Source organism: Flavobacterium restrictum (genome assembly GCF_007097245.1).
Classification (GTDB): Bacteria; Bacteroidota; Bacteroidia; order Flavobacteriales; family Flavobacteriaceae; genus Flavobacterium; species Flavobacterium restrictum.
Map to the genome: position 1 here is coordinate 57,672 of NZ_VJZT01000012.1, position 57,671 is coordinate 115,342.

Sequence of the window (57,671 nt, forward strand, 5' to 3'; positions counted from 1 at the left end):
TCTCGGATCATTGCTAAATCAGCAGTTCCGCCGTATAAAGTGGCACCCACAAAACCAACAGGAGTGCGGTATTGATTCTCTGGCGAGGTCGATGGCGATGTAATTAAATTACCATTTTTGTCTTCAACCAACCATTTTAAGCAAAATTGTGCTGCGCCTTTCATAATTTCGTACCCTTCATTTTGAAGGTACTTTTTGTCTTGCGTAAACACGTAATGTTCCCAAATATGAGTACTCAACCACGCTCCTGCCATATTCCAGCACGCCCACATGGGTTCTTCTTTTCCAAATTGCCCGACAGGATTAGTCATCGCCCAAATATCCGAATTATGAGCTGCAGCCCAACCCTCGTCCACTCCATAAAATGTCTTGGCGGTCACTTTTCCAGTTACCGATAGGTTTTTGATAAAACTCAAAAGCGGCAAATGCATTTCGGAAAGATTAGTGTTTTCGGCAAGCCAATAATTCTCTTCCAGATTGATATTCATCGTATAATTACAACTCCATGGCGGGTTCAAATGTGGATTCCAAAGTCCTTGCAAATTCGCAGGAACTCCTTGGGTTCTGGAACTACTAATGAGCAGATAACGACCATAATTGAAATACAAAACTTCTAGATTTTTATCTTCTTTTGCTTCGGAATAGCGCAATAATCGTTCGTTAGTAGGCAAATTGGGAGCGGTTGTTTTTCCTAAATCTAAACGCACTCGATTGTAAAACTTTTGATAATCTGCAATATGAGCCTGTTTTAATTTGTCGAATGATTTTGCAAATGCTTTGTTTAAATTAGCTAATGCAATCGCTTTATCATTAAGGCCTTCGGTTGCGGGATTTTTATCAAACCCATTAAAACTGGTTGCAATGGATACATAAATCAAGGCTTCTGTGCCGTTTTTCAAACCCAAACTTGTATTTGTGCTTACAATTGTACCATCAGTATTTTTAATTTTCATCAAAGTGGTAAAGCGAGTTCCTCTGTTTTTTTCCAAAAGAAAAGAAGGTATCACTTGATATCCTGGATTTTCATGAATAGGCGCAACACCATTCATTGTAAGTATATTATTTTTAGTTGTTGTTTTGAATTGCACTAAACTACTAGAATTTATATCAAAATTCAAAGCTCCTTTTTGGCTGCTTGTCAATTTGATAACCATAATTTGGTCTGGTGCCGAAACAAAATATTCGCGGGTATATTTTACGCCGTCCATTTCATAACTGACTTTGGAAATTGCTTTGGAAATATCCAATTCTCGGTAATAATTAAAAGCTTTCTCCGTATGATGATTGTCAATTTCCATTGTCCCCAAAGGCGAATAGGATTCGGAATTCTTTCCTTGCAACTTTTTATTCAATTCTTCGGCGAGTTTGTAATTTTCGTTTTGTAATGCTTCTCGAATGGCTGGAATATTTTTATAGGCCTCGGGATTCATGTTTGCATTTACTGGTTCTCCCGACCAAAGTGTGATATCGTTCAGCTCTATTTTATCTGTATTAATTCCACCAAAAACGGTAGCTCCCATTTTTCCATTTCCCAAAACTAGGCTTTCTTCAAAGAAATCGGCGGGTTGGTTGTACCACAAAACGTGATTGGATTGGGCTTGTATTTTTTCTGAAAAAGAGAAAATGACAAAAACGGCAAATAAAGTTTTCAAAAGGCTAGTTGTCCTATTTTTATACATTAATTCTGAATTGTATTTATTTGGCTAAAGCCTATTTGATCTTCATTCTTATTCCTCCAGCTAAAGCTGGAGGCAATTCAAAACACAACAAAAAAAGAGGAATTAAAAGCTATTTTTCAGGCTTGTAAACAAAATTTTTGAATGTGACTTGCCCTTCACCAACTGCCGAAAGTCCTAATCGAAGACTCATAAAACCACTTAAAACATTGTGATTGAAAGAAGAAACTTCCGCAGAATTTTCAATTTTAACCCACTCTTTTCCATCACTACTATAAAACATATTCACGAGTTGTTCTTTCTTTTCCAAGCGAAGAAATAAATGCCTTTTGTTTATACCTTTTTGAGTAGAAAATTGCCAAGATCGGAGTATGGCCAATACATTTTCCTTATCTGCGGCAATTCCTGTATAAAGTTTACTATCATAAAAAAGGATAAGACCCGCTGTGGCACTACCCTCAATGGTTACTTCTACTTGGGCGGTGTAGGAATGATTTGAGGGAGTACATAAAAGTGGCGAACTATCACCAATATTGTTTCCTTTTCCTTTAATTACAATCCCGTTTTCGGTAAGTTTAAACCTGTTTTCGTTGTATTCATCAAAAAATTGCCATTGCGGTTTAAGTTCCGCACTTAAAAAAGAATCAGAAAGCGAGAAATTATTTTTAATAGATTGTCCTGCCGGTTTTTTTATGGGCTCTTGGGTTTTAATACTTTCAGGAGTTTTATACCAACCATCACTTGTCCATTCTAAAGGTTGCAAAAGTGTTTGACGACCCATATTGTAAAAATCCTTTTCATAACCGTGAAAAACCATCCACCATTTTCCGTTGCTATCATCAATTAGTGTTGCGTGACCTTTCGACCACCATTTTTCCGAACTTTCGTTTGTTCTAATAATCGGATTGTATGGCGAATTTTCCCATGGTCCTAAAGGCGATTTGGATCTTGCCGAAATTACCATATGACTAGTAGCTGGGCCAGCAGTACCTCCTTCTGCTACCGTAAGGTAGTAATATTCTCCATGCTTTACTATTTTTGGTCCTTCCATACAAAAACATTCTATAGACCAGTCTTTTGGAATTTTCCATCCATCATAAACATGTTTCCCATCACCGGCAACAGAAAGTCCATCTTTGGATAGTGGAACATAATTCCCATTACTGAAATAGAGGTATCGATTTCCATTTTCATCTACAAAATGTCCTGGATCTATATTCCCAATTTTTAAATCTATCGGTTCACTCCAAGGACCATTTATAGCATCAGCCCAAACAACATAATTAGTTTCGTTTGCAGGAAAGTAAATATAAAACGTATTATTATATTTAACCAAATCAGGAGCCCATACCGAACCAACACTTTTTTTGAGAGCGTGTGTAACTGGTTTCCAGTTCAATAAATCTTTGGAAGACCAGATTAGTAATCCCGGATAATAATTAAAAGAAGAATGTACAATGTAATACTCTTCTCCATCTCTAATTATTGATGGGTCAGGATAATCTCCTGCAAATATTGGATTTTGATAAAATTCGCTATTTATTTTCGCACTTTGTTGCTGTGCATTAGTGGCAAATGAGAGAAAAAACATAACTATTAGAATCGTTTTTTTCATGCTTGAAATTATTTGCTAACCTTATATTTTTCGTTTGCTGTAATCATTTCCCAATCATCGGTTCTGAAAGGGGAAGCCGGGAATTTTTCTTTATTGAAAAGATTGATTTCTGTATCATCATCAGCCCAACCGTAATGCACTGCAATAGGATTTTGTACCATTTGGCTGTAAACGATTACTTTATTGTTTTTAATAATTGCTTTTGCAGTATAAAAAACTTTATCGGCTCCAGCGATTTCAAATCCTTTTAAAATTCCATTTTGGTCTGATGTTGATAAGCCGCTGCCGAGGTTGTCAAAGGTTAAAATAATTTGGTCGCCTTTTACTTCTTGAGATTTATATGTTGGGCCACTATACACTCTCTTTTTGCCATAATTATTGTTCAAAGCAATTACTGCTAAACGAAGTCCAACGTCTTGTTTGTTTGTGGGATGAATGTCTTTGGCATTACCAATGTCTGTTGTCACCGCCATTCCTGTATTTGGCAATTGCAATGTTTGGGTTTGCGTTTCACGAAGTTCTGCCCATCGACTACCCACTTTACTGTTTCCGTTAAACTCATTGAAAGTGGATAATTGTACAAAATAGAAAGGGAAATTACCTTGATTCCATTGGGTTCTCCAATCGTTTATCAGTAGTGGAAACGCGGTTTTGTATTCTTTGGCTCTCCAGACATTAGCTTCACCTTGATACCATAAAACGCCCTGAAACGCATACGGAATTAACGGGTTTACCATGGCATTGTACAATAATGAAGGATAACTATTGGGTGACAATGCTGTTTTTACAACAATCACTTTGTATTTCCATTTTCCTTCCAATGGCAGGATTTTGTTACCAAGAGTCAATTTTAAATCTGCTGCGTCTCCATAAATTCCGCCACCTCCAGAATTATCAACAACCCTCACGGCGATGACATTGACCCCTTCTTTCAAAATAGTAGCAGGAACCGAATACACTCTTTTGGTTTCCCAGATGGTATTGCTTCCCACCTCAATTCCGTTTACGTACGTGATGTCTTCATCATCAATTTTTGACAAATAGAGAATCGCTTCTTTTTTGGCATCTTCAGCGGAAAGTGTTATGGTTTTTCGCATCCAAACTACGCCATCTAAATCCCCTAATGGCTGATTTTCCCACAAGCCAGGAACATTGAGTTCGCCCCAATTGGAATCATTACATTCTAGTGTTTTAAAAGTATTTTCTCCGTCAGCACTAACTTTTGAATCTTGAATTTTTTCCACTCGTTCTCGCATTGCTTTGGCATAACTTTTTGAAAGTGAATCAATGTCAATAGTAGGCACGTCAGCAATCATTGCTTTAAAGTCATCGCTTTTTTCGAATGCTTGGCGGCTTGTCCAGGTTTCTACGCAAGTGCCACCCCAAGAGGTGTTGATGATTCCGATTGGAACTTTCAATTCAGCGTATATCTTTTTGGCAAAAAAGAAACCCACAGCGGTAAAATCTTTTATGTTTTCTTTGTTAGCAACCACCCATTTCCCTTGTTTTAAATCCTCTTTTGGTGTGCCACTCAAATCTTGGGCTACCCCAAAATGGCGAATCATTGGATAATCCGAATCGTCCATTTCTACTTTGGCATTCATCGTTTTATACATCTGGAATTCCATATTGGATTGACCGCTACAAATCCAAACTTCGCCAACCAAAACATCCTTAATGACGATTTTATTTTTGCTTGTAATGGTCAATTCAAAAGGCCCTCCTGCTTTTTCGGAATCCAATCGAAGGATCCATTTTCCGGTTGCATCGGCGGTGATGATTTTGGTTTGTTTATTAAAATGAACTGCTATTTTTTCATTGGCAGCTGCCCAACCCCAAACTGGAATTGGCTTGTTGCGTTGTAAAACCATTCCATCCGAAAATAATAAAGGCATTCGAACATTGGCATTGGCAAAAATGCTACAAACTAAAAAAAGAAATACAAACTTTTTCATTTTACCTTATTTAATAGTTACAGTAACTTCTTTTTTAATATCACGGGATGAACTTCCTAATTTCAGGGTATAATTTCCGGGTTCTACCGTCCATTTTTTGGTAGCTACATTATAGTATGCTAATTCTTTTACTGGAATTGTAATGCTTATGGTTTGTGATTTTCCTGCTGCTACTGATACTTTTTGGAACCCTTTTAATTCTTGTGCAGCACGTGTAATTTTCGAATCTGATTTAGCAGTATACAATTGTACTACTTCTTTACCATCCACTTTTCCAGTATTTTTAACGGTTACAGCTACCGTAATTGTTTCATTCGCAGCGTATGATTTCTTGTCTGTTTTGGCATTTTCAAAAGCAAAAGTAGTGTAGGACAATCCGTAGCCAAAAGGATAAAGAGGCTCTATTTTTTTAGTATCAAACCAACGGTATCCTACCAGAATTCCTTCGGCATAGCTGACCGTTTTATCTCCAGGAAAACTGTTTGTGGCATGTGCTGGCGAATCCATAATATTTTTTGGCATTGTCCAAGGTAATTTTCCAGAAGGATTTACTGTTCCTAATAGTACATCTGCTAAGGCATTTCCTCCTTCGGAACCATTGAACCAACTCCAAACCAAAGCATTGGTTTTATTTTTTATTGCTTCAATATCAAAAGGAGCTCCGGCAATCAAAACCACAATCGTTTTGGGATTAACGGCAACTATTTTTTTAATTAATTCTTCTTGTCCAAAAGGGAGATTCAAGTTTCTACGATCAGAAGCTTCGGTTTCATAATCACGGTTGGAACCTGCAAAAACAATGGCGACATCTGAATTTTTAGCAGCTTCTATGGCTTCCTCTAATTTAGCAGGATCCAATTGGTCAATTGTTACCGGACCGTTCATGGTAATATCTCCTAAATTTCCTTTATTTTTTACTTCATAACGCTCTAAATATCCTTCGGCATAATTGATTTTGATGGTGTTTGACAATCTGTTTTTCAAACCTTCCAAAGGCGTAATTTCTCTTTTTGTTTTAACGCCTGCACCAAAACCACCCAAAGCATTTTTCTTAGTTGCATTGTTTCCAATAACAGCAATAGATTTTATTCCGTCCAGTTTCAAAGGCAAGGCATTATTTTCGTTTTTCAACAAAACTATGGCTTCCGAGGCTATTTTATAGGCATCTTGATAATGAGCTTCGGTAGCAATACTCCCTTTAGCACGATCACTAGCTCCTATTGCTTTTACTTGAAATAAGGTTTTTAATATTCGTCTTACGTGAATGTTGATTTCGGCTTCTGAAATTTCGCCAGCCTTAATTGCTGCGATTAGTTTATCGGCCAAGAAAAAATCGTTGAAAGCTTTTGGAGTTCCCATTTCAATATCCAATCCGTTTTTCAATGTTTTCACGGTAGTATGTACGGCAGCCCAATCCGAAACAACAATTCCTTTAAATCCCCATTCGTCACGTAATATTTTGTTCAACATATAATCATTCTCACATAAATATTCGCCTCTAAACTTGTTATAAGCTCCCATGACACTGTATGCGTGAGCGTCTTTTATAGCCGCTTCAAATGCGGGTAAATATATTTCGCGAAGGGTGCGTTCATCAATTTGTACGTCAACAAAATCACGATTGGTTTCTTGATTATTGGCAGCAAAATGTTTTACGCAAGCCATAACATCATTGTCTTGTAAACCAATAATTAACGGAACTGCTATTTTTTTGTTCAAAAACGGATCTTCAGACATGTATTCATACGTTCTGCCACCAAGTGGTGTTCTGACAATATTTATAGCTGGTGAAAGGAGCATATCTTTCTCTCTAGCACGTAATTCCTGACCTAAACTATTGCCGAAAGTATAGGCTAATTCAGCATTCCAAGTAGCTGATAAACCTCCTCCTGCTGGGTAATACGTTGCAAAATCGTTGTCCCAACCTGCTGCTGACCAGTTATCACGAGAAATTTCTTCCCGAACCCCTAATGGCCCATCTGCCATTTTTAATTCTGGAATACCCAATCGTTTTACGCCACCAGTTGAAAACATACTGTTACCGTGTAGCATGCCTATTTTTTCTTCCAAAGTCATTTTTGAAAGCAACTTGTCAATTTCGGCATCGTATTTAGTGCTTAACGATTTTGCAGGAAGCGTTTTGGTTTGTTTTTTATTTTGCGATTGCGCCTCGTATCCCGACAATAGCATTACCGACAAAAGCGATAATGTGATTATTTTGTTTTTCATAGTTTTTTTATGTTTAAGTAATATCCCCTACCAAAAGTTGAAAAATACTAGGTTATTTATTCCATTTCAATTAGTCACATATAAACAACTGTTTTACCAGCCCTCATTTACTTTGTCTGTTTACAAAGGCTCGTGTGAGCGTGACCAGATTGTCCTTAAGTTAAAGAATTGCCGTTTTTATTTCCCCACAGATTTGGCAGATTTTTTTACTTTTCTCTGCTAAAATGGGTTTACGATACGTACAATTTTATTTTGAAATCCCTTAAACTTAATGACATTGGGCGTGACGCACTCAAGTACCCACAAATATAACTTGATAATTAAAGGATTAAAATTAATTACTGGAATAATTGGTCTAAAATTTATAATTTCTTAAACCGAATGGCTGTTCCTCCAGCTCCGCCTAAATGCAATTTCAATACATCCGAAGCTTTTACCGTTTTTCTTGAAATCGCTACCGCTGATGGATTGTGTGTTTCATCTGTACCTTCGGCATCGGCATAAATCTGTGCTTCGTAAGTGGCTTTGGCATCTAAAAATGACAATGAAATAGCTAAATCTCTAGCTTTTTCATTGGTGATACTTCCTAAAAACCAATCTTGACTATTTCTATCTTTACGAGCCGTGGTAATGTATTGTCCGATTTCTCCATTCAAGACTTTAGTAGTTTCCCAATCTGTTGGGACGTCTTTTAAGAATTGTAAAGCTGGTTTTCCTTCGTAGTTTTCAGGAAGGTCGGCCATCATTTGAATGGGTGCATAAATGGTTACGTATAATGCCAATTGTTGGGCTGTTGTACCGTGAACTCTTTTGCCTGGATAGCCTTGTTTTACCTCCACATCAAAAATCCCTGGTGTAAAATCCATTGGTCCGGAAAGCAGTCTGGTAAAAGGAATAATAGTTAGGTGATTTGGCGGATTTCCTTCGCTCCAGGCATTATACTCTTGCCCTCTTGCTGCTTCTCTCGAAACCATATTGGGATAGGTACGGCGTTCTCCTGTGTCTTTTATAGACTCATGGTATAAAACTGCTAAATCATATTGTGCGGCTTTTTCCAAAACATATCTAAAATAGTTCACTCCAAATTGTCCGAAATGCCATTCTTTCATATTCAATTTAGAACCTACATGACCTATTTTAACCGAATGCATTCCGAGTTTTTTGTATAAAGCAAAAGCATCGTCGATTTCTTTTAGATAATTAATCAAATTTGAACCCGTTTCGTGGTATCCGATAAGTGCCACGTCATTTTTCTTACCGTATTCCACTACTTGTTCCAAGTCAAAATTATCGGCACTTTTTGTAAAACTGAACAGGTGCATTTTATTTTCATACCAAGCGGGTGTCCAACCTTTGTTCCAACCTTCGATTAGCAAATGATGGAATCCTTCTTTGGCAGTAAAATCAATATATTGTTTGGCATGCTCTGTGGTTGCGCCTTGTTTGTCACTTTCCCAAAAAGTGTATTTTCCTATGTGCATTCCCCACCAAATTCCGAAATATTTGTACGGTTTAAAATAACTGGTGTTGGTTAATTTATTGGGTTCGTTTAGATTTAAAATCAAATAAGACGTAATTAAATCGGTAGGTTTTTCGGCAATTTGTAACGTTCTCCATGAAGAAGTGAATGTGTCTTTTACACGAACTTTTACACCATCAGCCCAAGGCACAAGGTCGGATTTAAGTTGTGTACCCGTTGTATTTACCAAAGTCATGCTGGCAAAATCCACCAAATTGGCTTCATGAAAGCTTAATGCTAATCCGCTTTTACTTTCGATAGTTAATGGCGTTAAAACAGTATCTAGCGTACTTACCGGCGCATCCTTAAACAGATATTCGTCACGATTCTCTCTGTTAGCTGGAATCCACCATGCTTTTCCATCTTGTTTCAAGTTGAAAGTTGTTTTTTCATCCATGATGAAAATACTGTCTTTTGTTGCTTGTTTTGGATATACATAACGAAAGGCAATTCCATCATCAAAAGCACGGAACTGGATTTCTAATTTACGTTTTTGATTGTTTTTTTGTTGCAATTGCACCACCATTTGGTTGTAGTGGTTGCGGATTTTTTTCTTTTCGCCCCAAACCTGTGTCCAAGTTTCGTCGAAAGTGGATTTATCGACTTTTATAATTTCAAAATCGGTGGTTAAATTTTCGTTGTTTTTCAACACAAATCCCATATCCGATGGGGTAATTAGCTGTGTTTTTCCGTGAGCAACGGCATATTTTGGAGCGTTATTTACGAGTTCAAACTGAATTTTGTTTTTGCCTTCGGGCGAAGCTAATTCGTATGATTTTGCTTTTTTCCCTTGTGCATTGCTTATTGATACCGCTAGTAATAGCGCAGGAAGTATGAGTTTTTTTATCATTGTATTTTTTTTATAAAAAATCGGGGAACAGACAAACGTATTACCCCGATTTTCAAACTAACCAAACTTATTTATTTTACCCATTCCGTTTTGAAAGTGGTTTTACCATTTAATGGATTTGCTGTTGTTTCAAAATTGCTTCCTTTTTTGGAAACGGTTATCGTTTGTACCGCATCGGTTCCTGGTAAAAATACTTTTGCAGTAGCGGTATTAGTAGTATCTGTAGCGTATACTTTCAAGGTCAATTTGCTCCAATCCATATCTTTGGTCGATTGTGCCAATGCAATATGAGGAATCGCTGAACCGTCTCGAACCAAAACTACGATTGGAATAGCACCCGCTTTGATTTTATGCCATCCGCCTTGGTACACTTGTTTGGTTTGGTAATCAATCCAAGTGCCTGCAGGAAGATAGACATCTCTTTCGGTTACTTCTTCGAATAAAGGAGCGACCAACATGCTTGAACCAAATAAATATTCATTGTCTACCAACCAAGCTCCTGGATCATTTGGATATTCTAGGAATAATGCACGCATCATAGGCAATCCTTTTTGAGAACTTTCTTTGGCTTGCGCATAGATGTATGGCATTAATTCGTAACGCATATTATCGGCGTTTCTAAACCCTTCCAAGAAATCTTTGCTGTACAACCAAGGTTCGCGCGGAGGCTCACCGTGGCTTCTCACATGTGAAGAAAACATTCCGAATGGCGCCCATCTGCGGTATAAATTTTCAGGAGATTTGGTTGCAAATCCTCCTACATCATGGCTCCAGAAACTGAATCCACATAATCCTAATGAAAGTCCACCTCTTAATTCGGCAGACATGGCACCGTTTGTCGTTTCGGCATCACCGCCCCAATGTAATGGGTAACGCTGACTTCCTGCCCAAGTACTTCTTGCCCAAATTAAAGTATACCCTTTTTCTTTTTGAGTGATTTCGGCAACGGCTTTGTTGTAACGCAATGGGTATAAATTATGCTCGTAGAAACCAGTACGACCTGAATTGTAAATTCCGTCTGGTGGTGCAGCTTCTCCAAAATCCACTTTGAATACCGAAACTCCTTGATCAAATAAATGCTTCAATTTAGCCTGATACCAAGTTACTGTCGCTGGATTCGAAAAATCCAATACAGCATCTTCATAAGGAAGGTTTCCTTTACGGTCTCTTACCGCTAGATTTTTGTCCATGATTTCATTGAACAAGGTGTTTTTTGGGCTGAAATAAGGCAATTGCCATAAACACACATGGAAACCATCGTCTTTCATATCCGACATCATTTTCACAGCATCCGGAAAACGGTCTTTAGAGAATTCATAATTGTTTCTCCAATCTACGTCAAACCAACCCGTGTCAAAATGAATTACATCGGTTGGGATTTTATAGGCTCGTAAATCTTTGGCAACTTGACGCCCTTCTTTTTCAGAAAAGTACGTGATACGGCTCATCCAAAAACCAAATGACCAAAGTGGTGGCATTGCTGCTTTTCCAGTCAAATTCGTGTATTCATCTAATATTTCTTTTGGTTCTCCTATAAAGAAAAACAAATCGGCTTCGTCATCGCCAATGTACATTTCGTTGGCACTACCAAAATACCTTCCGAAATCACACGTAATAGGAGTAGAATGGTGCATAAAAACGCCATAACCACGGCTACTCATATAAAACGGAACGGGCTTGTACATGGTTTCGTTTTGGATTCCATTCGCATCATCAGTCCATAAAACTACTTTTTGTCCGCGTTTGTTGAATTGGGTGAATGATTCCCCACAACCAAATATTTTTTCGTCTGGTTCTAAGCTAAAAGCGGCTCCCATACTTCTGGAATAATCGCTGTTTCTACGCACAAACGAAAACGGGAGTGTTGGTGTATAGGTATTTTTAAAATCAGAATCATGTAATGTTCCTGTTAACAATTTACCGTTTTCATCGTATATTTTTACGTGCCAAGGTTTCGTTTGAATTTCAACCGAACCGTGTTTGCTAGTAAATTTATAACCGCCTTCAATTTTAGAATATTTCCATAATTCAGGATGATTTGGAGCCACACCGTCAACGAGCATTAAAGACGTTGCTTCTGGGCGAAATTGTGGTCCAGAAGTTGTTTTTATTCTCAATGTACGGTCTGAAACAAACTGAATTTGGAAAGGCAATTCAGGGGAAGCGGCATATTCCGTAGCAGGAAATTCATTGGCTACAACTGGACCTGGTTTCATCATCATGTTGTTGAACGCCTGACGTGTTTGGTAATTGTAACGCAAGTATTTTACTGTTCCTTTTCCAGTTGCTGGATCAAAACCAGTAAGTTCATCGGCAAAATAAAAGGTATTGAGATAATTCTGAAAATCTTTGCTGATATCCATTGGTGCATTCAGCACATCTGCGTTTTGAATTTGTGCTGACGCTTTTGGTGTCGCAAAAAATCCAAAAAGCATAAAAATGGATAGTTGTAGTAATTGTCGTTTTTTCATTGTTGTTGGTTTTAAGACCTCAACCCTGACAGGGTTTTAAACCCTGTCAGGGTGAGTTGGTTAAATATTTTATTTAATCGTAATTGTTGTTGTACTGCTCTGCAATCCCTTGGCACTAGCGGTTAATTCTAGTTTTCCAGCTTGGTCTCCTGCTTGAATAACGACTAGACATTTTCCGTTTAGCGCAGTGTGTTTTGTTCCTTTGTAGGATTCGTGGCTTACTGGATCTCCGCTACAAACACCAATTATTTTTCCGTTTCCTTTCAAAGAAAATTCAATTTCATTATTGGCATTTGGCACTAAAACTCCATTTGCATCTAAAATAGCAACCGTTACAAAAGACAAATCGTTTCCATCAGCATTAATGGTATTTCTATCCGCAGTTAATTTTAAAAGTGCTGGTGTTTTTGCTGTTTTGATTTCGGTTTCCATAACTATTTTTCCGTTTTTACGAGAAACTGCCTTCAAAGTTCCTGCTTGAAAAGGAATGCTCCATATCACGTGCAAATCGTCTCCTTTTTTGCTACGGACACCAACTGATTTTCCGTTAAGGAAAAGTTCTACGGCATCAGCATTGTTATAGTATGCCCAAACATCTACGTTTTGACCTTCCTTCCAGTTCCAATGCGGAAAAAGATGCAACACCGTTTTGTCTGTCCATTCGCTTTGATACATATAATACACATCTTTTGGGAAACCGGCTAAATCTACAATTCCAAAATACGAACTGATAGACGGCCATTCATAAGGAGTTGGTTCACCTATATAGTCGAAGCCGGTCCAAATGTACATTCCTGCAAGGAAATCGTATTTTTTTATCACTTTCCAAGTCGCTTCATGGGTCGAACCCCAAGGTGCTCTGACTTGATCAAATGCGGATACCGTATAATCTGCATTTCCTGTTGTGAAAGGCAAATCCCAGCGAACTGGCCATACTTTGATAGTATCAGAAGGAAACTCATAATGCCCGCGGGTTTCCAATGCCGAAGTAGTTTCGGTGGCTATGAAAGGAACATTCGGAAAGTTTTCTTGATGGTATTCAAAAGTTTGATGGGCATAATTATAGCCTATAATATCCAAAGCACCCGAAGTAGCTAATGCGTTAAAATAGGTTTTAGACTTTTCAAATTGCAATGTTATTTCGTCAATATTCATATTAACGGCAGGATTCATGGCGGCAGTCACTAATCGTGTAGTGTCTAATTTTTTTACGATTGCTGATAATTCTTTGGCAATTATAACGCCTTCCTCGCTCCATTGTTCTGGAATTTCGTTGCCGATACTCCAAATAAATATACTAGGATGGTTGCGATCTCGAAGGATTTGATCCTGCAAATCTTTGGCGTGCCATTGGTCCCAATATTGGCTGTAATCGTATTTGGTTTTAGCTTTTTTCCACATATCAAATGCTTCGTCCATAACAATGAATCCCATTTTGTCACATAGATCCAAAAGCTCTGGTGCTGGCGGATTGTGTGAGGTACGGATACCGTTAACTCCCATTCCTTTCAAAATTTCCAATTGGCGTTCTATGGCTCTAGTGTTGATGGCAGATCCCAATGGTCCTAAATCGTGGTGCATACAAACCCCTTTGATTTTGACTTGTTTTCCGTTGAGGATAAATCCTTTATCGAGATCAAATTTGAAATTTCGTATTCCGAAAGTCGTTTTATATTCATCAACTATGGTATTGTTTATGACAATCGTAGTAATCGTAGTGTACAATTCTGGTTTTTCTATAGACCATAAAATTGGGTTTTTAACAATTATCTCTTGATTAAGAACTTGATTTGCATTTGCAGCAATGGGTATATTTTGAGTAACCGAAGCTACTTTGGTGTCATTTTTGAAAATTGTAGTTAGAATCGTTGCGCTTTTTGAAGCAGCGTATTGATTTTTAATTGTAGTTTCTAGATGTACCGTAGCACTTTTGGAAGTCACTTTTGATGTTGTAACATAAGTTCCCCATTGTTCTACATGTAATTTATCTGTAGTTTGTAACCATACGTTTCTGAATATTCCTGAACCGGAATACCAACGCGAATTGGGTTGTTTGGAATTGTCAACCTTTACAATTAATTCGTTTATTTTATCTCCGTAATTCAAATAGGGAGAAAGGTCGTATTGAAAACCAATAAACCCGTTGGGACGTTTGCCTAAATAATGTCCGTTGATCCAGACTTGACTGTTTCTATACACACCATCAAAAACTATGGTTGTAATTTTTTCTTTATTTTCAAGAGGAATCTTAAATGTTTTCTTGTACCATCCCAAGCCTCCGTTAAGCGCGCCTCCGCCATAACCAGCAGGGCTTTTTTCATCAAATTCACCTTCAATACTCCAGTCGTGAGGTAGGTTTAAAGTTCGCCAAGTGGTGTTTTTGTTGATCGTATCTTGGTCTTTTATACTGTCGTTCAAATGAAAATTCCAACCGGTATTGAATTTTGTCTTTCTCGACGTGAATTCCGGTTTTCCTTTTTTTGCATTGAATGCAAAAGCGCTAATGACTCCTATAAAGATCATTATTTTAAGGAAGTTGTTTTGGTTTTTCATTGTATTTAGATAAAATTTAATAATTAAACTACTGATACAAAAATTAACTTATTTGTACCAGTAGCCTATTTAATTTGGATTTAAAACAAATCCAAGTCCTACTATTGTGCCACTTTTGGAACCAAATTCATAACCACTTGCGCACCGTCATTACGAATGATTGCATAGCGTAAAGAAGTTGCTGTAAGTTCGATTAATCGTACATCCGAGAACGAAAATCCCGACATGGTTTGTGTATAATACGCATTGGTATGCAACATTTGAATGGCACCGTTAATTATGATTCTATCATTAGTAAAAGCTGCCGTTCTTTGATACGTATAAGTACCTTTGGATGTGGTTTTTACGTTGCTTCCAGCAGTCAAAGACGTTTGGGTTACAGCGATATTGTACCCCCCATTAAGGTCAAATGTTACTTGACCCCAATCTTTGGTTTCAATTCCAGACCAAGATACATCATTTACGCTTCCTGGAAACCAAGACCAGTCACCTTCGACCGTTTTGTTTATGTAATTACCGCCAACAAATGCAAATGGGCTTTCGGTTACAAAATTGATAATCCAAGTTTTTCCTGCAACACCATTGGTCAGCATTGCCCATTTTGGATCAGAGAAATAACCGGCATCATTTTGTCCAATTGTCAATTTAACTGGATCGGCATCAACAGCGCCACCTCTGGTATATCCTGTATATTTTACATAATATACTCCAGCAAATGGCAATGTTACCTCGGCAACATTCGTATTAAAATGACCAAGTTCGTTACCGTCTTTGTCCGTGTAACTCCAATACGGAATAACATCGGTGTCTAGATTAGTCATTACAATTTTGTTTTTGTTAGACGCATCTGGAGTTACTGTAAAATTAAGCGTTGCTGCCGTTTTGGTTATTGCAGGCAAGCTGTTGCGATCCTCAATGGGATTGCATGAAAACAAGGAACCTAAAGCTATTACGGCTATTAGTATGTGAAGTATACGTTTCATAGTTATTTGTTTTTTAAGGTTAATTACCATCCTGCGTTTTGTGAGATGGCTCCGTTTGAAAGTACAATTTGAGATTGTGGCAGTGCAAAGAAACCTAATGTTTCTGGTCTGTAAGTCACATTAAATTGAGTGTCGCTACTCACATTATCAATAGCCGCTTTGGTAACAGCAGTTCCTTGACGAATCAAGTCAAAATAACGTTGTCCTTCAAGTGCCAATTCTAGTTGACGCTCTTTCATAATATTAGGCAATGTAGCCTCTACACGATGGGTTGTGTTCTTGAAAGCACGATCACGAACTCTATCCAAACAGGTTTTTGCAAAACCAGCATTGGTACCAAGATTTAGTTCCGCAGCCATTAGCAATACATCTGCAAAACGGATTACAGCATAATCTTCGACATTGTCGATTTGGAAATTACCACCATTAGCGGTTACATCAGCAACACCTGCTTCGTTGGTAACTGGACAATATTTTTTCCAAGCATAACCAGTAAATTGGCGTTGATCTCTTTTGTTAGGGGCTGGATCAAAATCCAATCCTTCGCCATCAAAATCAATTATTGTAGCACCTCTACGAGTATCCGCAGCATCAAATGCTCCATAAAGACTTGGTGTAACAGGAAGTCCACCCCAACCGTAAGCATAACGTCCAATATTTCCACCACGTGGCGCAATCAATACGGATAGACGGTTTCCTTCGTGAAGATTCCAGTCTCCTTTACCACTACCGTTGTAACGAATGGCCCAAACCATTTCGGTATTCCCTTCACCAGCATAGTTACCTAGTGAGGCGGCAAGCCATAAACGAGAATAATCAGCTATAAGTGCGTGACCGCTATTGTTTACAACATCGTTGATGCTTGTTACAGCATCGGCTTTGGTGATTAGACCAGCTAAATCGGCTTTGCCATAATAACTCGTGTAGAACAAAAAGGCTTTGGCAATATATGCTTCGGCAGCCCATTTCGTGATACGACCGTAATTTGGATTCCCAACTTGAGAGTAATTATCGGTACCTAAATTAGCAGCTGCAAATTTTAAATCATTAGCAATCAAAGCATACGTAACTTCTGGAGCTTGTCTTGGAGCATTAAATTCGCTTGTGCTAATGGTATGATCCAAAGGAACGATGTCACCAAAAACTCTTGCCAATTCAAAATGAAAGTGTGCTCTCAAAAAACGAGCTTCGGCTTCGTATTTAGTTTTTAAAGCGGTATCCGTTCCCCAATTTACTTTGTCCAAGTTTTCTAACAACATATTGGCTCTGTATATCCCTTTGTAGCAAGATTGCCAAACTACGTTGTTCATTTCAGGATCCGAGTTGTTTTTAAATCGATCCCAGTCCAAAACGGCAATTCCATCAGCAGTACCAAAACCGCCAAAACAATCGTCAGACGCTTCTTCAGAAATCATTTGGAAACCAGCCCAACCACCTTCTTGTTGCAATACATCGTATACAGATACAAGTCCTTCGAGAGCATCTTTTGGTGTTTTATAAAAATTCTCTGCCACTTTTTCGGTTACGGGAGCGGTATCTAAAAAATCATTTGAGCAAGAACTTAATATCAATATCGTTGATGCGGTAAATAGTTTAATATAATTTTTCATTTTTTTTGATAATTAGAAGTTAACATTAAGTCCCATCATGTAGGTTCTTGGTTGTGGGTAGTAGCCTACGTCAATCCCTTTTGCCCATGATTGGTTTGTGTTACCAAACCCAATTTCTGGATCCATTCCTTTGTATTTTGTAAAAGTGAATAAATTGTTTGCAGCCACATAGAGTCTAAATTTAGAGAAGAAATTTAACTTGTTTGATAATTTTGTTAAATCACAACCCAATGTAGCCGACTTGATTCTAAAGAAGCTTGCGTCATGAACATACAAATCAGACATTTTAGTATAATTCCCATTAGCGTCAGATCCGTAAGTAACTCTTGGAGTCGAATTAGAACTTCCCTCTGTAGTCCAACGGTCTAGGATAGCAGTGGTAAAATTAGAATATGGACGTTCGATACTACGAATTCCCATCACGTTTTGAACTCCTGAAACACCATACGTATAAATAGATAAATCAAATGCTTTGTAGGATAGTTCCATGTTTAATCCATAGGTAAAATCAGGATTTGGGTTTCCAATATTCGTTTTATCAGAAGCATCAATTTTTCCATCCCCGTTTAAGTCTACAAAACGAACATCTCCAGGCAGTGCGTTAGGTTGAACCCCTGCGGCAACTTCGGTAGCGTTTTGAAAAATACCATTTGTTTTAAGTCCGTAGAAATATCCTATTGGTTGTCCTACTTGTACACGATTCATCTCGTCTAAACCTTGAAAAAGAAGGTTAGAATCACCATGAATTACGCCTTCTGAATTCGCTACACGAAGTACTTCGTTTTTATTATGAGATATATTTCCGTTTATCGAGAAAGACCAATCTTTTCCAAAAGTAGTTCTATACCCCAATCCTACCTCAAATCCTTTGTTATTCACATCTCCACCATTGATATAAGGTGCAGCTGCTCCTGCAATTTCAGGAATAGAAGCTTGTACCAACCAGTCTTTGGTCGTTTTGTTATAATAATCAAATGTTACTGTTAGGTTAGAAAACAAAGTAGCATCGAAACCAAAGTCAGTTTGCTCGGACGTTTCCCATTTCAAATCAGGATTCGAGAGTGCATCTGGACTAGAACCTGTGTAAAGTGTCTCTGTTGCTCCTGTTCCAAAATGATAATTTTTATCGTAAGAGTTTATCGTAGACATATAAGCAAATCTTTTTGAGAATTGATCATTACCATTTTGTCCCCAGCTCGCTCTTAATTTAAGGCTTTTTAGGATTGCATCTTGTGGAAAAAAGCTTTCACGATCTACGTTCCATCCAGCAGATACTGCTGGGAAATAAGCATATTTATTGTTAGTCCCAAATTCCGAAGAACCGTCTCTTCGTATTGTGGCATTAAACAAATATTTATTGGCATAATCGTATAAAAATCGGCCAAAATAAGATTGAATTCTATAATCGTATCTTTCGCCATTTACGGTATTCGATGTTTTATCCGTTGCATTGCTTAAATACGCATGAGCAAAATCATTGAATGTTAAGTTCTTCCCTGTAGCACCCATACTTTCTGAAATATTGGCTTTGGCCGAAGTTCCCAACAACACATCAAAATGATGCACATCATTGATAGACGCTTTGTAATCCAAGGTATTCTCCCACGACCAACCCATGCTTTTATTGGAACTTTGTGTAACGGATGAAATAAGATTGTTATCAAAAAGTGTTTCGTTGTAAACTGGTTTGAAGGAACGATAAGAACTGTCGGTCATGTCAACACCAAAACTAGTTCTGAAGGTGAAATTTTTCATGAATTTAGCTTCAGCAAAAATATTTCCTACATACCTGTTGATTTTATCTTCATTAAAATTATTATGAGCCAAAGAAGCTACTGGGTTAAAAACGTCAGGAGCAATAATTGAAGTTGCAAAATTACCATTAGCATCATAAGCAGCGTCCAAAGGAGAAGCGTTTAAAAAACTACGGATACTGTTGTTGTAAATACCTTGATCCGAAACACCATTCTTTTTGATATTAGCAAAAGAGAAATTTTCTCCAATTTTCAAATGATTTTCGATTACATCAGAAGTAGTGTTCACATTAAATGTAATGCGATCGTACTGTGATTTAGCACTTTGATTTCCTATAAGCCCTTCTTGACCATAGTAGGATAAGCCTGTGGCAATGGTCGATTTCTTGTCACCACCTGTAATTAACAAGGAATGATTTTGCTTCATAGCACCGTCATTGAACAAATCATCTTGCCAATTGTGGTTAGGTAGCGTCGCTAATTGTGCAGCTGAATACAAGGGTGCAAAACCAGAGTTTACTCTAGCCTCATTCATTATAACTGCATACTCATTAGAATTTAGCATGTCTAATCTTTTGGCTACTTGCTGAAAACCAGTATAGCTGTTAAGCGACACACTCATTTTTCCGTCTTTTCCTTTTTTGGTTGTTACTAATATCACACCATTGGCGGCTCTTGCACCGTAAATAGAAGCTGCGGCAGCATCCTTTAAAATATCTACTCTTTCTATAGTAGAAGAGTCTAAATAACCTATACCGTTATCCACCACAATTCCGTCTACAACATAAAGCGGATTACTGTTTCCTGCAGTTCCTACTCCACGAATATTTACTGCCATTCCAGCACCCGGTTGCCCAGATGTAGAGGTGATAGAAACTCCAGAAGTTTGCCCTTGCAAAGCATTTACCACATCAAGACTGGCAACATTTTGAATGTCTTTTCCAGAAACTAACGACGTTGCTGCTGTAGAAACTTTCTTTTTCTGGGTACCGTACCCAATGACTACCACTTCTTTCAAGTCATTTGTTTCGGCTTGTAAGCTCACGTTTACAATCGATTTATTATTAACGGATACGCTTTGGGTTTTTAATCCCACAAAGCTAAATTTTAGGACTCCATCTGATTTTACATCAATTTTGTAATTCCCGTCAAAATCAGTTGTAGTACCCTTGGTAGTACCTACTTCAATAACGCTTACGCCCGGAAGTCCCATGCCGTCTGTATTAGAGGTTACCTTTCCACTTACCGAAAGAGATCGCTGTTGCGCATATCCAGATTGCAGCATGAGCATGCTCAAAAGGATTGCCATACAAAAGGGAAGCATTGTCAATTTACAATAGTTGCTTTTCATAATAATTTAAGAATTGGTTAATTTGTTTAGTTAATAATTGTTGTAATACTACACTAGTAAGCGTTGGAAATTATTTGTTCAAATAATTCTTGTTTCCCGCTCAAAGGTTTTGGTTCTCCGTTTGCACGTGCTATCTCGCTAAGTGCTTCCAGAGTAAGTGTTCCCTGTTCATACTTTGCTCCGTTGCCCCCGTCAAATGATCCGTAACGTTGTTCACGTAATTTTTTGTAATTTGTATTTTGTAGAATTTGATCTGCACAAATAAGTCCTCTAGCAAAAACATCCATCCCTGCAATATGCGCAATGAATTTATCTTCTAAATCGATTGAATTTCTGCGCACTTTAGCATCAAAGTTGATTCCGCCGCCTTGAATGCCGCCACCTTCTAGAATCACTAGCATGGCTTGTGTAATTTCGTGAACATCAACAGGAAATTGATCCGTATCCCATCCATTTTGATAATCGCCACGATTGGCATCAATACTTCCTAACATCCCAGCATCAACAGCTACTTGCAATTCATGCTCGAAAGAATGCCCAGCAAGAGTAGCATGATTCACTTCAAGATTCAGTTTAAAATCATTTTGAAGTCCGTATTTGTGTAAAAAACCTAAAGTAGTAGCGGCATCAAAATCATATTGGTGTTTCATAGGTTCCATAGGTTTTGGCTCAATAAGAAAAGTTCCTTTGAAACCTTGCTTACGGGCATAATCCCTACAAATAGTCAAGAATTGCCCCATGTGGTCTAATTCTCTTTTCATATCGGTATTCAAAAGACTCATATAGCCTTCTCTACCACCCCAAAACACATAATTTTCGCCTCCTAAAGCAATAGTCGCATCGATAGCAATTTTGGCTTGAGCCGCTGCATGAGCGACTACATCAAAATTAGGATTGGTTGATGCTCCATTCATATAGCGAGGATTGCTAAACAAGTTCGAAGTTCCCCACAAGAGTTTAATCCCCGTTTCTTCTTGCTTAATTTTAGCATAAGCCACGAGTTCTTGCACACGACTTTCAAATTCTTCCAAAGTGGGTGCCTCGTCCACAAGATCCAAATCATGAAAACAATAGTAAGGAATCCCTAATTTGCTCATAAATTCAAAAGCAGCGTCCATCTTATCTTTGGCTCTGGCAACAGCATCTTCGTTTTTATTCCAAGAAAAAGTTTCGGTTCCTGTACCAAAAGGATCTCCGCCTGTATTGCATAAGGTATGCCAGTAGGCCATTGAAAAGCGCAAGTGTTCTTTCAATGTTTTTCCTGCCACCACTCGGTTTTCGTCATACCATTTGAAAGCAAGTGGATTATCACTTTCTCTACCTTCAAACTTGATAGTATCGATGTTTTTAAAATAGGTTTGTTTAGTCGTATTCATTATATTTCAATATTAATATGGTTTTTCCATTCTTGATAAATATCCTGATATTGGGCGGTCAGGATTGGATTTGGTTCTATTCGTTCAATACATTTCAGCCCTGCAAAAGCTTCTTCGAGCGAGGCATAATAGCCATACCCATAAGCAGCACCACGAGCAGCACCCTCGGCACCAGAGGTATTGTATAATTCTAAAGTTGTTTGGGTAGTATTTGTAAAAATCTCTCTAAAAACGGGACTCAAAAACAAGTTCGCATTTCCAGCTCGCACCATTTCACCACCAGCCCCTACGGATTTCATCACATCAAAACCGTAATTCATGGCAAACACAATTCCCTCGCAAGCGGAACGAACAAGATGACTCGATTGATGGATATTGAAGTTTAGATTTTGAATGCCCGAATTGGCTTTTTTATTATTAAAAATGCGCTCAACACCGTTTCCAAAAGGATAAAAACGCAAGCCTTCACTTCCTGCTTTTAATTTTGCGGCTTCTGCATTTAGTTTTTCGTAAGCTATTAAATCATTACTATTTACCGACATGATTTTGCGCAACCATTGGTACAAAATTCCAGAGCCATTGATACAAAGCAGTACCCCATTCTTTTTTTCTAAAGGGGTATTATTAACATGCAAAAAAGTATTAATGCGGTTTTCTTTGTCGTAATTATCCGAGTCGCTTACAGCATAAATCACTGCCGAAGTTCCTGCAGTTGTAGCAATTTCACCCGGTTTCAAAACATTCAATGACAACGCATTGTTGGGTTGATCTCCGGCGCGATAGGTTATTTTTACAGCGGTATGTAATCCCAATTCAAATGCAACATCAGGATGTATCGTAGCTTGATAGCCAAAATTAGGTACAATTTCAGGAATGATATTGTCTGGAAGTCCCATAGCCTGCAAGACTTCGGTGGCTAAACTTCCTTTAGAGAAATTCCACAAAGCAGCTTCGGACAATCCCGAAGTACTGATTTGCGCCACACCCGAAAGTTTAGCAGCAATAAAATCACCCGGAAGCATCATGTAAGCTGCTTTTTCAAAAACTTCAGGTTGATTGGTTTGAACCCATTTCAATTTTGAAGCCGTAAAATTACCCGGACTTCCTAGAATTTGCTGTTGACAATAGTCATGCCCCATTAAATCATAGGTTTCATTTCCTATTACTGCGGCACGGCTGTCGCACCATATAATAGAAGAACGAACAGGATTTAGGTTTTCGTCCACCAATACCAATCCATGCATTTGATACGCAATTCCAATACCTGCAATTTGCTTTAGATCAATATTTTTTTTGTTTTTTAAAGCTTGAATACCATCCTTAACGTACTCCCACCAAGAATTTGGATCTTGTTCTGCCCAACCAAAAGCGGGTGCAATGATATCCATTTCGAATTCAGGCGCGGTTACTGCACCAACAGTACACCCCTTTTCGGCATCAAATACTGATAGTTTTACAGATGAACTTCCTAAATCGATTCCTAAAAAATACATGTTTTTGTTTTTATATGTTATTCGTTTTTTTGAATTTTCAAATCAACGTTTGTTTTCCATTTTACAAAGAGCGTAACACTCTTTTTTATTGATTTCAAACTCAATTTCAACCCTTATGGTTAAAATAACTATATTACTTATGGTTAATTTGACTACAAGTGTAAAACATTTTTTTTAGATTAACAAAATATTAAGGTTAAAAAATGATTATTAATAATTAATTGTGTTTTAAATAGGTATTTAACAAATGTCAAAAGCGATTTTGCAACACTAACGAGCAAAAGCAATCGCTTTTATTAGTCTATAAAACAGCCACTTAAGCTATAAATACGAGGAAAGAAGAATACTATTTTTTATTCAAAATATTGACTGTTAAGTATTTATGTTTTTACCATGTGTTTTTAAACAATTAGCAGTAAATTCTTTTTTTAAATAACCTGATTTAACACAAGCTTACTATTCGAAATTTGTTTATTTTCGTAAAAATTTATTTTTTCATGATAAAAAAAAGTACCGATACCGAATCTGTTGTATTAGTAGAGCAATCTGCTATGAATGCCATCACAATTGACTGTGTAATATTTGGTTTTGATAACGGAATTCTCGAAGTACTTTTGGTACAACATGCCGAAGGAATAAGCAAAGGAAAATGGGGTTTGCCCGGAGGTTGGATCAAGAAAAAAGAAAGCATTGACAATGCCGCCCATCGATTGTTAGGCGAGCTTACTGGATTAGACAATATCTATTTGGAACAACTTAAGGCTTTTGGAGCACCTGATCGTTTCCCGTTAAGAAGGGTTATCACCATTGGCTATTATGCCTTAATTAAAAGAGAAGATTACAATGTAAAAGCAGGTTTTACGGCGGCTGATGCCAAATGGTATCGTATCAATGAAATTCCAAATTTAATTTACGACCACAACGAAATCCTAGATTACAGCTTGAAACACCTGCGAAACCGAGTACGACAAGCACCCATAGGTTTCAATCTTTTGCCTGAAAAATTCACGTTGTTGCAATTAATGCATTTGTACGAAGAAATATTGGGTGTTGAAATGGACAAATCCAATTTTAGAAGAAAAATTTTGCACATGAAACTATTACTCGCTTTGGACGAAAAGCAGCAAGATGTTTCGCATAGAGCGGCACAATTGTATAAATTTGATTCGGAGATTTACACCAAACTCACTCAAAAAGGATTTAATTTTGAGTTTTAAAAAACCGCATAAAAAAACCGAGAAACCTAAAAAAGTTCTCGGTTTTTTTTATGACTATGAATGCGTTTCTAAAAAACGTTACTGTTTTAAAACCTTCACAACGCCATATTTACCATCGCTCGTTTTTACTTTCAAAACAAGAATTCCATTTGGGGCTTTATTCAGCAATACCATTACAGTCGTATTGGTTACGTTGTATATTTCCTGATTCAATAGTTTTCCTAGTACATCATAAATTCCAACCGTTACAAAGGAATCATTTATACCCTCTGGTAATTGAACCTGAATATAATCTTGTTTGGCAGGATTAGGATATGCTGCAATTGTCATTCGCTTTTTACTATTTTCGATATTGGGTAATCCAAGTATAGCACCGCTATCGCCATATACAATTCCTCTCCCCACGGTACTCATATAAACCCTCCCAAAGGTATTCATATCACCAACAACAAATTGTCCGTTCCCAATTCCGCCATATTCATGCGCATCATCATTAACTCGCAACCAATTTACCCCTTGATCAATGGAACGAAAAACGCCACTCACACCACTTACAGTTCCCCAAATATAAACCGTTGGGTAGGATGCACCCGGTGCTGCAGCTCCTATTCCTACAGCCGTTGCCGCAGTAACAGTAGCAGAAGGAACGGTAAACGTAACACCACCATCAATAGAACGTTTTAATCCGCTACCATTCATCGCAATCCAAAGATGTCCTGCATTTCCGGGTACGGCACGCATGATTTTTGAACCCCAAGCTCCTGCATTTCCTACTGATGTAAAATTTGTTCCTCCGTTAGTACTCGCCAGTACATCCCCAGTGGTATTGTTATAAGCATAAAATTTATTAACAGTCACCTGATCAGATACTGGAACGGCATCCGTGATGGTCAAACCATTACAAGTTGTCCACGCATTTCCATTACTAATACTTCTATAGGTAACACTTGAATTTGCTGGGCAATGTAGTATTTTGGCACCATCAGCAGATAAGGCAACTCTACCGCTTTTTCCCATTAAGGCTCCTGCGGTTACTGTCCAGGTTGCGCCTTGGTCTAAAGAATAATACATTTTATCTCCTAGTCGTACCACTTTATTGGTATTGGCTGCGGCATAAGTAATACTTGTAGACGTTCCCATAGCGGGTGCATGTTGCGGTGCAAAAGCAGTAACATCAGTATGCTTAAAGCCATCATAATCCCCTATAACACTCATAACTGGCCCGCTTGGAATGCTGATAAGATCTAGCGGAACGGTTTCCTCTAAACCAATTGCGTCAAATTTCCAAGTGGTTTTGGCGGCATCAACATTCGTACAAGTGAAAATTCCGTTTCCTGATACCACACTGGCTTGAGTAGTATCAAAAGGGTTGAATTTAATATCGCCAGCCCAGTGCATAGAGGCTGCAGCTCCCGAAATCCAAGTACACCCATTGTCATTCATTGTTATTCCTGATGTTCCTACTAAATCCCGCCAAGTAGCCCCTCCATCAGTACTTAAAAAAAAGCGATCTCCATAAACTCCAGATCCGCCACTAGGTGTGTATTGCAGTAAATACGTATTTATTGTAGATGCAAGCAACCGTTGAGGATTTGCAGGATCTACATCAATTCCCCCAAATGGTTTTGCAAAACCGCTTGGTGTAATATTAGTCAAAACCCCTGCCTTTGATAGTTTCCAGATTTGTCCATCAGCCGAATTCCATGGGCCTTCTTTATCGGCATACGTTACTACTAATGTCCCATTTGAATCTAATACGGCGCGCTGTGGCATGTACGTTGTTGTGGCTCCTGCAACGGCTGTCCAAGTAGTTCCTCCATCCGTACTTTTATACAAATTAGCCGCTCCAGTTCTAGAAACCCCAGCATATAGCGTTTGTGTATTTCCTCCTGATGCAGTTGAAGGATCAAATTCTACGAAACAAATTCCGTTATCATTAGTTGTTGTAGTAACTGGCAATCCTGATACACTTGTCCACGTTGCTCCAGCATCGGTACTCTTAAACAATCCGTTGCGTCGAGTCCCACAAAAAAGAATAGTAGAATTATTAGGATCTACAACCAAACGTTCCCCATTTGAGCGTCCCATACCATTTCCGTGTGCTTTAAATTGCGAAGTCACGATTGTTTCGGTAAAGGTATTCCCTCTATCGGTTGATTTTAGTATTGCCGTTTTGCCACTATTAAAATAATCTGTACCCGCTAACAAATAGACTACGTTGTTGTTTTGCGGATCAATAGCAATTGCTTCGACACCCATATAACCCACTTGATCAGTACTTACCCAATCCAATAATGACACCCATCTTGCTGTACTCACATCCCATCTATAAGCGCCACCCACATCGGTACGGGCGTATTTTAGATTGGCTTCGGTCTTGCTAGTAACGATTCCTGTCACAAAACCACCACCACCAATTTGCACATTTTTCCATGCAGTTTGTGCCCCACTCGTCAAGGAACACAATACGATTAAAAACAATAAGGAATACTTTTTCATCATTTTACTATTTGTCTAAAATTTAAAAAACCAATAGAATTATATTCTTATGGTTAATTTGACTACAAGTATAGCTATTATTTTTAAATTGGCAATAATTAATCCCTAAAATTTCATAATTATCAATCCATTGGGAGAATAGTACCAAATTCTAATGAACTGCATTTAATCCTTTTTTCAAATGGAATTAACTGTAAAGAAAATACTAATTTAAAAGGATATAATTCTTAAAATTGACGTGCCAAGGAATGCCTTATAGCCATACTGACTAACTTATCAACAGTCACAAAAATTAACTTTCGTTACCCAAAAGCATCCGCCACTATTCCGTAATTTTGTGGCATGTATGCTTTAGTTGATTGTAATAATTTCTATGCTTCCTGCGAACGTGTTTTTCAACCGAAATTCAACGGGAAACCGGTTGCAATATTATCCAATAATGATGGCTGTGTTATTTCGAGAAGCAACGAGGCCAAAGCCGTTGGAATTCCCATGGGTGCTCCCGCATTTCAAATCAAAGATTTAGTCAAAGAAAAAAACGTTCAGCTTTTTTCGTCAAATTACGCCCTTTATGGGGATTTGAGTAATCGGGTAATGGCAATTTTAGGACAATTTACCCCTAATGTTGAAATCTACAGTATTGATGAAGCTTTTCTGAATTTTGATGGTTTGAACATTTTGGACTATCATGATTATGGACTTCAAATGAAAAATAGGATTCAAAAATGGGTGGGTATTCCCGTTTGCATTGGCTTTGCCGAAACCAAAGTATTGTCAAAAGTAGCGAATAAAATTGCCAAAAAATTTCAGGACAGAACCAAAGGCGTCTATGTCATTGACAGCGAAGAAAAGCGGATCAAAGCCTTAAAATGGACCAAGATTGAAGATGTTTGGGGCATAGGTCATCGCACACTTAAAAAAGTCAAACTTCGCCATATCCATACGGCATTCGACTTTATACAACCGCAACACGAAGCTTGGATTAAGAAAGAAATGGGCGTTGTGGGGCTTCGTTTAAAATACGAATTGGAAGGAAAATCGGTTTTGAATCTAGAACCCATTCCTGAACAAAAAAAGAGCATTGCTACCACTAGAAGTTTCCCCAAACAAATAGCCGAATATGATTTACTACGGGAACGAGTGACTACTTTTGCAGCCGTTTGTGCCGAAAAACTGCGCAAGCAACATTCCTGCTGTCATACTATTATTGTCATGCTGGTCATCGATAAACATTCAGTCGCAACATCTAAATATTATTTTAATATGGCGGTAACGCTGCCCTTTGCAACGAATTCGACGTTGACCATCTCGAATACCGCAGTCGAAATGCTAAAAAAATTACACAAAGGCAATGAGGGAATCAAGTTCAAAAAAGCAGGCGTTATTGTAACCGAATTAGTTAACGAAAACCAAAAACAATTCCAATTATTTGATGAAGAAAACCCCAAACATTTGGCTTTAATGAAAGCAATGGACAAATTGAATCACAAAATTGGCAGTACCAAAGTAAAACTTGCCTCCCAAAATTTGAGTCTGACGTGGAATATGAATCAAAAGCATTTATCCCCCAAATACACTACTAATTTCAAAGAGATATTAGAAATATAACAAAGGGCGTTCACTTATTATGTATTGCAATGTTAGGATTCAAATTAATTCATTTTGTTTTTAAAAAAGAATAAAAAACTAGCTTAATAAATCAAACCGCAAGGACGTAAAGGCACAAAACTTTGCGTACTTTGCGGTTTTTCATTTGCGCCTTTGCAGTAAAAAACCCTCAAAAATACAAGGTTTTGTGCACTTTGCGGTAAAAACAATAACCAAAAAGATATAATAATAAAGGTGTTCGCTTATAGTAAGCGTCATTTTTTGTTTTTAACACTAACAAATTGTACATTTGAATCATTATAAAACTTCTGATAATGAGCTAATTGTCTTATTAAATAGCTAAATACCAAATAAAAAATTGATTAGTAACAACCAACAACATAGCACTCCCGAAGAAGCTGCTACTCTTTTGTATGTTTTTAATAGTGTTTATCCAATTAATGAAGCCGCACGAACTTTTTTAACAGAAAACACCTACCCAATACAAGTACGCAAAGGCAAGAAACTGCATAAATCAGGCGAAATTTGCGATATGATTTATTTTGTAAACAAAGGAGCAGTTCGGGGATATGTTAAAGAGGGAAAAAAAGACATTACCACCTGGATAACAGTCGAAAATGAGTTGGTTGCCTCCATTCATAGTTTTGTACTACAAATACCAAGTTTTGAAAACATGGAAGCCATAGAGGATTCGGAACTGCTTGGGATGAGCCACTCGGATTTACATCGCTTGTATGATATAGAGCCTGAAACCAACATTATGGCGCGACGCATTTACGAAAAATATTATGCCGATGCCGAAATTAGAGCCTTAATTGCTCGGTTGAGCAAGGCTGAAAAAAAATACGAATATTTCCTAAAAACGTACCAACACCTTTCCACTCGAATTCCGCTTACCTATATTGCCTCTTTTTTGGGAATCAACCTCGAAACTTTAAGTCGGGTTCGAGGGCAAATTCGCAACCATTCTGAAAATAAAGTTTGACAATTGTCAAATAATGATTGATTGAAAATTTAGTTATTTTAAAAAAAACAACATAAAAAACTAAAAATCAATTAGTTATATTTTTTTATTTTTTTCAATTGGCTTTTGTATTTTGAAACTTTCCGTTTTGCTAATAATTTTAAAGCTAATTTTGAAGTATAAATTCTTTGGTATAATACCTCAAAATTAGTTATTATGAAACATTTTTACGCCCTTCTATTCACGCTTTTTATTTGTTCTATTTCCTATTCGCAACTGGGTGCCGCACTCGATTTTGATGGTGTAAATGATTATGTTGTTTTAGATACTCCACCATCCATTAGCGGTTCGTTTACAGTCGAAGCTTGGGTAAATCCGACTAATACTTACAAAACAATGCACATTGTGAGTACTCGAGATGCTGGAGAATATTCGTTTGATATACAACTGAAAGCAGGCAATACCATCCACGCCGACATAGGCAACGGAAGCTCTTGGCTTACCACCGCCGCCGATGCTAGCTATAATTATACTGCTGGTACTTGGTTTCATCTGGCTTATGTAGTTACGCCAATTGGTTATACTATTTATGCAAATGGCAACCCCATTGGTACAGGAACTTTCTCGGGAACACCTTTGCTGATGAATGGCACTCATAAATTAGCATTGGGCAAAAACGCCTCCGAACCCACTCTTTATGAAGGCAAAATAGATGAGGTACGGATTTGGAACAGAGCCTTGCAAAAATGCGAAATCTTGAATAATCTGAACAATGAACTGGCATCGGGGCAAACGGGTTTGTCTGTTTATTATACATTCAATCAAGGTTTTGCAGCGTCAAATAATTCAGGTGTAACAATCCTAACCGATTCTAGTGGCAACAATTACAATGCTTCATTAGAAAATTTTAGTTTAGGGACAGGAGCTTTTGGTTCTGGATCTAGCACCTCTAATTGGGTTTCATCTGGGGGTGTTGCATCAGGCAATACAACTCCAGCTTATGTTCCGTTGGTAGTGTCAAGTCCACAAAATTTGCCGTTAGGGGCAACGGTGGCAAACCTAACCGCCACCGGAACCGCCATAAAATGGTATTCGGCAGCAACAGCAGGAACGCCTTTGGCAACAACCGCAATTTTGGCAACCGCCACCTATTATGTTACGCAAACCAAGGCGAGTTGCGAAAGCGATAGAACCCCAGTAAGTGTTATAATTCCGCCAGTGATCACTCCTGTTATTACCACATTCAGTCCTATTTCGGGCGTTGTCGGAGCTACTGTAACCCTTACAGGAATCAACTTTAATACTACTACCGCAAACAATAGCGTGTTTTTTGGAGCTACAAAAGCTACAGTTACTGCTGCAACCGCAACAAGTTTAACGGTAACGGTGCCTTCGGGTGCAACATACTCACCTATTGCGGTTTTGAATACCGGAACGGCATTGGCTTGTTATAGTGTAAGCAATTTTACTCCTGTATATACTCCTTCAAAAACAGGTATAACGGTGAGTGATTTTTCTGTCAAGACAGATTTCACAACGAGTTATCATCCTAATTCTGTAGCCATTGGCGATTTGGATGGCGATGGAAAGCCCGATTTGGTAGTAGCCAATTCCGAAGGAAATACCATTTCAATATTTCGTAATACAACAACAAGCGGTAGTGTGAGTTCAGGCAGTTTTGACACCAAAGTCGATTTTGCCACAGCTTCCTATCCACTTTCTATACGTATTGGCGATTTGAATGGCGATGGCAAACCCGAATTAGTGGTTACAAATCAAGAGAGTAATACGGTTTCCGTTTTTCGCAATACAACAACAACGGGAGCAATTACCACAAGTAGCTTTGATGCCAAAGTGGATTTTGCAACAGGATCTGGACTTGCCTTCGCTGCCATTGGCGATTTGGATGGCGATGGCAAGCCCGAAATAGTGGTGGCTAATAATTTGAGCAATAGCATTTCCGTATTTCGGAATACCACCACAAGCAATGCAGCCATTACCACAGCTAGTTTTGCCAGCAAAGTCGATTTTCCGGTGGCTAGCTTTCCTTATACAGTTGCCATTGCCGATTTGGATGGAGATGGCAAAGCAGATATTGCCGTTTCGGGTGTCGATAGCGTTTCGGTATTGCGCAATACACCAACCATTGGCACTATTACAGCCAATAGTTTTGAACCCAGAGTCGATTATTTTGATTCCAATTTACAATCACAATCCATAGCTATTGGCGATTTGGATGCCGATGGAAAGTCAGATATAGTGGCAACAAGTCTATACGGAAATGTTTTTGTATATCGCAATACCGCCACCGCAGGCACAATTACCGCCAGCAGTTTTGCTCCCAAAGTTACCTTTGCAACGACTTACAATACTTGGTCGGTTGCTATTGGCGATTTGGATGCCGATGGAAAACCCGATTTGGCCCTAGCCAATGCCGATGGTTTTGTTTCTGTATTGCGTAATACAACTACAACTGGGGATATCACTTCAAGCAGTTTTGCTTCCAAAGTCGATTTTGCAATAGGTATTAACGCTCATTCCGTTGCCATTGCCGATTTGGATGCCGATGGAAAACCCGATTTGGCTGCAGTAAGTGCCAGCAAAAATACCGTTTCGGTGTTTCGGAATACCTCTAATAACAATAATTTAAGTGGTTTAACAACAAGTGCAGGTACCTTAAATCCTAATTTTGACGCTACAACTACCGCCTATACTATAAACGTATCCAATGCAACCAGCACCATAACCGTTACGCCAACCAAAGCCGATGCCAATGCCAACATTCTTGTAAATGGGGCCGCAGTTAACAGTGGTACAGCATCGGGAGCTATTAATTTAAGTGTGGGTAGCAACACCATTACCATTGCGATTACGGCTCAAAATGCCATTACAAAATGGCACACGCTAACGATAAAGAGAGCCGCTCTTTTGAACAATATTGGTTTAACAAACACCACGCCTGCCGCAACGGCCTATTCGCTTCGTAAGCTATCAAGCACCTATACTGGCAAAGCAATACAAGTGCGTAGAAGCTCCGACAATACTGTGCAGGACATTGGTTTTGATGCAAATGGTGGTCTGGATACCGCTACTCTAACAACATTTGTAGGCAGTTCGAGTGGGTATGTAGCCAAATGGTACGACCAAAGTGTCAATGGAAACGAGGCAACTCAAACCAATACCGCCTTGCAACCTCGAATTGTAAATGCAGGTGTTATAGATAAACTAAACAACAGACCCGCACTTTATTTTGGTACCGCCAATTTGGCAACCGCCAAAACTACTATTTTTGATACCGCCACTTCTATGGTTGGTTTTGCAAAAGGAAACAGCAGCACACCATCATCCTTGGTTACTAAAACAGGTACTTCTGCGGATGCTAATACCAATTATCCAGCCCCTTTTGATTTTAGCAATAGTGCAGGCGAATTTTATGTAGGTAATGCTAGTGCAATAGCTGGATCCAACAATAATATAGCCAATAGCACCCCAAGATCCGATGTAAGTCTTTCTGTTCCAGCATCGGTATATTCGTTTGTAATACCAGCTTCGGGTACTTTTTATTCCTATCTAAATGGCATACAAAGCAGTAGCAGTACTGTTGTGGCTTATGCCGATAATGGAAACGCTTTGCAAATAGGCAATCGAAATGATGGCAATGGTTCGGGCAATTTTTGGACCACCGAATTGGTGCTTTTCAATAGTGTTTTGAGCACCATAGACCGACAAGCAGTCGAAACGTCACAAAAAAATTATTACAATAATGGCAATGCCAATTTAAGCAACTTAACCTCATCAATTGGGTCATTAAGCCCTGTGTTTTCTGACGCTACAACAAGTTACACTATTGCCGTAACGGGTGCTACAAGTATCTTAACTCTTACGCCAACCAAAGCCGATGCCAATGCCACCATTACCGTAAACGGAACTGCCGTAGCCAGTGGGTCGGCATCGACAGCTATTAATTTGACTGTGGGCAGCAATACAATTACAGTAGTGGTTACCGCACAAGATGGCACTACTAAAACCTACACCATAACAGTACCAAAACCATTTCCGCCAGTTGTTACTTCTTTTAGTCCTATTTCGGGAGTTGTGGGTAGTACTGTAACGCTTGCGGGTACGGACTTTAACACCACAGCCGCCAATAATATTGTGTTTTTTGGAGCTACAAAAGCTGTCGTAACTACGGCAACCGCTACAAGTTTAACGGTTACTGTTCCTGCTGGAGCAACATACTCCCCAATTACGGTTTTGAATACCGGAACAGTATTGGCTTGTTATAGTTTAAGTAGCTTTGATCCTGTGTATAGCCCTGCAAAAAATGCAATAACAGCAACGGATTTAGTACCCAAAGTCGATTTTGGAGCGGGTGCACAACCTATGTCAGTGGCTGTTGGCGATTTGGATGGCGATGGAAAACCCGATTTAGCGGTGACTAATTACCTTGGTAATAGCGTTTCTGTATTTCGGAATACTGCAACAAGCGGCAGTCTTGCATCGGGTAATTTTGCTACCAGAGTAGACTTTTCAACTGGTAGTAATCCTAGATCGGTAGCCATTGCCGATTTGGATGGCGATGGAAAACTCGATTTGGCGGTAACAAATTATAGCGCCAACACCATTTCTGTATTACGCAACACCGCAACAAGTGGTACTATTAGCGGTAGCAGTTTTGCCACAAAAGTCGATTTTGTAGCAGCTACTAACCCTATTTCCATAGCCATTGCCGATTTGGATGGCGATGGAAAACCCGATTTGGCAGTAGCTAATATAGGTGCAGATAGCGTTTCGGTATTTCGCAACACCGCAACAACTGGCATCAACGCAAGTAGTTTTGCTGCAAAAGTGGACTTTGCAACCGGTAGCAATCCTATTGCACTGGCAATAGGAGATTTGGATAGCGACGGAAAACTCGATTTAGTAGTAAGCAATTCTGCTAGTTATACCCTTTCTGTACTTCGCAACACCGCAACGGTTAGCACTATTACAACGGCTAGTTTTGCCTCAAAAGTCGATTTTGCCACAGCCAGTTTTCCTCGTAATGTAGCTATTGGCGATTTAGATGGCGATGGAAAACCCGATTTGGCGGTAACGGGCTTAAATAGCAATGTTGTTTCTGTATATCGCAACACAGCAATTAGTGGTACTATTAGCACTAGTAGTTTTGTGTCAAAAGTGGACTTTGCAACGGGTTCAAGTCCTTTTTCTGTGGTTATTGGCGATTTAGATGGTGACGGAAAACCCGATTTGGCGGTAGCAAACTATGGTAGTAATACCGTTTCGGTATTCCGCAATAGTGCCACAAGCGGTACTATTGCCACAAGTAGTTTTGCAAGCAAAATTGATTTTGCCACAACTACGCAACCTACTTCCATAGCTATTACCGATTTAGATTTAGATGGCAGACCCGATTTGGCAGCAACAAATTACGATGGAACTGTTTCTATTTTCCGCAATGCCAACACCAACGCCAATTTAAGTGCTTTAACCACCACCGCAGGCACTATAAGCCCCGCATTTGCAACAGCAACAACCGCTTATAGTGCCGCCGCCGTTTCTGCCACTACAACCACCACCACCGTAACTCCCACCCTGGAAGACGCATTGGCAACGGTACAAGTGCAAGTAAACGGAGGTAGTTTTACGGCTGTAACAAGCGGTACGGCATCTAGTGCCTTGGCATTAAACGAAGGAAATAATACCATTACCATTAAAGTAACGGCTCAAAATGGGGATGTAAAAAATTATACACTCGCAGTAACAAGAGCTTTCTTTCCGCCAGTCATCACTTCCTTTAGCCCAATATCTGGAGTTGTGGGAACTGCGGTAACCATTTTAGGAACTAACTTTAATGCAACTGCTGCCAATAATATGGTGTTTTTTGGAGCAACAAGAGCCGTAGTAACAGCGGCAACAACTACCAGTTTAACCGTTACTGTTCCTGCTGGAGCAACCTACGCACCCATAACGCTTTTGAATACCGAAAAAGCATTGGCTTGTTATGGTCTAAACAATTTTAACCCCATTTATAGTCCTGCCAAAAGCACGATAACAACAACTGATTTTGCACCCAAAGTAGATTTTACAGCCACGAGCGGATCTATATCCGTTGCTATTGGTGATTTAGATGGAGATGGAAAACCCGATTTGGCGACAGCGAATTATGGCAGTAATACCGTTTCCGTATATCGAAATACCGCAACAAGCGGTACTGTTGGAGCTGGTAGTTTTGCTGCCAAAATTGATTTTGCAACCGGTACAAATCCCTATTCAGTAGCCATAGGCGATTTGGATGGCGATGGAAAACTCGATTTAACGGTAGCTAATTTTAATGGTAATACCGTTTCTGTATTACGCAATACAGCATCAAGCGGCACTATTTCGACAAGTAGTTTTGACGCTAAAGTTGACTTTGCAACGGGTACCTATCCTCGTTCAGTTGCTATTGGCGATTTGGATGGCGATGGCAAGCCCGATTTAGCTACTGCAAATTATAGTGGCAGTGTTTCTATATTACGTAATATAGCAACAAGTGGTAGTATTGTATCTGGAAGTTTTGCTCCTAAAGTGGACATTATAGCAGTATCAAGTCTTAATTCATTGGCTATTGGCGATTTGGATGGCGATGGAAAACCCGATTTGGCGGTAACGAGTTTAAGTAGCAATGTTGTTTCTGTATTTCGCAATACAGCAACACTGGGTAGTATAACAACAGCTAGTTTTGCAACCAAAGTAGATTTTGCAACCACGAGTGCTTCTATATCCGTTGCTATTGGCGATTTAAATGGCGATGGCAAACTTGATTTGGCAACGGTAAATTATAATAACCCTACTGTTTCTGTATTTCGCAATACAGCAACAAGCGGTACTATTAACAGCAGTAGTTTTGCCACCAAAGTCGATTTTGCCACTGCTGCTTACCCACAATCCGTGGTAATAGGCGATTTCGATGGCGATGGTAAGCCCGACTTGGCAGTAGCGAATGGTAGCGATACTGTTTCGATTTTTCGCAATACAGTAAGCGGTGTTGTAATTGCTGCGGATAGTTTTGCCTCCAAAGTTGACTTTGCAACGGGTACAAATCCTCGTTCCGTTGCTATTGGCGATTTGGATGGCGATGGCAAGCCCGATTTGGCGGTAGCTACTTCTGGAAGCAGCACTCTTTCTATATTTCGCAATACCAACAACAATGCCAATTTAAGTGCTTTAACCACAATCGCAGGAGCAATTAACCCTGTTTTTGCAACAGCAACCACCGCTTATAATGCCACCACCGCCGTTTCGGCCACTACTGCTATCACCACCGTAACGCCAACGCTGGAAGACACATCGGCAACGGTACAAGTGCAAATAAATGGAGGTGGTTTTACGGCTGTAACCAATGGGTCGTCTTCAGGAGCATTGGCATTAAACGAAGGAAATAATACCATTACCATTAAAGTAACCGCTCAAAATGGTGATATAAAAAATTATACACTCACCGTAACAAGAGCTTCAATGCCTCCGCTGATTACTTCCTTTACTCCAATTTCTGGAGTTGTGGGAACTGAAGTAACCATTTTAGGGTCTAACTTTAATGCTACAGCTGTCAATAATATGGTGTTTTTTGGAGCAACAAAAGCGGTGGTAACTGCTGCAACAGCAACTAGTTTGACAGTTACCGTTCCTGCTGGAGCAACCTACGCACCCATAACGGTTTTGAATACAGGAACAGCATTAGCTTGTTATAGTCTAAACCATTTTAACCCTATTTATAGTCCTGCAAAAAGTGCAATCACAGCAACGGATTTTACAGCCAAAACGGATTTTGCGACGGGTACAAACCCTTATTCCGTAGCTGTTGGCGATTTGGATGGCGATGGCAAGCCCGACTTGGCGGTGGCAAATTTTAGCAATAATACCGTTTCTGTATATCGTAATACCGCAACAAGCGGTGTTGTTGGTGCTGGTAGTTTTGCTACAAAAATTGATTTTGTAACGGGTTCAAAGCCTTTTTCAGTTGCTATTGCCGATGTAGATGGCGATGGAAAACTCGATTTGGCGGTAGCAAATTATATCAGCAGTACCGTTTCTGTATTTCGTAATAAAGCCACAACTGGTGCTATTACAGCGGCTAGTTTTGCCGCCAAAGTTGATTTTACAACAGGAACAAGGCCCCAAATAGTAGCTGTTGCCGATTTGGATGGCGATGGAAAACTCGATCTAGCTACTGCAAATTACGATGGCACGGTTTCCCTATTTCGCAATACCGCAACAAGTGGTAGCATTGTATCGGGAAGTTTTGACGCTAAAGTGGATATTAACATAGGGTCAAGTTGTGGTTCGATAGCTATTGGAGATTTGGATGGCGATGGAAAACCCGATTTGGTTACCGGAAATGCAAATAACAATATTTATGTACTTCGTAATACAACCACAATGGGGAGCATTACAACAGCTGGTTTTGCAACCAAAGTGAACTATGCAACCACGAGTATCTCTTATTCCGTAGCTATTGGCGATTTGGATGGCGATGGAAAGTTGGATTTAGCAACAGCGAATTATAATAATGTTGGAGTTTCTGTATTTCGTAATACAACCACAACTGGAGCTACAAACGCTAGTTTTGCAAGCAGAGTAGATTTTTCAACCAGTTTAAATCCGCAATCCATAGCCATAGGCGATTTGGATGGCGATGGCAAACCCGATTTGGCAGTAGCCAGTGGCGGCAGTAACAGCCTTACTTTATTGCGAAATACTGCCACAAGTGGTACTATTACAACGGATAGTTTTGCCCCCAGAGTCGATTTAACAACAGGGTTTTTTCCTATTTCGGCAGTTATTGCCGATTTGGATGGCGATGGCAAGCCCGACTTAACGGTAGCCAATGGAAATGGTAGTACTCTTTCTATATTCCGTAACACCAACAACAATACCAATTTGAGTGCCTTATCCCTAGCAGGAAGCACATTAAGTCCAACCTTTGCAACAGCAACAACGGCATATACCGCAGCCGTTTCTAATGCCACAACAACCACAACAATAATCCCAACGCTGGAAGATATTACAGCAACGGTGCAAGTACAACTAAATGGGGGTGGTTTTACTACTGTTACAAATGGTAGTGCCTCAAACGCATTGGCATTAAACCTAGGAAATAATACCATAGAAATAAAAGTTACTGCAAAAAACGGAGATACAAAAAGCTATACCGTAACCGTAGTAAATCTCAATCCGCTCGACAATATCGGTTTAACAAGCGTAACACCAGCCAAAACCGCTTATTCGTTGCGTAAATTGTCAAGCACGTACAATGGCAAAGCGATACAAGTAAGACGAGCGAGCGACGACTCCGTGCTAGACATTGGTTTTGATACTAATGGAGGATTAGATACTACTGCCCTAACCACTTTTGTAGGAACATCAAGTGGGTATGTAGCCAAATGGTACGATCAAAGTGGTTATGGAAACGAGGTTACCCAAACCGACACCAACCTACAACCCCGAATTGTAGATGAAGGCGTGGTAGATCGTTTGAACAACAAACCTGCCTTGTATTTTGGCAACGCTAGTTTGGCAACCATCAAAACAACTCTTTTTGCGAACGCCACATCTATGGTGGGTTTTGCAAAAGGAAATAGCACTACGTCATCGGCATTGGTAACCAAAACAGGAACCGATACCGATGCCAATACCAATTTTCCTGGTCCTTTTGATTTTACAAATAGTGATGGGAACTTTACTGTTGGTAATGCTGCTATAACAGCAGCTGTTGGTCGCAATTTATCGGATGCCGTACCACGAGCCGATGTTAGCATTACAGTACCCGCATCGGTATATTCGTTTGTAATTCCTGCATCGGGTACGTTTTATAGCTACCTCAATGGCATTCAAACTAGAGACGAATCGGTTGCTGCTTATGCCGATAATGGCAATGCAATGCAAATAGGCAATAGAAATGACGGCAGTAGTGTTGCTAATTTTTGGACTACAGAATTGGTGCTTTTTGATAGTGTTTTGAGTACAGCCGAAAGACAAGCAGTAGAAACGTCTCAAACCAATTATTACAATAATAGCAACGCCAATTTAAGTGCCTTAACCACAACCGCAGGAGCCATAAGTCCTGTTTTTGCAACGGCAACAACTGCTTATACCGCAACAGTGCCTAATGCTACAAGCACTATAACCGTAACCCCAACGGTAGAAAATGCTTCGGCAACGATAGAAATACAAGCAAACGGTGGTGGTTTTACGACTCTAACAAGTGGTAGTACCTCAACAGCATTGGCTTTAACCGATGGTAGCAATATCATTGAAGTAAAAGTAACGGCACAAAATGGTAGTGTAAAAACGTATATTATTACAGTTTGTAGAGGAGTAATACCTACGTTTACTGCAATTGCTCCAATATGTTCAGGTAGTACTTTTGTTTTGCCCACAATGTCTAATAATGGGATAACAGGAGTTTGGTCACCAGCAATAAACACCACGGCAACTACCACTTATAGATTTACGCCCAATGCCAATCAATGTGCTGAATTGACAACAATGACTGTAACATTAGGTACCACCACCACCTGGACGGTAACAAACTCCATTGGTTCATGGAGCAACGGCATACCAACCTCCACCTCCAAAGCGATTATCAACGGCAATTATTCCGAAGCTGTAAATCTCGAAGCGTGTAGCCTTGACGTAACAGGAGCAGCCGTTGTAACGGTACCAACAGGATTTAACTTCACTGTTTCTGGAAAAGTAACGGTAGCATCAACGGCTAGTTTAACTTTCGAAAACAACTCTAATTTAGTTCAGATTGAAGATGTTCCAAATAACGGAAAAATCATATCTAAACGCAATAGTAATGCGTTAATGCTTCTCGATTACACGTTGTGGTCGTCGCCAGTTGCGGGGCAAGAGTTACAAGGATTTTCTCCAGCAACTTTGGCAACACGTTTTTATACCTACAATCCAGCCACGGATAAATACAATGCAACAACGCCAACTGCCAATTTCGCAACAGGAACAGGCTACTTAATCAGAATACCAAATAACCACCCAACAACGCCAACCATTTGGAACGGTAGCTTTACAGGAATTCCAAACAATGGAACGGTATCACTTGCAGTAACCAATAACACGTATAACGCCACAGGTAATCCCTATCCATCAACCATCAGTGCCGATGCTTTTATTGATGCCAATGCGCTTACGGAAGCTTTGTATTTTTGGAGAAAAACAAATGGTACAACAGCATCCTACGCCACCTATACCAAAGCGGGAGGCACTGCCAATGCGGGTGGATTGAGCAGTATTGTTCCCAACGGAACCATCCAAGTAGGTCAAGGATTTCTAGCCAAGTCAACCAGCACGGCATTGATTTTTACCAATGCCATGAGAACGGCCAATAACGCCAATCAGTTCTTGAAAACTAAAGCCATCGAGAAAAATAGAATCTGGTTAAACCTTGCCAAAGATGCCGCTCCCGCAAACCAAATGATGGTCGCCTACATGACAGGAGCCACCGCAGGAATCGACCCAGCGATAGACGGACGATCCATAAACGATTCGCCTATTGCGTTGAACTCGATTATCAACAACGAGGAATTTGTGATTCAAGCCAAAGGACTTCCGTTTGAAGATGCGGATGTGGTACCACTAACGTTCAAAACCAATGCAGCTGGAAACTATACCATTAGCATCGACCACGTGGATGGACTCTTCTCTGGCAATCAAGACGTGTTTTTGAATGATAAAACCACAGGAACATCGCAAGATTTGAAAAAAGGCACCTACACATTTACAGCTACAACAGGAACATTCAACAATAGGTTCGAATTGGTTTATAAAAGCAGTACCGCCTTGGGACTTGACGAGCAAGAATTGAGCAATTCGGTTTTGGTTTTCAAACAAAATGGACTCGTGCACATCAACGCTGGCAAGACAATTATGAAAACGGTACGTGTTTATGATCTAAATGGGCGCTTGATTTTCAAACAAGAAAAAGTGAATCAAAACACAACAATCTTGAAAGGATTTACCGCTGCCGAGCAAACGATATTGGTTCAAATTACCTCGGATGAAGATAAAATAGTAACCAAAAAAGTAATGTATTAAATAATCTAAAAAACGAAAGAAGCGAAAAAATCGAAAGGAAAGGAAAGGAAAGGAACACATTTCAGTCCAACCTTTTATTAGAATTTTTAGCTTCTTTCCATTTTTTTTTAATCCAAAAAAACATGAAAAACACCACATTAAAATTATACCTAACAATCGTTTGTTTATTCTCCAGCGTATTGATTTTTGCAGATCCGGGCGACGATTCGGACACAGGAGATCTAGAAGGAGGCGAACCCATGCCCATAAACGGGAAATTGGTTTTCTTGGCTTTGGCAGGAATTCTTTTTGCAATCTATACCTTTAGAAAGAATAGAAAACTAGCTTAAAAAATCAAACCGCAAGGACGCAAAGGAGTAAAACTTTGCGTCCTTGGCGGTTTTTCTTTGTGACTTTGCGGTAAAAACCCACAACAGCACGAACACATCAACACAAAACCTTGCGCACTTTGCGGTTTTTTTCTTTGCGCCTTTGCGGCGAAAACCACAACAGCACGAACACATCAACACAAAACCTTGCGCACTTTGCGGTTTTTTCTTTGCGCCTTTGCGGTAAAAATCCACAACAACACAAAACTTGGCGTACTTTGCAGTTTTTTCTTTGCGCCTTTGCGGTAAAAATCCACAACAACACAAAACTTGGCGTACTTTGCGGTTTTTTCTTTGCGCCTTTGCGGTAAAAACCTTTAGCAATAATTCCCATAACAGCACAAAACTTTGCGTCCTTTGCGGTTTTTTCTTTGCGCCTTTGCGGTAAAAATCCACAACAACACAAAACTTTGCATCCTTTGCGGTAAAATGCCAATCACAAACATATAATTTTTGACACTTCAAGTTGCCATTTTAATATCTCTTCTTTTTATTTACTTTTATAAAAATTAAATCATTAGAAATACAATGTCCCTAAAAAAAGAACAAAAACTAACTTTCTTCCGACCTGACTTTGAAAGCGATGTCCGAATCCCGTATATAAAAGAAGGAGTTTCGGCGGGATTTCCGTCACCCGCAGCTGATTTTATGGAAAGTAATATTGATTTGAATAAAGAATTAAGCGAAAATCCACTGGCAACTTTTTACATCAAAGTCAAAGGCAATTCCATGATTGATGCCGGAATCAACGACAAAGATGTCTTGGTAGTCGACCGAAGTCTGGAACCACAAAACAACAAAATCGCCATTTGTTGCATTGACGGTGAATTTACCGTAAAACGCATTCAGGTTCACAAAGACTGCTTGTACCTCCTACCCGAAAATCCCAATTACGAACCCATAAAAGTCACCGAGGAAAACCAACTCATCATTTGGGGAATGGTTACTTATGTGATTAAAAAAGTGTAAGTACAAAAAAAAAGTGTGAAACCAAACGAATCTGGTTTCACACTTTGTAGATAACTAAAACTATTTTTTACTACCAGAACTTCACATACAAAGCACAAATAATCAATAACGTAATTACAATCATTACGGTTGTTTGTGGTTTTACTTTGAACATTTCTGTGTCTAATTCGAATGCTTTTGGATTTACTTTTGGCCCTGCAAAACTGATGGCAATCATTAAAAGCATGGTGAATGCAAAAGACAATCCCATACAAATATGGAAAGGAATTTCGAATCCGCCTTTACCATTGGCAAAAGCCGTATACAATACTGTTTCGTTTCCAAACAATGCTGGAGCAAATTCATTAAACAAAACTGACAATAAGAACCCTGAAATTACACCAACAATAGCTGCTGTTCCAGTTGTTCTTTTCCAAAACATTCCAAGGAAAAACATCGCGAAAACACCCGGACTAATAAATCCAGTATATTTTTGAATGTAAGTGAAACCACCCACACCACCAATTCCTAACAAGTCATTCCAGGTGAACATAACCGCAAGAAGCATCGCTGCAAAAATAGCATACCTTCCTACGTTTACTTGGGCTCTATCAGTAGCACTTTTTTGAATGTATTTTTTGTGTACATCCAAAGTATAAATCGTAGAAATACTATTCACTTTACCTGCCAAAGAAGCTACAATTGCCGCTGTCAAAGCCGCTACTGACAATCCTTTTAAACCGGTAGGCAAGAAGGTCAACATAGCCGAGTAGGCACCGTCTTTCCCGCCAACTAATTGAGGTAAATGTCCGTTTTCATACAAAACATAAGCGGCAATACCAGGCAACATTACAATAAGTGGCATCACTAATTTCAACATACCTGCAAACAAAATTCCAGTACGAGCCGTTTGTAAATCGGCACCCAAAGCTCTTTGAGTAATGTATTGGTTACACCCCCAATAGTTCAAGTTGATAATCCAAATACCAGCCAAATAGGACATCATGCCAGGGAAAGTAAGGTACTTGTTGATTTCCAATTGCGAAGAAGCAGCCGTAGGTTTTGGAATAATCATTTTGAAATGCTCTGGTGCTTTTTCCATCAAAACTTTGAAACCTGCAATCGCATTATCGCCAAACCCAAAATAGTGTCCAACGGTAGTCAACGCAATGTAGGACGTAACCAATCCGCCAATGATCAAAACAGCCACCTGAATAACATCCGTATACGCTACTACTTTCATACCTCCAAGGGAAATTAGCAAGGCAAAACAAGCCAAACCAATCATAATAGCATGCAAATATTCGCCTCCAGCCAAACCGTTGATAGCAACAGCTCCAAGGTATAAAATAGAAGTAAGATTTACAAAAACATACAAAAACAACCAAAAAACTGCCATAATCAAAGCCGTTGATTCGTTATATCTTGTTTTTAAAAATTGAGGCATCGTGTAAATCTTGTTTTTAAGATAGACAGGAATAAACCAAACGGCAACAATGATCAAAGCAATCGCAGCAATCCACTCGTAAGCAGCAACAGCAATTCCTAGAAAAAATCCTTCGCCACTCATTCCAATAAATTGTTCCGCCGAAATGTTTGAAGCAATCAATGATGCCCCAATAGCCCACCAAGTAAGCGTTCCTTCAGCAAGGAAATAGGCTTTGGCGTCGTCTTCGTTTTTTTCGCGCTTGCGATATATGGTGTATCCGTAAGTGGAAACCACGATAAAATAGATAATAAATACTGCGTAATCCGCAAAAGCAAGGTTTTGGCTCATGAGTAATTTGGTTTTTTAGAAATTAATATATAAATGAAATAGAGGTATTATTTGTGGTTATTTGTACTAAAAGCAATCGTATTTTAGACCATAAGACTAGAATTCTTTATTACAACTCGTTATAAAATGCGATATCTGTTTAAATTTTATTATTATTTTACGAATTGTGAAAGCCAAAAGTAAAATAAAAATTGGTATTTACACAATTTATAAATGTATTTTTTACATTTATTATAGTCGCATCAGGTAAATCTTAAAAAACAAGTTTATTGAAACCTAAAATAGCGTTCGTTTTAGGTGCTTTTATAATGCACATTTGAGAGTCCTTTTAGTACAGCTGCACTTTTCTCTGGTGTAATATCTCGTTGCGATTCTCCCATCATTTCATAACCAACCATAAATTTCTTTACCGTTGCCGAGCGCAATAATGGTGGATAAAAGTGCATGTGAAAATGCCATTCGGGGTGCAATTCCCCATCAGTTGGCGATTGATGTATTCCTGACGAATACGGGAATGATGTCTCAAAAAGATTGTCGTACTTGGTGGTTAATTGTTTCAAAGTCAAAGCAAAATCAGCAACCTCATCAGCAGTAAAATCGGTGATTTTAGTTGCATTTCGCTTGCTTACAATCATAGTTTCATAAGGCCAAATTGCCCAAAAAGGCACCAAAGCCACAAAATGACTGTTCTCAATAACAATGCGCTCGTTTAGCTCCAATTCCTCTTGCACATAATCTTGCAAAAGGCTGTTACCATGATTCTTAAAATAGGTTTTCATACTACTTTGCGTTTTTTCTACTTGGGTTGGTAGGGACGATTGCGCCCAAATTTGCCCATGCGGATGCGGATTGCTACACCCCATAACGCTGCCTTTGTTTTCAAAAATCTGGACGTGGTTGATGTAGTCCACGTTGCCTAAATCAGTGTATTCTTTTTGCCAAGTTTTAATAATATTTTCGATGGAAGGAAGATCCATTTCGGGCAAAGTCAGGTTGTGTTTTGGCGAAAAGCAAACTACACGCGAGATGCCTCTTTCTGGTTTTGCTCTAAAAAAAGTATCTTTTATAGTGTCTTCAAACATGATTTCGTCTTGTTTCATGGCGGCAAAATCATTTTCAAAAACAAAACTACTCTCATAATCCGGATTGTTCACCCCATTGGCACGTACATTGCCCGGACACAAGTAACACGTAGGGTCATAAGCTGGCAAAGCATCCGTAGGAATTGATTCATTTTGTCCCTGCCAAGGGCGTTTAGATCGATGTGGCGAAACCAGCACCCATTCGTTTAATAAGGGATTGAAGCGTCTGTGTGGATCTTCGTTGATGTCAAAATTTTTCATTTAATTAGGAGTATATAAGGATGTCCCGTTGCCAATTGTAACATCATAAATTTTTAATTCTATTCCAAAAGCATTATGATACAAGGCAGTTAGCTTTGTTTTGAGTGCGTCTTCCTGTCCTTTTTTGATTAAATTAATGGTGCATCCGCCAAAACCACCACCCATTAATCGAGAACCAACCACAGCTGATTGTTGCTTTAAAGTAGCGACAATAAAATCCAATTCGGCACAACTTACCTCATAATCTACGGATAATCCTTCGTGAGTATCAAACATTAATTGTCCCAAAGCTTCGATGTTTCCGTTATCCAAAGCATCGCAAGCCAAACTAACGCGACGAATTTCTTTAACCACAAAAAGGCTTCGTCTAAACACGTTTTCGGACATTTTATGCTGCAAATTCAGGATATGATCTTCGGTGCAATCTCTAAAACTTTGAATATCTGGAAATTCCGTTTTCAATATAGAAAGCCCTTCCTCGCACTCCTCACGTCTGGTATTATAAGCCGATGAAAACAGCGAATGTTTTACATTACTATCAAATAAAATCAAAGCATAATCATTAAAATTCGCATCGTGGTATTCGAATTCCAAGGTTTGACAATCTATTTTTATCACCTTATTCTCAAGTCCCATAACACTCGAAAACTGATCCATAATACCACAATTGATTCCCACCCAATGTTCTGCACTTTGCCCCATCAAGGCCATGTCTACTGGTTTTATTTGCAAATCAAAAAGCGCATTAACCCCAAACAAAAATCCACATTCAAGTGCCGCCGAGGACGACAACCCAGAACCAACTGGAATATTGCTACTAAAAACACAGTTAAATCCTTCGAACACAAAGCCCTTAATTTTAAGCTGATGGATAACGCCTCGAACGTAATTTGTCCACACATTATCCGTCAATTCCATGGTTGTTGTGACATCAACTTCAAAAGAATCGTCTAAATCTATAGCTATAATCTTGGAAGTATTTGAGTTGTTTTTTTCGAAAGCAAAGCAAATAATTTTGTCTATTGCAGCTGGCAAAACATAGCCATCGTTGTAATCTATATGCTCGCCAATAATATTGATTCGTCCCGGCGAAAGGACAATTTTAGTAGGTTCGGTACCAAAAGCATCTTTAAAAAAGGCTGTTGTTTTTTTAATTAAAATGTCGTTCATCATTTTGAAATTGAAATAGTATTGGTTTTTTAAGTATTTGATGTGAAGCGAAGTACCTTTTTTTTTTAAAATCTTTGATTTCCAAAAGAAGTGTTATAGTTCCCGCTTCGGTTTTTAATTTATTTTGTAGCTGTCAAGGTCAATTTACCACTCTTAAGCCCGGCACCACTTACTTCCAGTTTTACATCACCAGCCGCTGTTGTCGATTTTACAAGCACTACCAGTTTTCCACTAAAAAGTTTCATGGTCTCTTTATGAAACATTTCGAGTGAAGTCGCATCGCCATTGCAGGCAGCCCTGTAAGTCCCCGCTCCAGTAACCTTAAATTTCAATTGGTTCGTTGCTGTTGGGCAAGGAATTCCGTTTTTATCCACTACAGATACGGTTACGAAAGATATATCTTCGCCATTGGCAGTGATTGTTTTTCTGTCCGCATCCAACACAATTTGATACGGTTTTCCAGCAGTCTTAACTTCTTCTTCAGCAACCGCTTTTCCATTGTCATCAAAAGCCACCACTTTTACGGTTCCCGGCTCATATTTGACATCCATCCACATCAGGCGATAGCGGTTTTGTGGGGTGCTTTTGTTTTTTTTCTGCACTCCCATGCTTTTACCATTGATAAAAAGCTCCGCACTGTTGTAACTCGTATATACAAAAACGGGAGTTACCTCTCCTTCAAGTCCTTCCCAGTTCCAATGCGGCAAGATATGAAGCGTTGGTTTGTCTGTATTCCAACGGCTTCGGTATAAATAATAGCGGTCTTTAGGCAAACCCGCTAAATCGTTGATTCCAAAATAAGAACTTCGAGACGGCCAACTTTCGTCATAAGGTGTCGGTTCGCCCAAATAATCAAAACCAGTCCAGACAAACTCGCCAATTACCCAAGGTTTATCATCTTGAAGCACAAAATCTTCATCAGGCACATTCGACCAGCTACAAGCTTCCAAATCATAAGACGAAGATTGAAAATCAGGATATTGCTTCATTTTTTCTTGAACCACAGGGAATTTATAAATCCCTCGAGAACTAACTGTTGAAGCGGTTTCTGAACCTAAAATAAACCCTTGCGGAAATTTTGAAAATGCTTCCTCATATAAATGTACCCGATAATTCAATCCCGGAACATCCAACAAAGCACCAAAACCAGATTCCATAGTCGCTTTTACTTGATCCATACCAACCGTTACTGGACGTGTTGGGTCTTCTCGATGAAAGATTTCCTGTAGCCATTTAGCGCGCTTCACTCCAGCTTCTCCCCATTGATCGGGCACTTCATTTCCAGCACTCCACATGACAATAGAAGGATGATTTCTTGTTGCCTGCACCAAATTCACGATGTCTTTTTCGGCATAATCCTCAAAAAAAAGATGGTAGCCATTTTCTACTTTTGGCTTTGCCCATTCATCAAAACTCTCTGCCAAAAACAGAAATCCCATTTCATCCGCCAACTCCAATTGCTCGAAAGAAGGCATATTGTGCGAACTGCGAATCGCATTACAGCCCATATCTTTCAAGATTTTCATTTGTCTGCGTAGCGCAGATTTGTTTACTGCGGCTCCAAGAGGACCCAAATCATGATGCAAACAAACGCCTTTGAATTTGGTTATTTTCCCATTAAGACTAAAGCCTTTATTGGCTTCATATTTTATTTCACGAATTCCAAAACGAGTCGAAATTTCATCTTTGAGTTCGTTTCCAACATACAATTGGGAAACCGCTTTGTACAAATAAGGCGTTTCGGGACTCCACAATTTTGGGTTTTCTACTTTTATATTTTGATCGAACTCTTTTCCGAATGGTGTAGTGGATTCCTCTGAATTTAGTTGATGTCCTTCGGCATCAAAAATAGTGGTGACTAAACGCGTATTTTCTCCAGAAGCTTTGGTCTTGATATTCACTTTGGCAACTGCTGCACTGATAAAAGGTGTCGTCACAAATTGTCCCCATTGGTCTATGCTTTGGTTATTTTTTATAATAACACTAACTTTCCTGTACAAACCGGCACCTGGATACCAACGGGAAGCAAATTCTTTATTGGTTAGTTTTACTGATAATGTGTTGGCTCCAGCTTCTACAAATTGGGAGACATCAAAATAAAAATAACTGTAGCCATACGCCCATTCACCTACTTTTTTTCCGTTCAAATACACTTGAGGTTCACTCATGGCTCCTTCAAAAAGCAACATTATCTTTTTTCCTTTTGAAGCTGCAGGCAAGGTAAATGTATTACGGTACCAAGCAGTTCCTATATGAGGTAGTGCACCCGTTCTTCCTGTTTTTTCGGTAGCCACTTTTTCTCCGTTTTGAACAATGGCCACTTTTTGTATATCTACATTTTTATCAAAAGGCCCGTAAATTGCCCAGTCATGCGGCACGGTTACAGATTCCCATTTCGAATCATTAAAATTTACGTTAATTGCCTCTTCAAAATCGCCTTTTTGAAATTTCCAATTGGTATCCAACACTTTAACAGCACGTGTTTGAGACAAAGCCAATTGTGTAAATGCTAAAAATAGAACGAGAATAGGTGTTAATTTCTTCATTTTTAAAACAAATTAGAATTTTAGTTTTTTTTGAACGATATAAGGCATTTAAGCTCATATAAGGCTACTCCTTTGATTTGCAAGACATTCGCCTTTAAAAAAAACAGCCGCTGATTCACTGATTTTACAAAACCCACGAATTTGTGCAATCATTCGCTCTAATTTATTTTAAAAATCAGTGTCTTTTAATAGATTTTTTTGACTTTAAAATCTGTGAATCAGTGGTAAACTTTTAAATGCGTATGCCCTGTTTGAATTGTTCATTTTGTTTGTCAATGCTTATTGCGCCTTAACTTATTATGCCTTATAGTATTTATTATTCTTTAAACGCATCCAAAGCCATGGATGGTTTCCCGTCGGATTGCCACGCACTCAAAGAATACCCACTCCAGGATTTCTCGCCTTCGGGTTCCCAATAAATTACTCCTAGACCTTTGTTATTGGGCACTGCTTTTACTGCTTTTATAACAGCAACTAGCATATCATGGGTGTTTTGTACCTTGTCATACTCGCCGCCTATTTCTACAATCATGACCTCTTTGTGGTATCGAGAAACCATATCGTTGAGATTATTTTGCAAATCAGCAATCGTTTCCAAGTAGTCTTTTTTGATCCAAAAAGGATAATAGGACATCCCAATTACATCGTATTTTACCTTATTTGCAGTGGCATTATCAAAAAAAGTTCTGAATTTTGAACCATTATTTCCCTCGTCAAGGTGCACGATTACTTTGATTTTAGCATCTACCGCTTTGGTTGCTTCGTATCCTTTGTTAAGTAATTGTGCTAGTTGACTCCAATGGGTTGTACTGCCTTCTGGCCAAAGCATGCCACCAGGAATTTCGTTTCCTACTTGTACCCATTCTGGCGTTACTCCCTCTTTTTGTAATGCTTTCAAAACCTCAAAAGTATGGTTGTAAACATCCTTTGCTAGTTCTGGAAAAGTATGATTCTCCCACCCTTTTGGCTTGGTTTGCTTGCCTGGATCTGCCCATGAATCGCTGTAATGAAAATCGATCATGATGCGCATTCCCATTTTTTGGGCACGAACTGCCATCGCTACCGTTTCGGCTTTGCTGCAATGTCCGCTGGCTTTGTCGGTATTTGGATTGACCCAAACCCGCAACCTAATGGTGTTTATTCCTCGGTCTTTCAAGAGTTGCAGGCAGTCTTTTGACTTTCCATCGGCGTCATAAAATTGGTATCCTGTGGCTTCCATTTGTGGCAACCAGCCCACATCGGCTCCTTTTGCGAAAGCGGTAGGTAACACTTTTTGGGCAAGGCAAAACGAATTTGCCCCGAGCGCCAAAAAAGCGATTAGAACGAATCGGAATGGTGTGAATAAGCTTTTCATTTTTCGATTTTTTTAACTAAATAACTGTTTTATGAGGCTCTTATTTTTTGCAAAATTTAAACTGCTGTACCGCTTCTCCTGTAGCAATCGAAAGGATGTAAATCCCAGCATTCCAATTCGAAACATCAATTGTGTTTTGACTTTTGGCACTAGCATTGGCATTCGAGAAAACAGTTTGTCCTAAAATATTGGTAATTTTCAATGCTGTAATTTCGGTATTACCGCTATTTTTAACATTCAAAATACTAGAAACAGGATTAGGATACACCAGTACTTTTGCCACTGAACCTTTATCGTCAAGACCTAATTGCACCAAAAAAGCGTCTAATGCAGCCGATGGTTTCCCATTGCTCAACCACGCACTCAATTGATAGCCACTCCAGCTTTTGGCGCCTTCGGGTTCCCAATATACCACGCCAAGTCCTTTATTGTTGGGCACCGCTTTTACGGCATTGATGGTTGCGGTGAGCATGTCTTTAGTGTTTTGAACTAATGTGTAATCGCCACCCACCTCAACAATCATTACTTCTTTGCCATATCGTGATACCATATCCTTTAAATTATTACCTAAAGCCACAATCGATGTGGTATAATCTGGATGTGAATTTGAACCCAACCAATACGGATAATAGGACAGTCCTATAACATCATATTTAATACTTTGCGCTTTAAGCCCGTCATAGAACCACCTTGATCTGGCGTTATCATTGCCTTGATCAATGTGAATAATTACTTTGATGGCGGTGCTAATCGCTTTTGTGGCATCATATCCTTTGTTGAGTAATTGCGTTAATTTGACAAAGTTATTCCCCGTATTACTGCCGTCAGGAAAGAGCATTCCGCCTGGAATTTCGTTACCAACTTGAACCCATTCTGGTGTTACTCCGGCTGTTTTTAGTAAATTCAAAACAGCATAGGTATGGTTGTACACATCGTCCTGCAATTGTGCAAAGGTATGCGTGGCCCATGCCGCAGGTTTGGCTTGATGCCCTGGGTCTGCCCAAGTGTCGCTGTAATGAAAATCAATCATAATGCGCATCCCTAAATTTTGCGCTCTTACTGCCATCACAACGGTTTCGGCGGGACTGCAATGCCCATTTTTAATATCGGTACTTGGGTTGACCCAAACGCGTAATCGAATGGTGTTGATGCCTCTATCCTTAAGCAATTGCAAACAATCCTTTGCGGTGCCGTCAACATCATAAAATTTATAACCTGAAGTTTCCATTTGTGGCAACCAACTCACATCTGCGCCATTCGAGAATGCGAAAGCTCCCGTGCTTTGTGCCATGCTGGAATACGTAACTAGCAAAGCAAAAGCTAGTAGTAGTATTTGTAATGGTTTCGTTTTCATAAATCGGAGTTTTATTTGGGTTGTAATTATGCTTTTTGAATGCTTAAAAGGATTGAAATTTGTAAATTGTTTTGTGATAATACAATTCATTTTCCTTCAAAATGGAACTAGGAAAATGACCGTGATTGGGCGCATCAGGATAATTTTGGGTTTCAAAACAAATACCACTTGTGGGATGGTAATTAGCGTTTTCTTTTCCTTTAATTTCTCCAAAACAATTGCCTCCAACATAAATATGCACCGCAGGCTGATTAGTATAAACCGACATTTTTAATTTGTTTTTTTTGTTAAAAAGAGAGGCTGCAAATTCCTCTTTTCTATTCAATACAAACGTATTGTCAATGATTTCTGGACAGCTTTTGGGCGAACTAAAATCATACGGAAAATTAGCAATATTCAAAATCCAACCTGTTGGGATGCCTTCATTGGTTTTTTGCAAAGTTTTAGTCGAATTTACGATTAATTCTTGTTCCAAAACATTCGAATCATGACCATCGAGATTAAAATAGCTATGATGCGTAAGGTTGACCACGGTATCCTTGGTTGTTCTAGCGACATATTCTATCGACAATTCGTTGTCTTCAGATAATGTATAGGTTAAATCCACCTGCAATTCGCCTGGATAATTCTCCTCCCCATCAGGACTAACATGCGTAAAGGTTATGGATGGATTTTTGTTTTTATTTATATTTTTGACAGACCATATTTTTTGGCTAAAACTTTCGGCACCACCATGTAAGGAATGATTTCCATTGTTTTTATGCAAAACAATTTTTTCATCATTCAACACAAATTCACCTTCATTAATTCGTCCCGCAAAACGACCAATTGTGGCTCCAAAATAAGGAGGACTTTGCAAACCAAACGAATCGATATAGGCGTCCAAAGAATCAAATCCAAGAACAACATCAACAATTTCGCCACTCTTCAAGGTCATTTTCAAACCCGTAATAGTCGCACCATAGTTAATAACCTGCATTTGCATCCCGTTTTTATTTGCCAATGTATATTGATACACCGCCTCATTACTTGGTAGAGAACCAAATAATTCCTCGCCATAATGCGATTTAAAATGTGATATTTGTTTTATTTTCATTCTTTTATTATGAAATTATAAAAATCAAAAGTAGGCGATACATTCATTTTAACATACCAGTACCTACCAGTTTTTTGTATCTTGCGCAAAAATTCAGCATTTATGAAAGTCATTACTATCCAAAACAATCTGGGTGTACCCAAATACAAACAAATTATCCTTTCGATTGAAAAGGCAATTGAAGAAGAAAAATTAGTAAAAGGCGACCAACTTCCATCCGTAAATAAAGTTTGTTTGGAATTTTCGTTATCCAGAGATACCGTCTTACAAGCCTATGATGAATTGAAAAAACGAGGGATTATTTTTGCCATTTTGGGCAAAGGATACTACATCAAAAGCACCGAAATCACTATAAAACAACGCATTTTTCTACTTTTTGATGAGTTAAATATTTTCAAGGAAGACCTCTACAATTCCTTCTTGAAAAACATTGGAAAAAATGTACAAGTCGATATTTTTTTCCATTATTTTAATGTGCAAGTTTTCAAGAAACTAATAAATGACAACAACGGAAACTACACGAAATACATCATTATGCCCACTAACTTAATCGATGTAGCTGCTTGTATAAAAACCCTACCAGTAAACGAAGTTTTCATCCTCGATCAAACGAATATCGATCTTGATAACTATCCTACCATATATCAAAATCACAAAAAAGACATCTATGATGGTCTCCACAAAGGAAAATCGAGATTGAATACCTACAAAAAACTCATCATGATTTTCCCCGGATTTCGAGAACCATTGGGAATGAAAATTGGGTTCGAAAATTTTTGTACTGATTTTGCTTTCGACTATGAAATAATTACCGAATTTACCGATCGAGAAATAGCAATTGGTGAAGTATACATTATCCCAAACGATCGTGATTTAGTTCGGGTTATCGAAAAATCGAAACAGCAAAACCTGAAATTAGGACAGGATTTTGGCATTATTTCCTATAACGAAACCCCACTCAAGAAAGTGGTAGCTAATGGTATTACCACTATTTCGACCAACTTTGAAGCCATGGGAAAAATTTTGGCACAAATGATTATCAAAGGCAAAAAAGAACAAATCGAAAACAAATGCGCCTTGATTATCAGGAATTCATTGTAATCATATTTTTAAAAAACATATTCATGCTTCTCATTTTATTTACTCAAACCACTCAAGGCGCTCGCTTTTAAAATAATTGTGAATAAAAAAAGAAAATACACCACTGATTACTTCGCCTGTTCACTCTCGTTCGAGTCACAGATTTTAAAACCAAAACAATGCTGTTTGATTGCACAAATTTATAAATCAGTGTCAATTTCATTCCTTTTAAGTTATTGAAATCTGTGAGTCTGTGGCAGTCTTTTAAAAGTGAATGCCCTGCAAACCACTACTTTTTTCTTTTAAATTGATTGCAAATTGTTATAAAATAATCAAACCTAAAATTATTTGTTTTTGTAAAAAAAATTTGTTTACATTTGTAAATGTATTTTTTACACTTATTATTTTTTAATCAATAATACGATGTAAAAAAGTGTTTTACAGACCATAAATCAAATACCAATTAATTTTAGACCCGAAATAATGAATCAAAAAATAGACCAATTAGCAGCCGATAATATCCGAGCACTCGCTATTGCCATGGTAGAAAAAGCAAATTCAGGACACCCAGGTGGTGCCATGGGAGGAGCTGATTTTATGCACATTTTATATACTGAATATTTAGATTTTGATCCAAACCAAATGGATTGGGCCTTTAGAGACCGCTTTTTTATGGATGCGGGACACCTATCGGCCTTGATGTATGCACAATACTATTTGTTGGGAAATTACGAAAAAAGCGACGTGCAACAGTTTAGACAATGGGGTTCGATAACACCTGGTCATCCTGAAGTTGATGTGTTACGAGGAATCGAAAACACCTCTGGGCCACTCGGTCAAGGGCATGCCATGGGCGTAGGTGCTGCTATTGCTGCCAAGTTTCTCGATGCAAGATTCTATGGGATTTTTGACCATAAAATATATGGTTTTATTACCGATGGTGGCGTACAAGAAGAAATTTCGCAAGGGGCAGGACGTATTGCGGGACATTTGGGATTGAATAATTTTATCCTGTTTTATGATTCGAATGATGTGCAACTTTCGTCGATGACAGATGAAGTGACCTCCGAAGATACGGCTATGAAATACGAATCTTGGGGCTGGAAAGTCATCACGATTGATGGTCACGACCACGACCAAATCAGGAAAGCATTACATGATGCTAATGCCGAAACCAGCAAACCAACCCTTATTATCGGGAAAACCATTATGGGAAAAGGCTGTGTTACGGCTGACGATGCAATGTATGAAGGCGAATGCGAATTGCACGGAAAACCTATTGGCGACACCAAAGCCGATTTCACAAAAACGCTATTGAACCTTAAAGCAAATCCCGAAGATCCGTTTGCGATTTTTGATGCAGTTGCTTCCCATTACACGACTATCAAAAGCCAAAAAGCAGCAAAAGCAGCTATCAAAAAAGCCAAAATTGCACTTTGGGAAAACGAAAACCCAGCTTTGGCAGCCAAAATGCAACTGTTCCTATCTGGCGAAATACCTGAATTGGATTTGAGCACTGTGGTTCAAAAAGCCAATGCCGCAACTAGAGATGCCTCCTCGGCCGTGTTGGCGTATTTGGCCGAAAACGTAGAGAATATCATCGTTTCATCTGCGGATTTATCCAATAGTGATAAAACGGATGGGTTTTTGAAAAAATCATCGGTTTTGCAAAAAAATGATTTCAGTGGTGCCTTTCTGCAAGCAGGAGTTGCCGAGTTGACCATGACTGCAATCGCCAACGGGATTGCACTTCACGGCGGAATTATTCCTGTTGTTGCCACGTTTTTTGTGTTTTCGGATTACATGAAACCCGCCATACGCTTGGCCGCAATTCAAGAACTTCCTGTAAAATATGTTTGGACACACGATTCGTTCCGAGTGGGCGAAGATGGCCCAACACACCAACCTATTGAGCAAGAAGCACAAATTAGATTGATGGAAAAAATAAAAAACCATTCGGGGAATCAAAGTTTTCTTGCCCTTCGTCCAGCTGATGCAATCGAAACTTCGGTGGCTTGGGATATGGCTCTTAAAAACACTAAAACACCTACAGGATTAATCCTTTCGAGACAAAACATCAAAGACATTCCTGCTGTAACTTCCAGATATGAGGAGGCTACTCAAGCTACAAAAGGTGGGTATCTAGTCCACACAACATCTAATCATGATATTACGTTAATCGCAAACGGATCCGAAGTGGCAACGCTTATGGAGGCTGCTGGAATTTTGGAAAAAGAAAATAATTTAAAAATAAATGTGGCTTCAATCATCTCCGAAGGCTTGTTCAAACAACAGTCCAAAGCATACCAAGAAAGCATTATACCTAAAGGGAAATTAGTGTTTGGACTTACCGCTGGACTTCCTGTAAATCTCGAAGGATTGATAGGCGATAGCGGCAAAGTGATTGGTTTGGAACATTTTGGCTATTCGGCACCAGCTAGTGTTTTGGACGAAAAATTTGGTTTTACCAGCCAGCAGGTTTGTGTAGAAATCCTAAAATATATAGAAGAAAGTAAAAAATAGCTGCTTACTTCGATTAGTAACTGCTTGTACCAATTTTTTAATTGCCGTTGGATTTAGTCAACGCTTTGAAATTCGATTATTTCAATAATTTAGGACTCTTTTCGTCAGATATCCTGCAAGGTTTTTTTCAACCTTGTAGGTATGACGCTAATAATAATACACCTACAAGGTTAAAAAAAACCTTGCAGGAAAAATAACTCACATAATTTATTGGAAAATAAGTTTTGCTACGGTAGTGATCAAAATCTGATAATAAAATTAAAGAATTTCAAAATAATACAACACCTGATTAA

At 38.9% G+C, this 57,671-nt stretch carries 29 protein-coding genes (1 of these 29 only partly in view); 8 read left to right on the forward strand and 21 right to left on the reverse strand.

The annotated features are described in order from the left end of the window. The 12 genes from FNW21_RS11720 to FNW21_RS11775 all read right to left on the reverse strand — a co-directional run. A protein-coding gene (locus tag FNW21_RS11720; RefSeq protein WP_144256939.1) for a glycoside hydrolase family 95 protein crosses the window boundary here: on the reverse strand, nucleotides 1-1,679 show its 5' portion. It extends 742 nt beyond the left edge of the window; only the first 1,679 of its 2,421 coding nucleotides appear in the window; it begins with the start codon at nucleotides 1,677-1,679; its stop codon lies beyond the left edge, outside the window. Between the two features lie 109 nt (nucleotides 1,680-1,788). Beyond that, nucleotides 1,789-3,267: a family 43 glycosylhydrolase gene (locus FNW21_RS11725; RefSeq protein WP_235889627.1), complete on the reverse strand. Its 1,479-nt coding sequence runs from the start codon at nucleotides 3,265-3,267 to the stop codon at nucleotides 1,789-1,791. 32 nt (nucleotides 3,268-3,299) lie between these two features. Then, on the reverse strand, nucleotides 3,300-5,246 hold the full coding sequence (locus FNW21_RS11730; protein WP_144256941.1) for a sialate O-acetylesterase: 1,947 nt from the start codon (nucleotides 5,244-5,246) through the stop codon (nucleotides 3,300-3,302). A gap of 6 nt (nucleotides 5,247-5,252) precedes the next feature. Then, the gene (locus FNW21_RS11735; RefSeq protein WP_144256942.1) at nucleotides 5,253-7,475 is read right to left on the reverse strand and encodes a glycoside hydrolase family 3 C-terminal domain-containing protein; all 2,223 of its coding nucleotides are present in this window, start codon (nucleotides 7,473-7,475) and stop codon (nucleotides 5,253-5,255) included. 362 nt (nucleotides 7,476-7,837) lie between these two features. Then, nucleotides 7,838-9,844: a glycoside hydrolase family 97 protein gene (locus tag FNW21_RS11740; RefSeq protein ID WP_144256943.1), complete on the reverse strand. Its 2,007-nt coding sequence runs from the start codon at nucleotides 9,842-9,844 to the stop codon at nucleotides 7,838-7,840. A gap of 71 nt (nucleotides 9,845-9,915) precedes the next feature. After that, a complete protein-coding gene (locus FNW21_RS11745; RefSeq protein ID WP_144256944.1) occupies nucleotides 9,916-12,315 on the reverse strand; it encodes a glycoside hydrolase family 31 protein in 2,400 nt (799 codons plus the stop codon). Nucleotides 12,316-12,384: 69 nt separating this feature from the next. Continuing rightward, entirely contained in the window at nucleotides 12,385-14,838 is a 2,454-nt protein-coding gene (locus FNW21_RS11750; RefSeq protein ID WP_235889628.1) for a glycoside hydrolase family 2 TIM barrel-domain containing protein, read from the reverse strand. Nucleotides 14,839-14,969: 131 nt separating this feature from the next. Beyond that, nucleotides 14,970-15,851, reverse strand: a complete 882-nt coding sequence (locus tag FNW21_RS11755) for a hypothetical protein (RefSeq protein WP_144256946.1) — start codon at nucleotides 15,849-15,851, stop codon at nucleotides 14,970-14,972. Between the two features lie 23 nt (nucleotides 15,852-15,874). Further along, the gene (locus FNW21_RS11760) at nucleotides 15,875-17,461 is read right to left on the reverse strand and encodes a RagB/SusD family nutrient uptake outer membrane protein (RefSeq protein WP_144256947.1); all 1,587 of its coding nucleotides are present in this window, start codon (nucleotides 17,459-17,461) and stop codon (nucleotides 15,875-15,877) included. Between the two features lie 12 nt (nucleotides 17,462-17,473). Then, nucleotides 17,474-20,566, reverse strand: a complete 3,093-nt coding sequence (locus FNW21_RS11765; protein ID WP_144256948.1) for a SusC/RagA family TonB-linked outer membrane protein — start codon at nucleotides 20,564-20,566, stop codon at nucleotides 17,474-17,476. 53 nt (nucleotides 20,567-20,619) lie between these two features. Continuing rightward, nucleotides 20,620-21,942, reverse strand: a complete 1,323-nt coding sequence (gene xylA, locus FNW21_RS11770) for a xylose isomerase (RefSeq protein WP_144256949.1) — start codon at nucleotides 21,940-21,942, stop codon at nucleotides 20,620-20,622. Further along, entirely contained in the window at nucleotides 21,942-23,435 is a 1,494-nt protein-coding gene (locus tag FNW21_RS11775) for a xylulokinase (protein ID WP_144256950.1), read from the reverse strand. The genes xylA and FNW21_RS11775 overlap by 1 nt, the downstream gene beginning before the upstream one ends. A 497-nt stretch (nucleotides 23,436-23,932) precedes the next feature. On the opposite strand from FNW21_RS11775, the gene FNW21_RS11780 reads away from it, so the two are divergent. Further along, nucleotides 23,933-24,652 (forward strand): NUDIX hydrolase, encoded by a 720-nt coding sequence (locus tag FNW21_RS11780; protein ID WP_144256951.1) that lies wholly within the window; start codon nucleotides 23,933-23,935, stop codon nucleotides 24,650-24,652. Nucleotides 24,653-24,730: 78 nt separating this feature from the next. On the opposite strand, the gene FNW21_RS11785 is transcribed toward FNW21_RS11780, so the two are convergent. Continuing rightward, nucleotides 24,731-27,154 (reverse strand): T9SS type A sorting domain-containing protein, encoded by a 2,424-nt coding sequence (locus FNW21_RS11785; RefSeq protein WP_144256952.1) that lies wholly within the window; start codon nucleotides 27,152-27,154, stop codon nucleotides 24,731-24,733. A 339-nt stretch (nucleotides 27,155-27,493) separates the two neighbouring features. On the opposite strand from FNW21_RS11785, the gene FNW21_RS11790 reads away from it, so the two are divergent. From FNW21_RS11790 to FNW21_RS11805, 4 genes are all read left to right on the forward strand, one after another. Beyond that, on the forward strand, nucleotides 27,494-28,759 hold the full coding sequence (locus FNW21_RS11790; RefSeq protein ID WP_144256953.1) for a Y-family DNA polymerase: 1,266 nt from the start codon (nucleotides 27,494-27,496) through the stop codon (nucleotides 28,757-28,759). 358 nt (nucleotides 28,760-29,117) lie between these two features. After that, nucleotides 29,118-29,744 (forward strand): Crp/Fnr family transcriptional regulator, encoded by a 627-nt coding sequence (locus tag FNW21_RS11795; protein ID WP_185963926.1) that lies wholly within the window; start codon nucleotides 29,118-29,120, stop codon nucleotides 29,742-29,744. Nucleotides 29,745-29,939: 195 nt separating this feature from the next. Then, nucleotides 29,940-41,819 (forward strand): FG-GAP-like repeat-containing protein, encoded by an 11,880-nt coding sequence (locus tag FNW21_RS11800; RefSeq protein ID WP_144256955.1) that lies wholly within the window; start codon nucleotides 29,940-29,942, stop codon nucleotides 41,817-41,819. Nucleotides 41,820-41,941: 122 nt separating this feature from the next. Continuing rightward, complete coding sequence (locus FNW21_RS11805; RefSeq protein WP_144256956.1) at nucleotides 41,942-42,148, forward strand: hypothetical protein; 207 nt, start codon at nucleotides 41,942-41,944, stop codon at nucleotides 42,146-42,148. Here the strand turns inward: FNW21_RS11805 and FNW21_RS11810 are convergent. Next, nucleotides 42,140-42,652, reverse strand: a complete 513-nt coding sequence (locus tag FNW21_RS11810) for a hypothetical protein (RefSeq protein ID WP_144256957.1) — start codon at nucleotides 42,650-42,652, stop codon at nucleotides 42,140-42,142. The genes FNW21_RS11805 and FNW21_RS11810 overlap by 9 nt on opposite strands. 63 nt (nucleotides 42,653-42,715) lie before the next feature. On the opposite strand from FNW21_RS11810, the gene FNW21_RS11815 reads away from it, so the two are divergent. Next, nucleotides 42,716-43,156, forward strand: a complete 441-nt coding sequence (locus tag FNW21_RS11815; RefSeq protein WP_144256958.1) for a LexA family protein — start codon at nucleotides 42,716-42,718, stop codon at nucleotides 43,154-43,156. A gap of 70 nt (nucleotides 43,157-43,226) precedes the next feature. On the opposite strand, the gene FNW21_RS11820 is transcribed toward FNW21_RS11815, so the two are convergent. The 7 genes from FNW21_RS11820 to FNW21_RS11850 form a co-directional block, all read right to left on the reverse strand. After that, entirely contained in the window at nucleotides 43,227-44,912 is a 1,686-nt protein-coding gene (locus FNW21_RS11820; protein WP_144256959.1) for a sodium/sugar symporter, read from the reverse strand. Nucleotides 44,913-45,205: 293 nt separating this feature from the next. Then, complete coding sequence (locus FNW21_RS11825) at nucleotides 45,206-46,255, reverse strand: UDP-glucose--hexose-1-phosphate uridylyltransferase (protein WP_144256960.1); 1,050 nt, start codon at nucleotides 46,253-46,255, stop codon at nucleotides 45,206-45,208. Continuing rightward, on the reverse strand, nucleotides 46,256-47,425 hold the full coding sequence (galK, locus tag FNW21_RS11830) for a galactokinase (RefSeq protein WP_144256978.1): 1,170 nt from the start codon (nucleotides 47,423-47,425) through the stop codon (nucleotides 46,256-46,258). Nucleotides 47,426-47,544: 119 nt separating this feature from the next. Continuing rightward, nucleotides 47,545-49,971 carry a DUF4982 domain-containing protein gene (locus tag FNW21_RS11835; RefSeq protein ID WP_144256961.1) on the reverse strand — a complete coding sequence of 809 codons (2,427 nt, stop codon included), beginning with the start codon at nucleotides 49,969-49,971 and terminating at the stop codon, nucleotides 47,545-47,547. A gap of 316 nt (nucleotides 49,972-50,287) precedes the next feature. Next, complete coding sequence (locus FNW21_RS11840) at nucleotides 50,288-51,325, reverse strand: glycoside hydrolase family 53 protein (protein WP_144256962.1); 1,038 nt, start codon at nucleotides 51,323-51,325, stop codon at nucleotides 50,288-50,290. 40 nt (nucleotides 51,326-51,365) lie between these two features. Then, a complete protein-coding gene (locus tag FNW21_RS11845) occupies nucleotides 51,366-52,679 on the reverse strand; it encodes a glycosyl hydrolase 53 family protein (RefSeq protein ID WP_144256963.1) in 1,314 nt (437 codons plus the stop codon). 43 nt (nucleotides 52,680-52,722) lie between these two features. Further along, complete coding sequence (locus FNW21_RS11850) at nucleotides 52,723-53,775, reverse strand: aldose epimerase family protein (protein ID WP_144256964.1); 1,053 nt, start codon at nucleotides 53,773-53,775, stop codon at nucleotides 52,723-52,725. A gap of 102 nt (nucleotides 53,776-53,877) precedes the next feature. On the opposite strand from FNW21_RS11850, the gene FNW21_RS11855 reads away from it, so the two are divergent. Continuing rightward, nucleotides 53,878-54,876 carry a GntR family transcriptional regulator gene (locus FNW21_RS11855; RefSeq protein ID WP_144256965.1) on the forward strand — a complete coding sequence of 333 codons (999 nt, stop codon included), beginning with the start codon at nucleotides 53,878-53,880 and terminating at the stop codon, nucleotides 54,874-54,876. A 462-nt stretch (nucleotides 54,877-55,338) separates the two neighbouring features. After that, nucleotides 55,339-57,378 carry a transketolase family protein gene (locus FNW21_RS11860; RefSeq protein WP_144256966.1) on the forward strand — a complete coding sequence of 680 codons (2,040 nt, stop codon included), beginning with the start codon at nucleotides 55,339-55,341 and terminating at the stop codon, nucleotides 57,376-57,378. Nucleotides 57,379-57,671 lie beyond the last annotated feature (293 nt).

Excerpts from the sequence above, each read along its gene's own strand:
- FNW21_RS11825 (WP_144256960.1), bottom strand. The coding sequence starts at position 46,255 with ATGAAAAATTTTGACATCAACGAAGATCCACACAGACGCTTCAATCCC.
- FNW21_RS11780 (WP_144256951.1), top strand. The coding sequence starts at position 23,933 with ATGATAAAAAAAAGTACCGATACCGAATCTGTTGTATTAGTAGAGCAA.
- FNW21_RS11790 (WP_144256953.1), top strand. The coding sequence starts at position 27,494 with ATGTATGCTTTAGTTGATTGTAATAATTTCTATGCTTCCTGCGAACGT.
- FNW21_RS11835 (WP_144256961.1), bottom strand. The coding sequence starts at position 49,971 with ATGAAGAAATTAACACCTATTCTCGTTCTATTTTTAGCATTTACACAA.
- FNW21_RS11750 (WP_235889628.1), bottom strand. The coding sequence starts at position 14,838 with ATGATCTTTATAGGAGTCATTAGCGCTTTTGCATTCAATGCAAAAAAA.
- FNW21_RS11735 (WP_144256942.1), bottom strand. The coding sequence starts at position 7,475 with ATGAAAAACAAAATAATCACATTATCGCTTTTGTCGGTAATGCTATTG.
- FNW21_RS11800 (WP_144256955.1), top strand. The coding sequence starts at position 29,940 with ATGAAACATTTTTACGCCCTTCTATTCACGCTTTTTATTTGTTCTATT.
- xylA (WP_144256949.1), bottom strand. The coding sequence starts at position 21,942 with ATGAATACGACTAAACAAACCTATTTTAAAAACATCGATACTATCAAG.
- FNW21_RS11860 (WP_144256966.1), top strand. The coding sequence starts at position 55,339 with ATGAATCAAAAAATAGACCAATTAGCAGCCGATAATATCCGAGCACTC.
- FNW21_RS11775 (WP_144256950.1), bottom strand. The coding sequence starts at position 23,435 with ATGTATTTTTTAGGAATCGATTTAGGAAGTTCATCTGTAAAACTATCA.
- FNW21_RS11855 (WP_144256965.1), top strand. The coding sequence starts at position 53,878 with ATGAAAGTCATTACTATCCAAAACAATCTGGGTGTACCCAAATACAAA.
- FNW21_RS11740 (WP_144256943.1), bottom strand. The coding sequence starts at position 9,844 with ATGATAAAAAAACTCATACTTCCTGCGCTATTACTAGCGGTATCAATA.
- FNW21_RS11820 (WP_144256959.1), bottom strand. The coding sequence starts at position 44,912 with ATGAGCCAAAACCTTGCTTTTGCGGATTACGCAGTATTTATTATCTAT.
- FNW21_RS11755 (WP_144256946.1), bottom strand. The coding sequence starts at position 15,851 with ATGAAACGTATACTTCACATACTAATAGCCGTAATAGCTTTAGGTTCC.
- FNW21_RS11760 (WP_144256947.1), bottom strand. The coding sequence starts at position 17,461 with ATGAAAAATTATATTAAACTATTTACCGCATCAACGATATTGATATTA.
- FNW21_RS11815 (WP_144256958.1), top strand. The coding sequence starts at position 42,716 with ATGTCCCTAAAAAAAGAACAAAAACTAACTTTCTTCCGACCTGACTTT.
- FNW21_RS11725 (WP_235889627.1), bottom strand. The coding sequence starts at position 3,267 with ATGTTTTTTCTCTCATTTGCCACTAATGCACAGCAACAAAGTGCGAAA.
- FNW21_RS11785 (WP_144256952.1), bottom strand. The coding sequence starts at position 27,154 with ATGATGAAAAAGTATTCCTTATTGTTTTTAATCGTATTGTGTTCCTTG.
- FNW21_RS11765 (WP_144256948.1), bottom strand. The coding sequence starts at position 20,566 with ATGAAAAGCAACTATTGTAAATTGACAATGCTTCCCTTTTGTATGGCA.
- FNW21_RS11805 (WP_144256956.1), top strand. The coding sequence starts at position 41,942 with ATGAAAAACACCACATTAAAATTATACCTAACAATCGTTTGTTTATTC.
- galK (WP_144256978.1), bottom strand. The coding sequence starts at position 47,425 with ATGAACGACATTTTAATTAAAAAAACAACAGCCTTTTTTAAAGATGCT.
- FNW21_RS11730 (WP_144256941.1), bottom strand. The coding sequence starts at position 5,246 with ATGAAAAAGTTTGTATTTCTTTTTTTAGTTTGTAGCATTTTTGCCAAT.
- FNW21_RS11745 (WP_144256944.1), bottom strand. The coding sequence starts at position 12,315 with ATGAAAAAACGACAATTACTACAACTATCCATTTTTATGCTTTTTGGA.
- FNW21_RS11850 (WP_144256964.1), bottom strand. The coding sequence starts at position 53,775 with ATGAAAATAAAACAAATATCACATTTTAAATCGCATTATGGCGAGGAA.
- FNW21_RS11845 (WP_144256963.1), bottom strand. The coding sequence starts at position 52,679 with ATGAAAACGAAACCATTACAAATACTACTACTAGCTTTTGCTTTGCTA.
- FNW21_RS11840 (WP_144256962.1), bottom strand. The coding sequence starts at position 51,325 with ATGAAAAGCTTATTCACACCATTCCGATTCGTTCTAATCGCTTTTTTG.